General features: G+C 62.5%; 49 protein-coding genes and 5 pseudogenes (1 of these 54 only partly in view). 30 read left to right on the forward strand and 24 right to left on the reverse strand.

The window, feature by feature from the left end:
- Positions 1 to 354 precede the first annotated feature (354 nt).
- From HUI96_RS26950 to HUI96_RS26965, 4 genes are all read right to left on the reverse strand, one after another.
- Complete coding sequence (locus HUI96_RS26950) at positions 355 to 1,635, reverse strand: TRAP transporter large permease (RefSeq protein ID WP_188257797.1); 1,281 nt, start codon at positions 1,633 to 1,635, stop codon at positions 355 to 357.
- A 7-nt stretch (positions 1,636 to 1,642) separates the two neighbouring features.
- Positions 1,643 to 2,146: a TRAP transporter small permease gene (locus tag HUI96_RS26955; RefSeq protein WP_188257798.1), complete on the reverse strand. Its 504-nt coding sequence runs from the start codon at positions 2,144 to 2,146 to the stop codon at positions 1,643 to 1,645.
- Positions 2,147 to 2,214: 68 nt separating this feature from the next.
- On the reverse strand, positions 2,215 to 3,171 hold the full coding sequence (locus tag HUI96_RS26960) for a TRAP transporter substrate-binding protein (RefSeq protein WP_188257799.1): 957 nt from the start codon (positions 3,169 to 3,171) through the stop codon (positions 2,215 to 2,217).
- 84 nt (positions 3,172 to 3,255) lie between these two features.
- Positions 3,256 to 4,602, reverse strand: a complete 1,347-nt coding sequence (locus tag HUI96_RS26965) for an aspartate aminotransferase family protein (protein ID WP_188257800.1) — start codon at positions 4,600 to 4,602, stop codon at positions 3,256 to 3,258.
- 141 nt (positions 4,603 to 4,743) lie between these two features.
- Between HUI96_RS26965 and HUI96_RS26970 the strand changes: the two genes are divergently transcribed.
- The 5 genes from HUI96_RS26970 to HUI96_RS26990 all read left to right on the forward strand — a co-directional run bounded on the left by HUI96_RS26970 (position 4,744) and on the right by HUI96_RS26990 (position 12,114).
- The gene (locus tag HUI96_RS26970; RefSeq protein ID WP_188257801.1) at positions 4,744 to 5,472 is read left to right on the forward strand and encodes a GntR family transcriptional regulator; all 729 of its coding nucleotides are present in this window, start codon (positions 4,744 to 4,746) and stop codon (positions 5,470 to 5,472) included.
- Positions 5,473 to 5,800: 328 nt separating this feature from the next.
- Positions 5,801 to 8,134 carry a cation:proton antiporter gene (locus tag HUI96_RS26975; protein WP_188257802.1) on the forward strand — a complete coding sequence of 778 codons (2,334 nt, stop codon included), beginning with the start codon at positions 5,801 to 5,803 and terminating at the stop codon, positions 8,132 to 8,134.
- A 274-nt stretch (positions 8,135 to 8,408) separates the two neighbouring features.
- The gene (locus HUI96_RS26980; protein ID WP_188257803.1) at positions 8,409 to 8,828 is read left to right on the forward strand and encodes a CopG family transcriptional regulator; all 420 of its coding nucleotides are present in this window, start codon (positions 8,409 to 8,411) and stop codon (positions 8,826 to 8,828) included.
- A 79-nt stretch (positions 8,829 to 8,907) separates the two neighbouring features.
- On the forward strand, positions 8,908 to 10,050 hold the full coding sequence (locus tag HUI96_RS26985; protein ID WP_188257804.1) for an extracellular catalytic domain type 1 short-chain-length polyhydroxyalkanoate depolymerase: 1,143 nt from the start codon (positions 8,908 to 8,910) through the stop codon (positions 10,048 to 10,050).
- Positions 10,051 to 10,521: 471 nt separating this feature from the next.
- Positions 10,522 to 12,114 carry an ABC-F family ATP-binding cassette domain-containing protein gene (locus tag HUI96_RS26990; RefSeq protein ID WP_188257805.1) on the forward strand — a complete coding sequence of 531 codons (1,593 nt, stop codon included), beginning with the start codon at positions 10,522 to 10,524 and terminating at the stop codon, positions 12,112 to 12,114.
- A gap of 42 nt (positions 12,115 to 12,156) precedes the next feature.
- On the opposite strand, the gene HUI96_RS26995 is transcribed toward HUI96_RS26990, so the two are convergent.
- From HUI96_RS26995 to HUI96_RS27005, 3 genes are read right to left on the reverse strand one after another with little or no spacing between them, the layout of a single operon-like run.
- Positions 12,157 to 13,026, reverse strand: coding sequence for a M24 family metallopeptidase (locus tag HUI96_RS26995; protein WP_188257806.1), 870 nt, complete (start codon positions 13,024 to 13,026; stop codon positions 12,157 to 12,159).
- Position 13,027: 1 nt separating this feature from the next.
- Positions 13,028 to 14,821, reverse strand: coding sequence for an adenine deaminase (ade, locus tag HUI96_RS27000; protein WP_188257807.1), 1,794 nt, complete (start codon positions 14,819 to 14,821; stop codon positions 13,028 to 13,030).
- On the reverse strand, positions 14,818 to 15,786 hold the full coding sequence (locus tag HUI96_RS27005) for a LysR family transcriptional regulator (RefSeq protein ID WP_188257808.1): 969 nt from the start codon (positions 15,784 to 15,786) through the stop codon (positions 14,818 to 14,820). Before HUI96_RS27005 ends, ade begins: the two co-directional genes overlap by 4 nt.
- A 156-nt stretch (positions 15,787 to 15,942) precedes the next feature.
- Between HUI96_RS27005 and HUI96_RS27010 the strand changes: the two genes are divergently transcribed.
- Genes HUI96_RS27010 through HUI96_RS27030 form a run of 5 tightly spaced genes read left to right on the forward strand, consistent with a single transcriptional unit; the run spans position 15,943 to position 22,324 of the window.
- Positions 15,943 to 17,712 (forward strand): adenine deaminase C-terminal domain-containing protein, encoded by a 1,770-nt coding sequence (locus HUI96_RS27010; RefSeq protein WP_188257809.1) that lies wholly within the window; start codon positions 15,943 to 15,945, stop codon positions 17,710 to 17,712.
- Positions 17,713 to 17,752: 40 nt separating this feature from the next.
- Positions 17,753 to 18,763, forward strand: coding sequence for a BMP family ABC transporter substrate-binding protein (locus HUI96_RS27015; RefSeq protein ID WP_188257810.1), 1,011 nt, complete (start codon positions 17,753 to 17,755; stop codon positions 18,761 to 18,763).
- A 33-nt stretch (positions 18,764 to 18,796) separates the two neighbouring features.
- Positions 18,797 to 20,314: an ABC transporter ATP-binding protein gene (locus tag HUI96_RS27020; protein WP_188257811.1), complete on the forward strand. Its 1,518-nt coding sequence runs from the start codon at positions 18,797 to 18,799 to the stop codon at positions 20,312 to 20,314.
- On the forward strand, positions 20,311 to 21,393 hold the full coding sequence (locus HUI96_RS27025; RefSeq protein ID WP_188257812.1) for an ABC transporter permease: 1,083 nt from the start codon (positions 20,311 to 20,313) through the stop codon (positions 21,391 to 21,393). The genes HUI96_RS27020 and HUI96_RS27025 overlap by 4 nt, the downstream gene beginning before the upstream one ends.
- Positions 21,386 to 22,324 (forward strand): ABC transporter permease, encoded by a 939-nt coding sequence (locus tag HUI96_RS27030; protein WP_337918657.1) that lies wholly within the window; start codon positions 21,386 to 21,388, stop codon positions 22,322 to 22,324. The genes HUI96_RS27025 and HUI96_RS27030 overlap by 8 nt, the downstream gene beginning before the upstream one ends.
- Before the next feature lie 513 nt (positions 22,325 to 22,837).
- Here the strand turns inward: HUI96_RS27030 and HUI96_RS27035 are convergent.
- From HUI96_RS27035 to HUI96_RS27045, 3 genes are all read right to left on the reverse strand, one after another.
- On the reverse strand, positions 22,838 to 23,017 hold the full coding sequence (locus tag HUI96_RS27035; protein ID WP_188257814.1) for a hypothetical protein: 180 nt from the start codon (positions 23,015 to 23,017) through the stop codon (positions 22,838 to 22,840).
- A gap of 749 nt (positions 23,018 to 23,766) precedes the next feature.
- Positions 23,767 to 24,060: a hypothetical protein gene (locus tag HUI96_RS27040; RefSeq protein ID WP_188257815.1), complete on the reverse strand. Its 294-nt coding sequence runs from the start codon at positions 24,058 to 24,060 to the stop codon at positions 23,767 to 23,769.
- Positions 24,057 to 24,785, reverse strand: a complete 729-nt coding sequence (locus tag HUI96_RS27045; protein WP_188257849.1) for a DUF899 family protein — start codon at positions 24,783 to 24,785, stop codon at positions 24,057 to 24,059. Before HUI96_RS27045 ends, HUI96_RS27040 begins: the two co-directional genes overlap by 4 nt.
- Positions 24,786 to 24,936: 151 nt before the next feature.
- Here HUI96_RS27045 and HUI96_RS27050 point away from each other — a divergent pair.
- Positions 24,937 to 26,156 (forward strand): annotated as a pseudogene (locus HUI96_RS27050) (helix-turn-helix domain-containing protein).
- Between the two features lie 9 nt (positions 26,157 to 26,165).
- Positions 26,166 to 26,806 (forward strand): annotated as a pseudogene (locus tag HUI96_RS27055) (glutamine cyclotransferase).
- Positions 26,807 to 27,280: 474 nt separating this feature from the next.
- Here HUI96_RS27055 and greA read toward each other — a convergent pair.
- Positions 27,281 to 27,763 (reverse strand): transcription elongation factor GreA, encoded by a 483-nt coding sequence (gene greA / locus HUI96_RS27060; RefSeq protein ID WP_188257816.1) that lies wholly within the window; start codon positions 27,761 to 27,763, stop codon positions 27,281 to 27,283.
- 344 nt (positions 27,764 to 28,107) lie between these two features.
- Here greA and HUI96_RS27065 point away from each other — a divergent pair, with 344 nt between their 5' ends.
- Positions 28,108 to 28,857 (forward strand): SDR family oxidoreductase, encoded by a 750-nt coding sequence (locus HUI96_RS27065; protein WP_188257817.1) that lies wholly within the window; start codon positions 28,108 to 28,110, stop codon positions 28,855 to 28,857.
- Between the two features lie 321 nt (positions 28,858 to 29,178).
- On the opposite strand, the gene HUI96_RS27070 is transcribed toward HUI96_RS27065, so the two are convergent.
- Positions 29,179 to 30,372 carry a succinylglutamate desuccinylase/aspartoacylase family protein gene (locus tag HUI96_RS27070; protein WP_188257850.1) on the reverse strand — a complete coding sequence of 398 codons (1,194 nt, stop codon included), beginning with the start codon at positions 30,370 to 30,372 and terminating at the stop codon, positions 29,179 to 29,181.
- A 304-nt stretch (positions 30,373 to 30,676) separates the two neighbouring features.
- Between HUI96_RS27070 and HUI96_RS27075 the strand changes: the two genes are divergently transcribed.
- Positions 30,677 to 31,915, forward strand: a complete 1,239-nt coding sequence (locus HUI96_RS27075; protein WP_188257818.1) for an adenylate/guanylate cyclase domain-containing protein — start codon at positions 30,677 to 30,679, stop codon at positions 31,913 to 31,915.
- 46 nt (positions 31,916 to 31,961) lie between these two features.
- Here the strand turns inward: HUI96_RS27075 and HUI96_RS27080 are convergent, their stop codons facing one another.
- Positions 31,962 to 32,438 (reverse strand): hypothetical protein, encoded by a 477-nt coding sequence (locus HUI96_RS27080; protein WP_188257819.1) that lies wholly within the window; start codon positions 32,436 to 32,438, stop codon positions 31,962 to 31,964.
- A 521-nt stretch (positions 32,439 to 32,959) separates the two neighbouring features.
- Here HUI96_RS27080 and HUI96_RS27085 point away from each other — a divergent pair.
- The 4 genes from HUI96_RS27085 to HUI96_RS27095 all read left to right on the forward strand — a co-directional run bounded on the left by HUI96_RS27085 (position 32,960) and on the right by HUI96_RS27095 (position 36,945).
- A complete protein-coding gene (locus tag HUI96_RS27085) occupies positions 32,960 to 34,129 on the forward strand; it encodes an MFS transporter (protein WP_188257820.1) in 1,170 nt (389 codons plus the stop codon).
- Positions 34,130 to 34,481: 352 nt separating this feature from the next.
- Positions 34,482 to 34,988 (forward strand): flavin reductase family protein, encoded by a 507-nt coding sequence (locus tag HUI96_RS27090; protein WP_237684411.1) that lies wholly within the window; start codon positions 34,482 to 34,484, stop codon positions 34,986 to 34,988.
- 359 nt (positions 34,989 to 35,347) lie between these two features.
- Entirely contained in the window at positions 35,348 to 36,163 is an 816-nt protein-coding gene (locus HUI96_RS29710; protein ID WP_237684412.1) for a PQQ-binding-like beta-propeller repeat protein, read from the forward strand.
- A gap of 119 nt (positions 36,164 to 36,282) precedes the next feature.
- Positions 36,283 to 36,945, forward strand: coding sequence for a PQQ-binding-like beta-propeller repeat protein (locus HUI96_RS27095; RefSeq protein WP_237684422.1), 663 nt, complete (start codon positions 36,283 to 36,285; stop codon positions 36,943 to 36,945).
- Between the two features lie 560 nt (positions 36,946 to 37,505).
- Here the strand turns inward: HUI96_RS27095 and HUI96_RS27100 are convergent.
- Positions 37,506 to 38,297 (reverse strand): hypothetical protein, encoded by a 792-nt coding sequence (locus HUI96_RS27100; RefSeq protein WP_188257822.1) that lies wholly within the window; start codon positions 38,295 to 38,297, stop codon positions 37,506 to 37,508.
- A 551-nt stretch (positions 38,298 to 38,848) separates the two neighbouring features.
- A complete protein-coding gene (locus tag HUI96_RS27105; RefSeq protein ID WP_237684413.1) occupies positions 38,849 to 39,880 on the reverse strand; it encodes an MBL fold metallo-hydrolase in 1,032 nt (343 codons plus the stop codon).
- Between the two features lie 318 nt (positions 39,881 to 40,198).
- Between HUI96_RS27105 and HUI96_RS27110 the strand changes: the two genes are divergently transcribed.
- Positions 40,199 to 41,149: a GlxA family transcriptional regulator gene (locus HUI96_RS27110; RefSeq protein ID WP_337918659.1), complete on the forward strand. Its 951-nt coding sequence runs from the start codon at positions 40,199 to 40,201 to the stop codon at positions 41,147 to 41,149.
- Here the strand turns inward: HUI96_RS27110 and HUI96_RS30375 are convergent.
- Positions 41,144 to 41,539, reverse strand: a complete 396-nt coding sequence (locus tag HUI96_RS30375; RefSeq protein WP_188257823.1) for a helix-turn-helix domain-containing protein — start codon at positions 41,537 to 41,539, stop codon at positions 41,144 to 41,146. The genes HUI96_RS27110 and HUI96_RS30375 overlap by 6 nt on opposite strands.
- A gap of 167 nt (positions 41,540 to 41,706) precedes the next feature.
- On the opposite strand from HUI96_RS30375, the gene HUI96_RS27120 reads away from it, so the two are divergent.
- The 3 genes and pseudogenes from HUI96_RS27120 to HUI96_RS29715 all read left to right on the forward strand — a co-directional run.
- A complete protein-coding gene (locus tag HUI96_RS27120; RefSeq protein ID WP_188257824.1) occupies positions 41,707 to 42,792 on the forward strand; it encodes an LLM class flavin-dependent oxidoreductase in 1,086 nt (361 codons plus the stop codon).
- Between the two features lie 10 nt (positions 42,793 to 42,802).
- Positions 42,803 to 43,041, forward strand: a pseudogene (locus tag HUI96_RS27125) (ArsR/SmtB family transcription factor); the annotation flags it as partial.
- Positions 43,039 to 43,155, forward strand: a pseudogene (locus tag HUI96_RS29715) (YeeE/YedE family protein); the annotation flags it as partial. The pseudogenes HUI96_RS27125 and HUI96_RS29715, both read left to right, overlap by 3 nt.
- A gap of 47 nt (positions 43,156 to 43,202) precedes the next feature.
- Here HUI96_RS29715 and HUI96_RS27130 read toward each other — a convergent pair.
- Positions 43,203 to 43,802 (reverse strand): c-type cytochrome, encoded by a 600-nt coding sequence (locus HUI96_RS27130; protein WP_210320348.1) that lies wholly within the window; start codon positions 43,800 to 43,802, stop codon positions 43,203 to 43,205.
- A 10-nt stretch (positions 43,803 to 43,812) separates the two neighbouring features.
- Complete coding sequence (soxC, locus tag HUI96_RS27135; protein WP_237684414.1) at positions 43,813 to 45,144, reverse strand: sulfite dehydrogenase; 1,332 nt, start codon at positions 45,142 to 45,144, stop codon at positions 43,813 to 43,815.
- Between the two features lie 292 nt (positions 45,145 to 45,436).
- Between soxC and HUI96_RS27140 the strand changes: the two genes are divergently transcribed.
- A complete protein-coding gene (locus HUI96_RS27140) occupies positions 45,437 to 45,862 on the forward strand; it encodes a pseudoazurin (RefSeq protein WP_425299312.1) in 426 nt (141 codons plus the stop codon).
- Positions 45,863 to 46,442: 580 nt separating this feature from the next.
- Here HUI96_RS27140 and HUI96_RS27145 read toward each other — a convergent pair.
- Positions 46,443 to 47,339, reverse strand: a complete 897-nt coding sequence (locus HUI96_RS27145) for a LysR family transcriptional regulator (RefSeq protein WP_188257826.1) — start codon at positions 47,337 to 47,339, stop codon at positions 46,443 to 46,445.
- 130 nt (positions 47,340 to 47,469) lie between these two features.
- Here HUI96_RS27145 and HUI96_RS27150 point away from each other — a divergent pair, with 130 nt between their 5' ends.
- The 4 genes and pseudogenes from HUI96_RS27150 to HUI96_RS27165 all read left to right on the forward strand — a co-directional run bounded on the left by HUI96_RS27150 (position 47,470) and on the right by HUI96_RS27165 (position 50,307).
- Entirely contained in the window at positions 47,470 to 48,654 is a 1,185-nt protein-coding gene (locus HUI96_RS27150) for an MFS transporter (RefSeq protein ID WP_188257827.1), read from the forward strand.
- A gap of 24 nt (positions 48,655 to 48,678) precedes the next feature.
- On the forward strand, positions 48,679 to 49,134 hold the full coding sequence (locus tag HUI96_RS27155) for a cyclophilin-like fold protein (protein ID WP_188257828.1): 456 nt from the start codon (positions 48,679 to 48,681) through the stop codon (positions 49,132 to 49,134).
- A gap of 16 nt (positions 49,135 to 49,150) precedes the next feature.
- Complete coding sequence (locus tag HUI96_RS27160) at positions 49,151 to 49,540, forward strand: (R)-mandelonitrile lyase (protein WP_188257829.1); 390 nt, start codon at positions 49,151 to 49,153, stop codon at positions 49,538 to 49,540.
- 30 nt (positions 49,541 to 49,570) lie between these two features.
- Positions 49,571 to 50,307, forward strand: a pseudogene (locus tag HUI96_RS27165) (SDR family oxidoreductase).
- On the opposite strand, the gene HUI96_RS30380 reads toward HUI96_RS27165, so the two are convergent.
- Genes HUI96_RS30380 through HUI96_RS27180 form a run of 4 tightly spaced genes read right to left on the reverse strand, consistent with a single transcriptional unit; the run spans position 50,267 to position 52,381 of the window.
- Positions 50,267 to 50,956, reverse strand: a complete 690-nt coding sequence (locus HUI96_RS30380; RefSeq protein ID WP_425299310.1) for an AAA family ATPase — start codon at positions 50,954 to 50,956, stop codon at positions 50,267 to 50,269. The pseudogene HUI96_RS27165 and the gene HUI96_RS30380 overlap by 41 nt on opposite strands.
- The gene (locus tag HUI96_RS27175) at positions 50,845 to 51,762 is read right to left on the reverse strand and encodes a hypothetical protein (RefSeq protein ID WP_188257831.1); all 918 of its coding nucleotides are present in this window, start codon (positions 51,760 to 51,762) and stop codon (positions 50,845 to 50,847) included. Before HUI96_RS27175 ends, HUI96_RS30380 begins: the two co-directional genes overlap by 112 nt.
- A gap of 7 nt (positions 51,763 to 51,769) precedes the next feature.
- Positions 51,770 to 52,024: a DUF6634 family protein gene (locus HUI96_RS30385; protein WP_425299311.1), complete on the reverse strand. Its 255-nt coding sequence runs from the start codon at positions 52,022 to 52,024 to the stop codon at positions 51,770 to 51,772.
- Between the two features lie 57 nt (positions 52,025 to 52,081).
- The gene (locus HUI96_RS27180) at positions 52,082 to 52,381 is read right to left on the reverse strand and encodes a DUF6634 family protein (protein ID WP_188257832.1); all 300 of its coding nucleotides are present in this window, start codon (positions 52,379 to 52,381) and stop codon (positions 52,082 to 52,084) included.
- A gap of 800 nt (positions 52,382 to 53,181) precedes the next feature.
- Here HUI96_RS27180 and HUI96_RS27185 point away from each other — a divergent pair.
- Positions 53,182 to 54,975 carry an acetolactate synthase 3 large subunit gene (locus HUI96_RS27185; RefSeq protein ID WP_188257833.1) on the forward strand — a complete coding sequence of 598 codons (1,794 nt, stop codon included), beginning with the start codon at positions 53,182 to 53,184 and terminating at the stop codon, positions 54,973 to 54,975.
- A gap of 73 nt (positions 54,976 to 55,048) precedes the next feature.
- Positions 55,049 to 55,621, forward strand: a complete 573-nt coding sequence (ilvN, locus tag HUI96_RS27190) for an acetolactate synthase small subunit (protein ID WP_188257834.1) — start codon at positions 55,049 to 55,051, stop codon at positions 55,619 to 55,621.
- Between the two features lie 152 nt (positions 55,622 to 55,773).
- Here the strand turns inward: ilvN and HUI96_RS27195 are convergent, their stop codons facing one another.
- Positions 55,774 to 56,529: a hypothetical protein gene (locus HUI96_RS27195; RefSeq protein WP_188257835.1), complete on the reverse strand. Its 756-nt coding sequence runs from the start codon at positions 56,527 to 56,529 to the stop codon at positions 55,774 to 55,776.
- A gap of 214 nt (positions 56,530 to 56,743) precedes the next feature.
- On the opposite strand from HUI96_RS27195, the gene HUI96_RS27200 reads away from it, so the two are divergent.
- Positions 56,744 to 57,036: the 5' end (the start) of a LysE family translocator gene (locus HUI96_RS27200; RefSeq protein ID WP_188257836.1), read on the forward strand. The gene runs 304 nt beyond the window's last position; only the first 293 of its 597 coding nucleotides appear in the window; its start codon is at positions 56,744 to 56,746; its stop codon lies beyond the right edge, outside the window.

Here is a 57,036-nt window from a genome sequence, read left to right on the forward strand (position 1 = left end):
CTGAGGCTTGTGGGGTTTTCGGTCTCGTCAGGAGGCATTCTATCCCCACTCCAGAAAGTCGAATCTGACCAGCGTGACAAGCGCAGCATTCTGACGGCCTCGGTGTCCATCGGGTAGTTCTGCTCTCCCTTGGTCAAGACGCCCACCGTTTCAGGATGCCGAGACCTCATCCGAAATCGCTACCCCGCCTGACTTTCAAGGATTCCTTTGGCCGGAATCCCTGCCGGAGGTGAGGGATTGAATATTCCAGCCGCTCTTGCCGCTTCGGGAACGACTGCTCTGCGCCTCATGCCGGACGTTCGGCCGGGCTTTCCCGAAGCCTAAAGGGGACATTTTCCCTGCTGCGCGTCCACCTCAGAGCCCCATAAGTCTTGGTAGCCAGAGGACCAGTTCCGGAACGAATGTGATGAGCAGCAGCACCGAGATCATGATGGCGAGGATCGGCAGGCTTTCCTTCACGACCTCGGCCATGGGCACCTTGGCGATCGACTGCGTGATGAGGATGTTGAGCCCCATTGGCGGGTGGATCAGGCCGATCATCAGATTGACTACCACGACCAGGCCGAAATGCACCGGGTCGATACCGAGCGCCATGGCGGACGGCAGGAAGATCGGCACGATGATGATGGTGGCGGGCGTGGAATCGAGAAACATGCCGGCGATGAGGAGAACGACGTTCACGATCAGCAGAAAGGCCACGGGGGAGAGTTCGGCCGCTGTCAGCCAGGCCATCAGGTCCTTTGGTACGCCATGCACCACCGTGAGGTAGGCGACGAATGAGGACGTTGCGACCACGATGATGATGTTGGAAGTCTGGAGGCCGGCGTCTAAAAGCAGTGTAGGCACTCCGCGCCAGCGGAACTCGCGGTGGATGACCCAACCCACGAACACGGCATAGACCACCAGCACGGCGCCGATCTCCGTAACGGTAAAAATTCCGCCGCGAGCTCCGATCACGATCAGGAGTGGCATCGAAAGCGCCCAGACGCTCGCCCTGAATTGCCGGCCGATCACGCTCCAGCTTTGCCGGCCTCGACGTGGCAAGTCATGACGGCGGGCGTAAGAGGACACATACAAGCCGAGCGCCAGCGCGATGATGAGAGCAGGGATGTACCCGCCGATGAAAAGCTTGGTGATCGAAACCTGCGCAATCACTCCATAGATCACGAGCGGAATCGACGGCGGCAGGATCGGACCGATCAGTGCCGCTCCCGCAGTCAGGGCCGCAGCGAAGCCTCCGCTGTAGCCCTCCTTGCGCATCTCGGGGATCAGAAGCGCCCCGGTGGCCGACGCGTCGGCCACGGAGGAGCCCGAAATCCCCGCGAGGAACACGTTGGTGCCAACATTGACCACGCCGGAACTGCCGCGTTGCCGCCCGAGCAGAGAGGCAAGTAGATCCACGATCCGCGTCGTGATCCCGCCCGAGTTCATGATCGAAGCGGCTAGGATGAAGAAGGGAACGGCCAGGAGCGGGAAAGAATCGATTCCGTTTACCATCTTCTGGGCCAGAACAAAGCCGGGCATATCCCAGATCAGTACGATGGCGACAGAGGCCACCCCGAGCGCCACACCGATGGGCACGGCCAGGAACATCAGGGCAAACAGGATGGCGGAAAGTACCGCAAGCATCAGCATGGAATCGTCACCTGATACCGGAAGTTGACGGACGGCGTGAGAAAAGTCGCGTCTTCACCGCGCGTTCGATGATGAAGAAAAGTCCCGTCGCCGCGAAGGTCGGAAGCGCGGCATAGACCAGGTCATATGCAATCCCAGTCGCTGGTGCCCGCTTGATCGCGACGACCTCCAGTAACTTCTCGGAAAAGATCAGGAGCGCAATCAGGAAGGCTGCAATGCAGAGATCGACGAAGATCGACAGCAACCGCCTTGCCGAAGGCGAGAATTTGACGCTGAAGAAATCGATGGTGATGAGCTCGTTTCGACTGATCAGCAGCGCCGAACCCGTAAACACCAACCAGATGAAGAGAAATCGTGCGATTTCGGCCAGTTCCGGTGTGGCAGTGCCGGTGAAGTAGCGCGTGATGACCTGATAGAATACGATCCCAACGATCAGGAAGAGTGCGAGCATCACGATCGTGGCAAGGACCACGCGCAGGGCAGAGCCGACTGAAAAAAGGGCTTTGGCCATAAATCACTCTGGATACGGGAAGTCCTCCGCCGCGGGGCCGTGTGCGTGTGCGGCGGAGGAAGAAGGGGCTACTTGACGGAACGGACGCTGTCGATCACCGGCTTGAGCTCCGGATCGTAGCTGGCATCGGCGGCCTTGGCGATAAAGGGAGCCAGGTCGGGACGGTGGACTGTGACGCCTTCAGCCACAAGCTCGTCCAGCAGGGCTGACTGGGAATCGTCGGTATAGGTACGATACCAGTCGGCGCTGTCGGCCGCCGCCTTTTCCATGGCGGAGCGGGTTGCTTCGTCAAGTCCTGCGAACCAGTCGGCGTTGCACATGAAACCCATCGTCTCGGCCATGTGGTTGGTCAGCACCAGATGCTTGACCACTTCGTGGAAGCGCTTGTCCTTGATCGCGGTCAGGGGCTGTTCGACGCCGTCGACGACGTTGCTCTGTAGCGCCGAATAGACTTCTTCGAACGCAACCGTCGCCGGGTTTGCTCCCAGGGCGCGGATCGATTCGATATAGGCAGGGATACCCGGGGCGCGAAGCTTCACGCCTGCCAAATCCTCGACCTTTTCGACTGGACGGTTGACCAGGACCTGACGGAAGCCGTGGAAAGCTGGACCGATTACCCGGAAGCCTGCCTCGCTGGCGATGGAATCGAGGATCTCCTGACCCACCTCGCTGCGCCAGATGCGGAAGAAGTGGTCGACGTCATGATAGACGTAGGCGACGCCCTCGATGTTGGCGGCCGGATGAAATGAGCCCAGCACACCTACGCTTTCATACATGCACTCCAGCACGCCGCCCTTCACCTGCTCGACCATCTCGTCGACGGTGCCCAAATGCGAATTGGGAAAGAGTTCGATCGAGATGCCGCTGCCGAGTGCGGTTTCCAGCTTCTCCTTAAATACTTTCATAGCCTGGGTGTCCGGGCTGGAGTCCGAGCCCGCGCCGCCGATGCGCAGAGAGACTTCGGCCTGGGCTGCCGAGGCAACCGTGACAGCCGCCAGCGCGGCTGCAATCCAAGTTTTCTTCATTGTGTAGCTCCGTGAATTGAAAGGCCGTCCTGCGCACCCGGCCCAGTTCGGCAGAGGCTGTCATGATCGTGAGTGAAGCAGCACCTAGCCGCGGTGCAATCCAGCCTCCTCCTCGGACAGAAGGGTGAGAACATCATCGAGAGCATCGACGATCACGTCGATCTCCGCCTCGCTGACGATGTAAGGGGGCGTGATCTGGATGTGATCGCCGCCTCGCCCGAAATTGGCCCCCGGGACGCCGCCGCCCACGATCACGCCCCGATCGCGCATCATGGCCACCAGGCGGCCGGTGAAATTGCGCTCCGGCGCGAAGGGTTCGCGGCTGCCACGATCTGCCACGAACTCGACTCCGGCATAAAGACCGCGACCACGTACGTCGCCGATCAATGCATGGCGCTGCTGAAGATCGTTCAGCCGGCCATGCAGATAAGCACCCATCACGCCCGGTCGGGAGAAAAGATCCTCGCGCTGCATAATGTCGAAGACCTGCTGGCCGACGAAGCACGAAAGGGCATGTCCGCTGTAAGTGAAGCCGTGAACAAAGCGCTTGCGGCCCTCGCGGAAAACGGAGGTGACCTTCTCGTTGACCAGAACCGCGCCAAGTGGCGCGTAGCCGGAGCCGATCGCCTTGCCGCAGGTGATCATGTCCGGCAGCACGCCCCAATCGTCGATGGCGAAGGGTCGTCCAGTGCGGCCATAGCCCATCAGCACCTCGTCGGCGATGAAAAGGATGCCGTAGCGGTCGCATATCTCGCGGACGCGGCGGTAGTACTCGGGCTTGGGCACAAGGCCGGAGGCAGTGGTACCGACGATGGTTTCTGCAAAGAAGCACGAAATCGTCTCGGGACCTGCAAGCAGGATCGTGCGTTCGAGTTCGTCCACGCAATCCATTGTGCACCCCCCGCTGTCGCGGCAATAGGAGCAACGGTATTCATACGGCGGTGCCACGTGGAGGACAGGCAGCAGGTACGGGTCGTACGGCGCGCGCCAACTGGTTCGTCCGGAAAGAGAAAGCGTGGCGATCGTGACCCCATGATAGCTTTGCCAGCGTGCGAGCATCCTGTGCCGCTGAGGCTGGCCTCGTTCGACGTGATACTGGCGGGCGAGCTTCAGCGCGGTCTCGTTCGCCTCCGAGCCCCCTGACACGAAATAGACGGCCGACATACCCTCGGGAGCCACCGAAAGAATTGAACGGCCTAGGCTCTCCTGCCAGGGATGGTTGAAGGAGGCGGTGTAGACATAGCTGACCTTCGAGCCCTGCGACGCGAGTGCGTCATAGATTTCGGTTCGGCCATGTCCAATGCCGATGACACCGGCACTGCCCATACCGTCCAGATAGGCGCGTCCGTCCGCGCCATGAATGTAGACTCCCGACGCGTGATCGACCATCGGCAACTCGGCCGCATAATCACGCGCAAACACCGAACTCATTCAGTACTACCCCTCCGAGGCCTCCCGTCGCGGAGGCTGACTGTACGCAACTAACGATTATTGATAATTGATGCAATCGTGTCTCGTCAGTATCAACATCGACGCTCTGCCGCGCCGGCGGGTTTAAAGTGGGAACCTTGAATGACTGTGCTGCGTCACGCGTCCCGTGAAAGCATGCATCCCAACCTGGAGGTTGAGATCGCACGCGATCTGCAGGCCGACATTCTCGACGGCATCTGGAAACCTGGCGACCGTCTGGTCGAATTGGACCTCGCCGAACGTTACAAGGTCAGCCAGGGCACGGTACGCGCCGCGCTAAAGTATCTTCAGGCTAATGGGCTCGTCCAGCATCGCCCCCGCCGCGGCAACTTCGTCATCGACGTCACAAAGGAAGACATCAACGAAATCTCGGTCTTGCGGGATACGCTGGAGTCACTTGGTGCAAGGCTTGCCGCTCAGGCGATCGATGATGCCGGCCGGACAGCGCTGATTGCAGTTTTCGAGGACATGCGCAGGGCTGCAAAATCAGGCCGTCGCAAACGGTTGGTGGAGCTTGACCTTGCGTTCCACCGGACCGTGATCGAAATTTCCGGAAACCGGCGGCTGCGGGAAATTTACAGGCAGTTGGAAAGCCAGGCGTTGCTCTTCCTGCGCATGGCGGATGCCTTCTACCCTGAAGCGGAAGAGATAATCGACCTGCATGTGCCTCTGCTGGAGGCAATCTGCCGGGGCGACGCCGAGACGGCGTTTGCGCTGGCACAGCGACATTCCGACCTGGATGCCGTTCGGATCGCACACAGCAAGTCCGCGGGGGCCGATCAGGAAGCCGACGGGCCACGCTTACCTGCGCGACAGCCAAGGCGCGTTTGAAGCGACCGATCCTTCGCAGGTGCCATGCGGACTCATCCGCCAAGACAGTGCCTCAACTCGGAAGCTGCCCGACAGCAAACGGCCTGTTTCAACCCGTCCGGCAGCTTTGCGCCCCAAGTCGGTCGTTGGACGCGCCATTGCCATTGCCCAAGAGCAGACATCGCCTATGGCCAAGCTGTAGGTCGAGGTCGTGCCAGAAGCGGCCGTCGCGACGCGTATCGTTGAATGACCGAGTTGGCAGCAGGGCAGGCGCTTCCCGAGGCGCCTGCTTGCAACGCAAGTCGTGTCCGGCCGTTATGGCGCAGGCCAATTGGCGACAAAAAGGTCCATGAGCTGTTCTTTTCGGCAAGGGCGGCATCGGCGCGGCACGGCAATTGCGGTTGCGGCGTCGGCAATCCTCTGCACGGCATTGGCCTGGCCCGCCGAAGCCAAGGCCGGCGGCTCGAGCGAAGGCATCTTCATTGCCCAACTGGTCTGCCTGCTGCTGGCCGGACGCGGGCTCGGCGAGCTTTTCGAACGCCTGGGCCAACCTGCGGTCATGGGGCAGTTGATCGCCGGTATCCTGCTCGGTCCCTCGCTGTTCGGCTGGCTTTCGCCCGCAGCACAGCACGCACTTTTTCCGGCCGACCCGGCCCAGAAGAGCATGATCGATGCGGTGTCCCAGCTCGGAATCCTGCTTCTTTTGTTGCTGACCGGCATGGAAACCGACCTCAAGCTAGTGCGCAAGATAGGCGCCGCCTGCTTTGCCATCTCCGCATCCGGCGTGCTGCTGCCCTTCGTGCTGGGCTATGCCACGGCGCAGTTCCTGCCGGAACCGCTCCTGCCCGCGCAGGGGCAGCGCTTGGTGGCGGGCCTGTTCCTCGGCACGGCGCTGTCGATCTCGTCGGTCAAGATCGTGGCCATGGTGGTGCGCGAAATGGGCTTCATGCGCCGCAACCTCGGGCAGGTGATCGTCTCCTCGGCGATCATCGAGGACACAATCGGCTGGGTCATCATCGCCATCACTCTGGGCATCGCCAGCCAGGGCCGGCTGGAGACGGCGCATCTAGCCGGAATCGTGCTGGGCGTTGCCGCCTTCATGCTGTTCAGCCTGACGCTCGGCCGGCGCATCGTGTTCACGCTGATCCGCTGGACGAACGACACCTTCCGCAGCGAATTCGCCGTCATCACGGTCATCCTCGTCGTGATGGGCGTGATGGCGCTGATCACCGACCTCATCGGCGTGCACACTGTGCTGGGCGCCTTCGTGGCCGGCATATTGGTTGGGGAATCTCCCATCCTGTCGGACCATATAGAAGGGCAGTTGCGCGGCATCATCACGGCGTTGTTCATGCCGGTGTTCTTCGGCATGGCGGGCCTGTCGGCCGACCTTACCGTGCTGGCCGATCCGACCCTGGCGCTGCTCACACTCGGGCTCGTCCTCATCGCCAGCTTGGGCAAGTTCGGTGGCGCCTTTCTCGGCGGCAGGTTGGCCGGCCTGTCGCAACGCGAGGCGGTCGCCATCGGCTGCGGCATGAATGCGCGCGGCTCTACCGAAGTGATCGTCGCCACCATCGGCCTTTCGATGGGCGTGCTTTCGCACACGCTCTACACGATGATCCTGACCATGGCCGTCATCACCACGCTGGCGATGCCGCCGACCCTGCGCTGGGCGCTCGGCCGTCTGCCGATGAGGAGCGCGGAGAAGGAGCGCCTGGAGCGCGAGGAGATCGACCAGCGCGGCTTCGTAGCGAGGCTGCAGCGGCTGCTGGTGGTGGTCGACGACAGCGCCACCGGGAAATTCGCCTCCTACCTGGCCGGCCTGATCGGCGGCGGCATGCCGACCACGGTGATGCATGCCGGCGACGGGCGCAAGGAGGAGGAGAACGGCGGCACCGGGCAGCATCTGGACGAGGTCAAGCGCGGTGCCAAGGCCAGCGCCGAGGCGGTGGAGGAGAAGGAGGATGCGCGGGTCGAGCAGGTGCACCCCACCGCGCGCCAGGAGGTCGCGGTCTCCGGAAAAACGGTCGCGGCGGAAGCCCGCAAGGGGTATGACCTTCTCATCCTGGGACTGGCGCGTTCGCTCACGCCCCAGACAGGGTTCACCAAAAGGCTCAGCGACATCGCGAGCGGCTTCGACGGCCCGCTCTGCCTCGTGCTCAAGGCAGCGCGCAGCGGCATCCCCAGGCTGGGGCCCAGCTCAGTCATCCTGACGCCGGTCAATGGCACAGAGATCGCCCGCCGGGGGGCGGAACTTGCACTGGTCATTGCCAGGACCGAAGGCGCGCGGGTGAAGGTGCTCTACGTGTCGCGCAGCGCCGGAAGGGGCCGCGCCGAGACGATTTCGCATCGCCGCGAGGAAGCGCTGTTGAAGGACATCGTGCAGCTTGCGGAGCGCTACGGCGCGGCGATCGAAACCTCCGTGCAGGCCAGGCGTGCGCCGGCCGAGGCGATCATCCGGCAGGCCGCGCGCAATGTGTCGATGATAGTCATGGGCGTGGCGCGGCGACCGGGCGACGAATTGATGTTCGGCGAAACTGCGACGAGTGTGCTGGCGAAGGCCAGCGGCCCGGTCATCCTCCTGTCGGATGAACTGATCCGCCGCAGCGAAGCCGAGCAGGAAGCGAGGCGCGCCCGCGAGGCCGGCGAGGAAAGGCCGGCCCCAGAACCTACAGAACATTGACCGGCTGCCCTGGTCTGGCTGAGCCTCGGACTTCAGAGTCCGGATCGAGAGCGTGGATCGAAGCCTCGACGTGAATGCCGTTCCCGGAGTCCTGCACCCGCACGCACAAATCGTGAGCAGCTACGCAGCGCAACCTGGGCGACGCGCGGGACTTCCGTTCACGCCTGCGTAGATCATTTCCTTCGGGAGCCTTGAGCATCTCAATAGTGTGTCGGCCCCTTGAACTCCTCATCTTACCATCTATCTACCATCCATATGGATGGAGAAAACCGCGATGGCCCGAGACATCGTCCAGCTTCGACCAAAGCCCGCGGACAGCGAAAAGATCACGATCAACCTTGGTTATGTCGACCTCGGACGCATCGATCTGATGGTTGAGGACGGCTTCTATTCAAACCGCACCGACTTCATCCGCACGGCAATCCGCAACCAGTTGGAACGGCATAGCGACACGATGAAGAACTCCGTGTCGCGCAAGGGGCTGGATCTTGGCCTGCGCCATTACTCCCGCAGCGAACTGGAGGCCGTCGCGGCGGCCGGAGAGCCTTTGCACATCCAGGTCCTTGGCTTGGTCACCATCGCGCAGGACGTCTCGCCCGACCTGGCCCGCGCCGCAATCGGCTCGGTTCAGGTGCTCGGTGCCCTGCATGCCAGTCCTTCCGTGAAGTCGGCGCTGAGAGACCGCATGGTCTGACCCGTCTCATCCCCAAGAGCATCGTGCGACAGCCGCTCGGCGGCTCCGTGTGCTCTTTCCTGAACCAAAGGATCACAAAATGACGTTCCCAATCCTCGACATGGGCGAGGTGACGCGCCTGACCAAAGCGGGCCGGCTGGCGGAAGCGATGGCCCTCCTGCGCGGTGGCGTAGCTGTGAAGAATGGCGCCATGTCCGGTGCGGTTTTGAGCGGCCTCGGTGGCAAAGGAGCGGGCCAGGTCACGCCGGAAGCGCTGCAGGCTTTCCTTGACCATGCTGGAAAACTGGCCCCGCATTCACGTCTCGGCGGAGTGCCGGGGTCGCGTCGCTCACCAACTCCGCTGCCGGACGGCGCGCGATTTGAGGAACGGATCTTCAGCAACGGCGGGGCGAGCCTGGGATACAAGCTCTACATTCCGAGCCGCTATGAGGCCCTCTCACCCGTCCCGCTGGTGGTGATGCTGCACGGCTGCACCCAGTCGCCCGACGACTTTGCGGCGGGAACACGGATGAACGCGCTCGCCGAGGAGCAGACATTTCTTGTTGCGTATCCTGGGCAGTCTCAGGCGGCCAACGCGTCAAAGTGCTGGAACTGGTTTCGCGCGGAAGACCAGCAACGCGGCCGGGGCGAGCCCGCGCTGATCGCAGGCACTACCCGACAGGTCATGAACGATTTCTCAGCCGATCCGAAACGGGTCTATGTCGCAGGGCTCTCAGCCGGTGGTGCGGCCGCCGCGATCATGGGGGCGACCTATCCCGATCTCTATGCAGCAGTCGGCGTGCATTCCGGCCTGGCATGCGGAGCCGCTGCGGATTTGCCGTCGGCGTTCGCCGCAATGCAACAGGGTGGTCCGGTTTCTGCGGCCGGCGTTCGGGGCTCGCGAAAGCCTCAACGCGCAGTGCCAACCATCGTTTTCCATGGCGACAGCGACACGACTGTGCATCGAGTCAATGGCGATCAGGTGATCGTCCAGGCTAAGGGAGCTACACCGCTCGGGCAGACGGTAAGCCGCGGCGTCTCTGCAGGCGGAATGGCCTATACGCGTACGGTCCAATCGGATGGCAGCGGTTATCCGGTCCTGGAGCAATGGATCCTCCACGGAGCCGGAAATGCCTGGTCGGGCGGCAGTTCCGATGGATCGTACACAGACCCCCGCGGCCCAGACGCCAGCCGCGAGATGCTTCGGTTCTTCAGCGAAGTCCGAACGCCGTCTGCGCCGTAGCAGGCTCCAATCGGCCTTTCGAACACGGTTAGAGTGCTCCGTGTGCCACAAACCGGCTTGCGGGCACGCGAAAAAGGCGGGGCATGACCCCGCCATCCGCTGCCCTGCAGCCCGGCTCTCACAACCTGTCTGAAGACTTGCAAAAAGCATCGCTGCTGGGGTCTCGTGGCAGTTGGTTCAGACCAGGATCAATCAGTGCGCCCAGGAGATCTGGTGGTTTTTGCTACGCAATGCTGGACTTCTGCGCCGGAAGACCGCTTCGACCCAGAGTGGCCATGACAATGTGAGCGAGAAATGGCCGGAACGGCAATGGCAGCCGACCAAATTTTGGAACTGAGTGCGATTGTGTTGCTTGCAATTGGTCCGGGGCAGGCCTATCCGCCCCGGACCAACAATCAAGGATGACTGCAAACATGGATTTCTTCCTGAACGCAACGCCGACCCGCCTTGCCGACAGGGATGTCCATGCTCATGCCTCCTTCCGTCACTCTCTCCAGTCTCACTCTCGCCGCGCCTGACGGCCGCCTCCTCCTCTCCGATCTCCAACTGAGCTTTGGGGCCGAACGTTCCGGCCTGGTGGGTCGCAACGGAATTGGCAAGACGACGCTCCTGCGTGCGATCGCCGGCGATCTCCCTCTACACTCGGGGACGATCTCGATTGCCGGAACCGTCGCGTTCCATCGACAGGCGGTGCAGCCGCGACCGGGCGAGGCGATCGTCGACCTATTCGGAGCGCGTGAAGCATTTGCCACTCTGGCGCGCGCCGAAAGGGGGGAGGCCAGCCTTGAAGAGCTCGAAACCGCGAATTGGACGCTGGAGGGCCGGATCGGTGCCGCACTTGCCCGGGTCGGTCTCGACGCGCCGCTTTGGACGCCGCTAGCCGAATTGTCGGGCGGTGAGGCGACGCGGGCGCGGCTCGCGGCGCTGGTGTTCGCCGAGCCCGACCTCCTCCTCCTGGACGAACCTACCAACAACCTCGACCGCGCGGGCCGCGACGCGGTGACGGCGCTTCTTGCCGCCTGGAAAGGCGGCGCGATTGTCGTCAGTCACGACCGCGAATTGCTCGAGAGCATGGATGCGATCGTCGAACTGACAGCACTCGGAGCAACGCGCTACGGCGGAAACTGGAGCGACTACCGCACGCTCAAGGCCGTCGAGGTGGAGGCTGCCCGGCGCGATCTCGCCGATGCGGAAAAACAGCTCGGGGAGATCGACCGGAAGGCGCAGCAGATGGCAGAGCGGAAGTCGCGGAAGGACGGTGGTGGACGCAGGAAGGCCGCCAGGGGCGACATGCCGGGCATCAGTGCCGGCGGGCGCAAGGATCGAAGCGAGGACACGAGCGGCGAGAACGCGCGCCTGGCGCAAACGCGGCGCGCGCAGGCCCTCGCAGCCGTCTCCAATGCGCGCGATCGCGTCGAGGTCCTGCAGCCGTTTTCCGTCGTACTGGCGCCGACCCGTCTTCCAGCCCGCAAGGAGATCCTGAAGATCGAGGCCGTCAGCGTCGGCTATGATCCTTGCCGGCCGATCCTCGAGGATTTTTCCTTCTCGATGACAGGTCCGGAGCGAGTCGCCGTCGCCGGCCCGAACGGCGCAGGCAAGAGCACCTTGCTGAAGATCGTCGCCGGCGCGCTGCGGCCGTGGACCGGCACCGTGAGCGTTGCCACCGGGTTCGCCATGTTCGACCAGACGGTAAGCCTGCTCAATCCTGGCCAAACCATCGTCGAGAATATTCGACGCATCAACCCAGAGGCTAGCGAGAATGCCTGCCGAGCCGTCCTCGCGCGCTTCCTGTTTCGTGCGGATGCAGCCCACCAAAACGTATCGGCGCTCAGTGGCGGCCAACTCTTGCGCGCCGGGCTTGCCTGCGTACTGGGTGGACCGACGCCACCCCCGCTTCTGATCCTCGACGAGCCGACCAATCACCTCGACGTCGAATCGCTCGAAGTCGTCGAGGCGGGCATGCGCGCCTATGACGGCGCGCTTCTCGTCGTTAGCCACGACGAGACCTTTCTGGAGGCGATCGGCATTTCCCGTAGGTTGGTTCTCGAGAACCCAGCGAAGTGAGGTGCGACGCCTCCACACCGAATTCTGCCGCCGATGGCCACATCAAGCAGAGGCGCGATGCGGTCGCCCTTCCTTGATGAGATCAACTAAGCCCGCGGTGGCCGGGACGCGACGCTGCCACCAGCAATGACGGCAAGTGGCGTCTCTGAGTTCTTGACCACAGGAGCAGACAGGCAATCGAATCCTTGCGCGAAGTGCTGACCAATAGGCGACTTCGCGCGCCAGAGCATTGGTTGACCGCAACGCGCCGATGTCGGTCGTGAAGTTGCATCTACCGCTTCCTGAAAGCTGACATTGCGATCGACAACGCGAGAGGTCGCGGTCGCGCCATTCTTCAACGTAGCGCCGAACGTCCAAAGAGGGTCGATACCGATCGATCGTTGACAAGAGTTCGAAGCCGTTGTCGGCGAGGAGCCCCGTGTCCTCGACCATCATGCCGCCCCAGCCCGGCTCGTAATACGGTGTCTCCAGACAGAATGTGCTGCCCGCCTGAAGAATGTCCGAGCTTTCCGGCATGATCACGGGCGCCTCATACACTGCCATGCCGATGGCGTGCCCGATGTGCTGGCGGCGATATGGCCGGAATCCCTTTGCCTCAACTGCCGTGACCCCGCTGTCGAACACGTCGCGGGCGCGCACGCCCGGCTTCATCGCGTCGATCGTGACGTCGAGCCCCTCGAGCAGCGCGGCGTAGCGCTCCGCCTGAAGTTTGGTGGGCTCGCCGATGACGGCCGTGCGGGCCGCCGCCACTCCTCCAACGCGTCTTCGGACGTGTGGAACGTGATCAGCGGCAGCCCCGTCCTTGTCCTTGAGGCTGAGCCGCCGCGTGACCTCGGTGACGTTATCGAACGTCGGACCGGGCTTCCACTGGCGGGTCAACTGCCTCCGATCGGTGTCGGTGAAGATCGGCACTTCAATTTGCGACCAGCACGTCCGTTGGAGCGAAGCGGGTTACGTCGATCAGGCCGATATCCGAAATCCGCAGCTCGGGGATGACCACCAGCGCCAGCAGGGAATGCTGCATGTAGGCGTTGTTGAGTTCGCACCCGCACTGCCGCATCGCCTCGATCAGGGCGTTCGCCTCCTCCGACACGATCTCCGCCCGCTGATCCGACATCAGGCCCGCGATCGGCAATCTCACGAGGGCGAGTTCGCGGCCTTCGCTGAAGACCACGACTCCGCCGCCGACCTCGCCGAGGCGGTTCGCGGCCAGCGCCATGTCGGACTTGTCCGTGCCCACGATGATCATGTGATGGCTGTCATGCGCAACGGTGCTGGCAACCGCGCAGGGCCTGCTGTAGCCGAAGCCCGAGACGAAGCCGTTGGTCACGCCGCCGGTGCCTCGGTGCCGTTCGACCAGCGCGATCTGGCAGACGTCGCCTTCCAGGTCCATGTCGACGATACCGTCCGAAACCGGCAGCGTCCGCTCGAGCGCGCGCGTAGGCGCCTGGTTCTCAATGACGCCGATGACGCGTGCCGTCACTTCGTTCGCGCCCGCCGGAGCCTGGATGTCGAAGTCGGCTGCCGCGAGCCGCTTGCCCAGGCGCACGGTGTTCTTCGCTGTCTCCGGATAGTCGTAGGGCGGAATGTCGGCGGCGAGCCGTCCCGCCTTGGCCAGAACGCGGCCGCGCCCGATCACCAACTCGACCGGCAGCGAAGGCAGGTCCGAAGTGAGGATGAGGTCGGCCCGGCGGCCAGGTGCGATCGAGCCGATCTCGCGCTCCAGCCCGAAATGCTGGGCGGTGTTGAGCGTCGCCATCTGGATCGCCGTGATCGGCTTGAGGCCTTGGGCGATGGCGTGCCGGACCACCCGGTTCATGTGTCCGTCATGGACGAGCGTTCCGGAATGGCTGTCGTCGGTGCAGAGCACGAAATTGCGAGAATCGAGCCCATGTTCGGTGATCGCCTTGATCTGCGCCGCGACGTCGTACCAGGCGGAGCCCAGGCGCAGCATGGCGAGCATGCCCTGGCGTACGCGGGCGATGCAATCCTCCAGGCTGGTGCCTTCGTGATCGTCGGCCGGGCCGGCGGCGGCATAGGCGTGGAAAGGCAGGCCGAGGTCCTTCGAGGCATAATGCCCGCCGACCGTCTTGCCGGACTTCTGGGTCAGGCCGATCTCCTCGAGCATGCGGCTGTCGCCGCCAACCACGCCCGGGAAATTCATCATCTCGCCGAGGCCGATGATGTTTGGCCACGCGAGGGCTTCGCCCACCTCGGCGGGTCCCAGGGTGGCTCCGGCATTTTCGAGGCCGGGCGCGCTCGGCACGCAGCTCGGCATCTGCACATAGACGTTGATCGGCAGCGCGGCCGCTTCGTCATGCATCAGGCGAACGCCCTCGAGCCCAAGCACATTGGCGATCTCGTGCGGGTCGATGAACATCGAGGTCGTGCCATGCGGAATGACCGCGCGGGCGAACTCGGTGACGGTCACCATGCCGCTTTCGACATGCATGTGTGCGTCGCAGAGACCCGGCACCGCGTAGCGTCGCTCGCCGTCGATCACTTCGGTATCGGGGCCGATCGCATGCGATGCGTCTGGACCGACAAAGGCGAACCGGCCCGCCGAGATCGCGATGTCGGTGGTCGGAATGATCTCGCCGGAGTGGACATTCACCCAGCGCACGTTCCTGATGACCATGTCCGCGGGGGTGCGCCCCATTGCGACGTCGACCAGGCGCGGCGCACTCTCGAACCAGGTGCTGATCATGATTCCTCCCTTCGAATCTGAGATCCCTGCGGCCGCACGACTTCGACGCAGTAGCGCGGCGTGCTGTAGCTCGCTCGCTGCCGATAATACTCCAGGCAGAAGTCGACGAACGCCGCAAATTTGCGCGAGACGTAGCGCCGGCGCATGTACAGAAGATTGATGGAAACGGGCGCCGACTGCCATTCGGGCAGCACCCGCAGCAGGTCGCCGTTCATGCACTCGATCTCCGTGAAGAAGGCCGGCAGATAGACGATGCCTTCCCCCGCGACGGCGAAATATTTCAGCATCCAATAGTCGTTGGCCGTGCACAGCGCGGAAGGCGAGTGCTCGAAGATCTCGCCGCGATTTTCCAGGCGCCAGGCCTGCAGGCGGTTCGGTTCGCGGAAGGCAACGGCCCTGTGATAGTTGAGTTCTGCCGGGGTCTGGGGCTCGCCGTGCTTCTCGAGATAGCGCGGACTGGCATAAAGCGCGAAGGACGCCTCGCCGAGCTTGCGGGCAATGTAGTCGTCGCTCGCCGGCTCGCCCCAGTAGAAAATGCCGTCGAAGGCCTGGTGCCTCTCCGGTGCGAGGAAGTAGCCCAGCGACAGGAAAATCACTTCCACGCAGACCTGCGGATATTTTTGTCGAAAGGCGAAGAGAAGCTCCGAGGTGAACGAGGTGCCGAACTCACCGGTCGAAGCGATGGTGAGCGTGCCGGCGATCTCCTTGCGAGATTCGGCGACCGCGGCCTGCGCGCCTTCGCAACTCTCCTTGATGCGCTGGGCGTGCTCGAGGAACTTGGCTCCCGCGTCGCTGAGCAGGAGGTCGCGGCCGTCGCGGACAAACAGGGCGACGCCGAGCGAATCCTCGAGCTTGCGGATCTTGTGGCTCAGGCTCGATTTCGGAACGCCGAACAGCTTCGATGCCCGCGACAGCGACTGCGCGTCGGCGACCTTCACGAAATAATCGACGGCCTCAAGGTCCATCATTTCATCCAAGATCTTGGACGCTTTGTCCAAGATGAAGCGCAAACAGAGATTTGCTTGTACGAAGGGTTATACGGCAGGATCGAACCAGACAAGAGGGCAGGGCGCAGTTCAGGAATTGGAACGATCGCGAAGCCCCAGCGCGAGGAGAAGTTGGTGACCGATATCCGCGAATTCATCCGTGCCGGCAGGGCCGAGTTCAAGGCCACGCTGATCGTCAGCGGCGGGACGCTGGTGAACGTGGCATCCGGCGAGATCTATCCTGCCGACGTCGCGGTCTACAAAGACCGCATCGTCGCCGTGGGCGACGTGGCCGACTATCGCGGCCCCGAGACCGAGATCGTCGATGCCACCGGATATCATCTTTGTCCGGGCCTGATCGACGGCCATCTGCATGTCGAATGCTCGAAAATGTCCGTCACCAGCTTCGCCAAAGCGGTGGTGCCGCTCGGGACTACCGCGATCGTTTCGGGGCTCGACCAGATCCTGGTTGTGTCGGGGCTGGAAGGTGCGCGCGAATTCCTCGATGAAGCCAAAGGAACGCCGCTCAAGATCTTCTGGGGCGCGCCTTGCAAGACGCCCTACACGCTGCCGCGATCTAATGTCGGCTACTATTTCGCACCGGACGACCATCGCGCGACCCACTCCTGGCCGGAATGCGTCGGCATCTGGGAAACCGTGCGCGAGTTCGTCGACACCATGGACGACCATGTGCTGCAGGCAATCGAGATCGCGGAGGAGAGCCGGCTGCCGATACTCGGCTGCTCTCCCATGTGTCGCGGCCATCGGCTGAACAGCTATCTGCAGGCCGGCGTTCGCGCCGACCACGAGAGCTATACGGCAGAGGAGATGTTGGAGAAGCTGCGCAAAGGCATGCACGTGGTGATCCGCGAGTCGTCGATCTCCCATTTCCTCGAGGAGAACCTCCGGATCGTCACCGAAATGGGCATCAAGGCGACCAGCCGAATCAGCTTCTGCACCGACGACGTGGTGGCGACGGACATCCTGAAGCGGGGGCATCTGGACAATATGGTGCGCATGGCCATTGCCAAGGGTATCGAGCCGATGGCCGCCATCCAGATGGCGACGATCAACGGCGCTGAGGCGCTGCGGATCGGCCAAAAGGTCGGTTCGATCTCGCCAGGTCTCGCTGCCGACATCCTCCTGGTGAAGGACCTGAGCGACTTCAGGGTGTCGGCTGTGGTCGCCAAGGGGCGACTCGCCGCCCGCGACGGGAAGCTGACTTCGGATTTGGCAGCGCCACGCCGAAGCGCGAAGATCACCAAGACTTTCGCCGTGGATCGCGTGACGCCCGACGAACTTGTCGTGCGGGCCGACCAAGCCGATGGCGAGGCCCGCGTCTTCACCATGTCGGTGACGCCGGAGCAGATCTTCGTGCGCAAGCGCCGCGATGTGATGTTGCAGGTCCGCGACGGCATCGTCCAGGCCGACCCGAAGCAGAACGTGCAGTACCTCACGGTCGTGGAGCGCTACGGTCGCACGAGCAACCGGCCGGTCGCATTCGCGTCGGGGTTCGGGCTGCGCTCGGGTGCGCTGGCTACGTCGACCGCGCCGGACGACAACAACATCGTTTGCGTGGGCACCAATCCCGAAGACATGGCGGTCGCGATCAACCACATCATCGAGAACAATGGCGGGCAGGCGGTTGCCGATGGCGGCAGGATAGTGTCGTTTCTGCCGTTGCCGATCGGCGGGATCGTTTCGGACATCGAGCCGGAGGAGATGGCGCAAAAGGAGCAGGAACTGGATGATGCGGCGAGGGCGCTTGGCTGCGCGCTTCCCTGGCCCTTCATGTATATGTTCGTGCTGCAAATAACGGCGATTCCAGATTTTGCCATTACCGATCTCGGAGCGATCGACTGCGTCAATCTCACTGTCGTCGATCCGCTGAAGCTGGCGTCCTGACCTGGCACCAACGATAAAACCAAACGGGAGGAGAATTCAGATGAAGCAAGTTCTGGTTGCGGCCTTCGCTGCCATCAGCCTCGTCGTGGGCGCCGGCATCGCCCATGCCGAGGAGCCGACCAAACTCAAGATTGCCGGCATCCTGTCGGCCGGCAAGGAAGCGCCCTGGGAGACCTCGTTCGTCAATTCGATGGACCGGGTGATCGCGGCCAAGCCGCACGGACTGGAAATCGAGGTGAACTACACCGAGAACGTCTATGACAATGCCGAGCAGGTCTTCCGCACCTATGCCGAGACCGGCGAGTACGACATCCTGTTCGGCGACACCGCCTATGTCGATGCGATCGACAAGTTGAAGGACGAATTTCCCGACATCATGTTCGTCATGAGCGGTTCGGGGAATCAGGGGCTCGGCGGCAACGCCTACTGGGTGTTCATCCATGCCCATGAGCCCGCCTATGTCATGGGCCAACTCGCCGGCAAGCTCACCAAGTCGAATGTGGTCGGCGCCATATCGACCTTCCCGGCCGAGGACACCAACGACCAGATCAATGCCTTCTTCGCCGGCGCCAAGGACGTGAATCCGCAGGTGAAGCAGAAGATCACCTTCATCCAGTCCTGGTTCGATCCGACGAAATCCAACGAAGCCACGTCGGCGCAGATCGCCGCCGGCGCCGACATGATCTACCAGATGTCGAGTGCCTTCGAGGTCTGCGAGCAGAGCGGCATCGGCTGCTTCGGCAATTATGTCGACATGTCCAAGGTCGCGCCGAAGTCGATCGTCGCCTCCACCGTGGTAAAATGGGATCCGCACATCAACTGGATCGTCGACGAGTGGTGGAAGGTGAAGACGACGGGCGGCAAGTTCGACGCTCCGACCGAGCCCAGGTGGTTCACCTGGCAGGAGGACTCCGGCGAACTGGTCATCAATCCGTCGTGGGAGGCGAAGCTGCCCGACGGCGTGAAGAAGCTCGTCGCCGAGGGAACTGAGGCGATCAAGACCGGGCAGAAGAAGATCGAGCTCAACATCGACGAGCCGAAGTCGGACTGACCGAAGCCGAAGGCCGGGGGAGAAGGAGCGGCGATGGCGAGCCAACCGCGATTGTCGGTCAGGGGGCTGACCAAGCGTTTCGGCGCGCTCGTCGCGAATGACGATGTCTCGCTGAACGTCGAGCCGGGCGAACTGCATTGCCTGCTCGGCGAGAACGGCGCCGGCAAGTCGACCCTGTCGTCCTGCCTCTACGGCCTCTACCAGCCCGACCACGGCGAGATCCAGGTGGACGGTCAGCCCGTCCACCTGCGTTCGCCGGCCGATGCGCTGCGCGCCGGCATCGGCATGGTCCACCAGCATTTCGTCCTCGTCCCGGGTTTCACCGTCCTGGAGAACATCGCCGTCGGCACAGGCTCCGGATGGCGCTTCGACCGTGCCGCCGCCAAGGCTCGCGTTCTGGCCATTTGCCAGGCCTACGGCATCGAGCTCGAACCGGACCGTGCCGTGGGCGATCTCTCCGTCGGTGGCCAGCAATGGGTGGAGATCGTCAAGGTGCTCTACACTGGCGCCCGCCTGCTCATCCTCGACGAGCCGACCGCGGTGCTTACTCCGGACGAGTCGCGAAAACTGTTCGCCGTCATCGAGCGGCTGAAGGCAGACGGCATCTCCATCCTTCTGATCAGTCACAAGATGGCGGAGGTGATGCAGTCTGACAGGGTGAGCGTCCTGCGCAGGGGCCGGCTGGTCGGAACCGTGCGCACGGCCGACGTCACAAGGGACGACCTCACCACCATGATGATCGGACAGCGCATCGCGCCCGCCAGCCGTTCGTCCGACGGAGGCGGTGTCGGTGGCGCGGTGCTCTCCGTGCGAGGGCTGTCGAAGGAACGGCAGGGGAGGCGGGTCCTCGACGATATCAGCTTCGAGGTTGCGCAGGGCGAGATCTTTGGCATCGCCGGCGTCTCGGGCAATGGACAGGACGATCTGTTCGAATGCCTGTGCGGCCTCGCCGCGCCGGATGAAGGCTCCTTCTCGGTCGCCGGCGCGGAGGTGCGCGCCAGTTCCCCTGCGGACGTCGCGGCCCTCGGCGTCGGCTATGTTCCGAGCGACCGCTTCCGGGACGGGCTGGTCGGCGATCTCTCGATCGAGGAGAACTTGGTGCTGGGGCAGCATTGGAGCGCCCGCTGGCGGCGCGGTCCGTTCCTGGACAGGAACGGACTTGAGAAGAACGGCAGAGACGCGATCGCGGGCTATTCGATCGCCGCGACCGGACCGGACGCGATCTGCCGCAGGCTGTCGGGCGGCAACGCGCAGAAGGTCATTCTGGCGCGCGAGTTCGGCAAGGCGGACCGCCTGCTCCTGTGCAACCAGCCGACGCGAGGACTGGATGTCGGCGCGATCGGGTTCGTCCATCGCGAACTCCTGCGCAAGCGCGACGAAGGCTGCGCGATCGTGCTGGCGAGCGAGGAATTGGACGACCTCTTCGCACTCTGCAGCCGCATCGGCGTCTTCTTCAGGGGGCGGCTGCTCAAGGTGCTCGACAGGGACCGCACCAGCCACGACGAGATCGGCCGCCTGATGGCGGGACAGGAAAGCGTAGTCGCCGCATGACGGATTTCAGCATCGCCGAATGGCGGATCGAGCGCCGCCGGGAGGCGCGCCCGGCTGCGCGCTTCATCGGCCTCGGCGCCGCACTCGCCGGCGCGATCATCGTCTGCGGCATGCTGTTTCTTGCCGCGGGCGCGGAACCGCTGAAGGCATTTGCCTCTCTGGCCAAGGGCAGCTTCGGCTCGTTGCGCGCGACCGGGGAGACGCTCGTCAAGGCCACGCCCCTGATCTTCACCGGACTTGCCGCCTGCGTCGCGTTCCGCGCCCGCATCTGGAACATCGGCGCCGAGGGGCAGGTCTTTGCCGGCGCCATGTTCGCCTACTGGGCCCAGCACAATCTCGGTGAGTTTCCCGCCCTGGTGCAGATTCCCGTCGTCGTCATGGGCGGCATCGCCGGTGGTGGGCTCTATGCCGCGCTCGCCGGGCTCTTGAAGACCCGCTTCTCCGTCGACGAGGTGATCTCGACGGTGATGCTGAACTACATCATTGTATATGTCCTATCGCTCTTGCTCCTGCGTGGTCCGTGGAGCGAGGCGGGCGGCTTCTTCGAGCAGACCGCGCGGGTGGATCGTGACGCCACCCTGCCGATGCTGATCGCGGGGACCCGGCTTCACATGGGATTTCTGTTGGCGCTGGCGGCGGCGGTGCTCGTCCATCTCATCCTGACGCGCACCCCGCTGGGCTATGAGATACGCGCCGCCGGATCGAACCTGCGCGCGCTGGACGTGCAAGGCACCAACACGCGCCGGCTCATCATTGTGGTGATGCTGCTGTCCGGCGCGCTTGCTGGCCTGGCCGGCGTGACCGAGGTCTACGGCGTCCATTACCGCCTCAAGGCGGGTGCGGTCGCAGGATACGGCTACAGCGGCATCATTGTAGCGATCCTGGGACAACTGCATCCAGTCGGCGTCGTAGCTGCCGCTATCCTGTTCGGCGCACTGCTCAACGGCGCGACGCTGATGCAGATCGAGACCGGTGTCCCCTCGGCGCTGATCTATGCGATCCAGGCGATCCTGCTGCTGTTCTTCCTGGCGGGATGGGCCATGTGCAATTTCCGGCTGCGGAGAACCGGCCGTGTTTGAAAGCTTCTTACAGGCCACGATTCTCGTCAGCGTGGCGGCGGCGACGATCCGCATCGCCACGCCGCTGCTGCTCGCGGCGCTCGGCGAACTCGTCGCCGAACGCAGCGGCGTCTATAACATGGGCCTGGAGGGCATGATGCTGATGGGAGCCTTCATCGGCTACCTGTCGGCCCATCAGAGCGGATCGCTATGGGTCGGCGTCGCCGCCGCAGGGCTCACCGGCGCTGCCATGGCAGCCGTATTCGCCTTCATGGTCATCACCCTGAAGGTCGAGCAGATCGTCACCGGCCTTGCGGTGAATCTGCTTGGCGCGGGCCTCTCAACGTATTGGCTCCGCGCCGCCTTTTCGGATAGCGGCCAGACGCCGGTGATCCCCTTCTTCGAGAACGTTCCGATCCCGGTTCTCAGCCAGTTGCCGGTGGTCGGACCGATCCTGTTCGACCAAAAACTCCTCACCTATTTCGCCTTCCTGATGGTTCCGGCTGTGTGGTTCCTGCTGTTCCGCACCCGCTATGGCCTGATCATCCGGTGCGCGGGCGACAACCCCAAGGCACTCGACGTCAAGGGCGTCAGCGTCGCTGCGGTCCAGTATGCAGCCGTCGTGTTCGGCGGCCTGATGGCGGGTCTCGGCGGCGCCTTCCTGTCGGTCGGCTCGGCCGCGCGCTTCGTGCCGGACATGACGAACGGGCGCGGCTGGCTCGCCATCATCATCGTCATCGCCGGATTGTGGCGACCCTATGCCGTGCTGGCCGCCACGCTGGTATTCTCGTTCCTGGATGCGCTGCAGCTACAGATTCAGGGCATCGGCATCGCCATTCCCTACCAGTTGTTGCTGATGATGCCCTATGTGGTCGCCATCATCGCGCTGATGGTGCGCCGGTCCCGAGCAAATGCGCCGGCCATGCTGGGCATGCCTTATTCGCGCGAGTAGTTCGTCGAGTCGATCCGACTTGAACGGGAATGCGGTGTGGAGCCGCTGAGCCCAACCATGGGCGGCCGGAACGCGTTCAAGACAACGTCGATCGCTCGCTGCAGGAGCGCGCCCTTCTCGCACACGCAGCCGGTACTGGGCTTGGCTATGATCATACCCGAATTCCGGCAGTCTCCCGTTATCCGTAATGGGTCGTGAACTGAACGGCTGCTTTTACCAACTGGATGACCGAAAGCTGCCGGTCTGCTTCCGGCCCACGACTGCCTCCGAGCAATGCGCCGCAACACCAGCGACAGATGGTGCCTTTGCCCCTGCCCGAAAGCGGACACCACGCGGTACCCAAGCTGACGGTCGTGCTCGCGCTACCTCGCGACATGGCCATTTAGCAAGGCGAACGTCGCGATCCTCCCTTTTGCGGATGCTCCGGAATTGCATATGACACGGCACGGATAACCCGAAGCGCACTGGAGAGGTGGCGAAAGTCCACCGTTCGTTATGGGGATCATGCGCTGTTCAATCGAGCAGGCCCGCCTTGCGCAAGCCGTCACGCCAGTGCTCGCGATCCTCCTTTTGCTGGAACGGCCAATGATCGGCTGGGCTTGCTCGGAACGTCCTCAGACTCCGGCGCGCCTCTTCGACGCGCGCAAAGTCTGAGCAGTGGGCAGCGCTCGCCGCGATCAGATTCAATCCCATGAAGAAGCTCGGTCGATTTCGAATGACGGCCTCCGCCCATTGCAGCGAGTCCGCATAACGCCCGGCTAGATAATGGGTCAAAGCCGTCGATGCTTGCAGACTGCTAGGAATGACAGCTCAGGGGTCAGTTCACGACGATTCTCGCGCCGACCCGAATGTCCGCTCTTGAAGATCTGGGGCCTGGATCTGCCCATGCAGCCCGAACACGTGCTCATGTCCGCTGAATCCTTACAGTAGGAGCCGGCAGGCAATCGAATCCATGCTAGAAGGCGAACAGAGACCCGCTTCGGTCATCCGGGTGGCTGCAAATTGACGCTTAGCGGTCCTGTTCCCAGTGAGCGACCTTCTCAGGCTCAAGCCCGGCAGGCCCTCATTCCTTTCAGGAACCGGAGGTCGACAGAAAAACGGCCGTCTGTGATCTCGATAAAATCCCGCCGACCAGCGCCGTTCCCCGGTTGCCGCCATAGTCTATGATCAGCAGCATTGCCCCCGTCGCGCAATACGCGCCTGGCTTATAGCAAGCACACCCGTCGCCTTTCCTCGTCCACCATATGAAGCACCGTCGAGATGGTGACGTCCTGTTGGCCATAGAGGTAAACTTTGCCTGCGCCCGGAACCGGACATCGCGAGTGACAATGCGGGAGGTCGTCGTCGCGCCAAGAATTGTCGTCAGAGGGCCGTTCGTTGGGCGGCGCTCGTACCTAGCCGGTCCGGTCGTCTGGCTTAGAACGCGCGCCGACGCGACCTGCCTACCACACGGACCTTCGCCCATCGCCATCGACAACGCCTTGTCGGCTGGAGAGCAGCTTCAGCCAAGGCGCCGCATGGAAGGCGCTCATCAGCAGGTACATCGCAGCCATTCCGTTCAGCGGTGAAGCATCTGGCGTGGAAGAGCAGATGTCCGCTCCCCCGACGATGGTCGTAAGCAGCGCCATGATAGCGCAAGTCGGCAACGCCGCGAGGACCAGCCAATCGGCCGTCTTGGATATAGAGGCGATCCGACGGGCCGCCGGCCCGTCGGATCCGCCGCAGGGATGGCTCATGAGTTCGCACTCACACTCCGGAACGCCTTTTCCCCGGCGTCGGACACCTCGACCCACTTCTTGTCGGGCGCTGCCCCTTCCAAGTAGCTGTCGTGCCAGTTCCACCACTTGTAGGTCGGGGTTTGAGGATAGCCCTCGGGCGAGTCCTCCCAGACCTCCTGCCGGCCCAGCGGCGTGATGTCGAGATAGTTCCAGGTGCTCCCCATCTGCTCGTCGCCGCGGTTGTTGATGAAGTAGGTACGGAACACGCGATCGCCGTCGCGGTAGAACACGTTCGTGCCGTGCCACTCGTCCACGCCGAAGTCGGCGTCGAACTCGTCCGTGATGGTGAACCACGGCATCTTCCAACCCATCCGTGCCTTCAACCGCGCAATGTCGACCTGAGGCGCACGCGAGGCAAAGACGAGGGTGGTGTCACGCGCGTTCAGGTGGGCAACGTGGGCGACTTGGTCGGCCACCATGGAGCAGCCTCGGCAGGCATGGTCGGGCCAGCCGAACACACCCGGTTCGAAGAACGCGCGGTAGACGATCAATTGATGGCGGGCCTCGAACAGGTCGAGCAGGTTCACCTTGCCCATAGGTCCATCGAACTTGTACTCCTTGTCCACGGCCAGCCAGGGCATGCGCCGACGCTCCGCGGCTAGTGCATCACGGCCGCGAGTCATGGCTTTCTCCTTGACGAGCAGTTGCTGGCGGGCAGCTTCCCACTCCTGCGGAGATACGATTGGGGGGTCTTCATCGAGATGGTCCCTTGTTCAATTGAGGTCCAAGGTCCAAGCGACAACCAGTTCGCTTGAGCAACCTGTTGTTTGCCGGCCGTGAACAGACTAGGCCGATTGCGGAGATGACGAGAGTGACAAGTGTGACGGGATTCCGATGGACTCACTGATCACTGCCGCGGGCCGCGCACTCGCAGCCGGTGATCCGCTCGGCGCATTGAAGCGCGTGGCCCTACGCGACGATGCGCCAGCCCTTGCGCTGCGAGGCATTGCTATGGCGCAGCTTGGCGATCTCGTTCGGGCTAAGGCTCTCCTCAAAAGTGCGGCCCGCGCTTTCGGACCGAAAGAGGCGCTGGCTCGCGCAAGGTGTACCGTCGCCGAGGCTGAGATCGCGCTCGTCTCTCGCGATCTCACCTGGCCTGCGAAGACGCTGGATGCGGCGCGGGCAACACTCGAAGCGTATGATGATCGTGTAAATGCCGCGCATGCCCGGATCCTTGAGGCCGGGCGGATGCTGCTGATCGGGCGTTTGGGTGAGGCGGAACGGACGCTAGCCGAGATCGATCCCACGCAACTCCCGGCAGCGCCGAGGGCTGCCTACGAACTGTTGGCTTCGGGGATCGCAATCCGACGCCTGCAGACGAAGGAGGCGCGTGCCGCACTCGCTCGGGCTGAGCATGCTGCGCGCGAAGCATGCATCCCCGCGCTCAAGGCAGAAGTCAAGCGCGCGTCGCTGGTACTGAATACGCCCGCGGCCCGTTTGATCTCGCGCGGCAAGGAACGTCCCCTCCTGCTTAGTGAAGTCGAAGACCTTTTAGCGTCAAGGGTGCTCGTCGTGGATGCTTGCCGCAACGTTGTCCGCTGCGCGGGCACGGCGGTCTCGCTTGCGACGCGCCCAGTATTGTTCACGCTTGTACGTGCGCTGGGTGAAGCCTGGCCCGCAGATGCGTCTAGGGACAAGCTTATCGCACTCGTCTTCCGCGGCAAGCACGCCGACGAATCGCACCGAGCACGGCTGCGGGTCGAAGTTGGAAGGCTTCGCGTGGAACTTGGAACATTGGCGAACGTGAGCGCCACGAAACGAGGATTTCGCCTGAGGCCCCATGCTGCGCATGAGGTGGTTTTGCTGGCACCCCCCATTGAGGAGCGGCATGCTCCGATCCTCGCTCTTCTAGCAGACGGCGAGTCATGGTCGAGCTCGGCGCTCGCCATAGCGCTTGGAGCCAGCCCGCGCACCATGCAGCCGCCCTCGAGCAACTCGCGGTGTTAGGCAAGGTACGGTGGTTCGGCCGCGGGCGGGCACGCCGCTGGATGACGCCGCAGGTGACCGGATACCCGACGACATTGTTACTCCCCGGTCACCTGCCGGGCGACTAAGGTGAGAGCATGAAACGATCTCATGCTGAAATCCTCCGCGAGTATGGGCCCTTTCCGGGTGTTGACCGCGTGAACGGGGTCACGTTCGACGGCCAGCACGTGTGGTTTGCATCTGGAAACAAACTCAATGCGATCGATCCAACGAGCGGGAAGACGATGCGGTCGATCGACATAGCGGCGCACGCGGGGACCGCTTTCGACGGCCGGTACCTGTTTCAGATCGCTGAGAACCGCATCCAGAAGATCGACCCGGAGACGGGCCGCGTACTCGCCACGATCCCGGCACCGGGCAATGGCGGTGACTCGGGGCTGGCCTGGGCGGAAGGGTCACTCTGGGTGGGGCAATACCGGACCGGAAGATCCATCAGGTCGATCCCCAAACAGGGGCAGTGCTCCGCACTATTGAGTCCAACCGTTTCGTCACGGGTGTGACCTGGGTCGACGGCGAGCTCTGGCACGCCACGTGGGAAGGAGATGAAAGCGAGTTGAGGCAAGTCGACCCTAAAACGGGAGGTATCCTGCAGAGGCTCGAAATGCCGCCTTGAGAAGGCGTGTCGGGGATTGAGGCCGATGGTGACGATCAATTCTTCTGCGGAAGTGGAAGCAGCGGAAAGGTGCGGGTCGTCCGGCGTCCCAAGAGGATGCGATGATCCAAAGACATTAGGGCGATGCGCAGCGGCCGGCCCTCGAGATCCGCCACGGCATGTAACTTCGGCGAGATCCCGCCGCGCGACACTTATCCCCTCGTCGCCGCGCCGCCGCGAGCGGTGTGCCTTGCATAAGGTGGCCTCTCGACCAATACCCCTACCGAGGCAGCTCGAGGAAGAACCCGAGCCGGAAATATATTAACCTCTCCGCAGCCTGCTTGCTGAGGGGAGCGCGGCATCCCGCCGTAGACGGGTGGTCATCACAACGGCCGACCTGAAGCTGCGCTGAGCCGGTACAGGCCTGACCCGCGCGTGCAAATAGACCTCCTGTCGCAGCGCTGTCGAGGTGCGGGTTTGACCATGCCACGAATCGGGCCTTGCGGGGTGAACGTCCGCTATCGTGTTCCCCTGCACGGGAGCGGACCGACCGCTTCCGGCCCGCTGCCGTCACTTTACGGGTGGGACCTCGGTTGCCGATCAAGAAATTGACAAGATCTCGAGTTCGCGTGGTCCGAGTCGGACAACATCGCCAACGGTTTTGCCGATCAGTGCGATGGCCACTGGTGAACCATGCGATATGGATCCTTGAGACGGATTCGCTTCGTCTTCACCGACAATTTGGAAGGTCTGGATCCGTCCATCATCACGTCGGAAGGTGACGGTATGGCCGAATCCGACCACGTCGTTAGAAGTGGGCACCGGGTATAACTGGGCCGTTCGGATCCGCTCGGCATAATAGCTAACATCTCTAAACGGGACCGCCGACTGCCGTCGCCTCTCATTGATGTCTTCCTGCAAGCTGGCAGCGTCGAGAGCCTGCTGAGCGCGCGCCAACTCGACCTGCAACATCTTAAGGCCCGCCTCCGTAACGAGGTTGACTCGATCGGAGATCGGGCGCGCCGGCAGGATGGTTTCCGATGCTGCCTCAGCGCTTTCCTCTTTGACAAATGCTACGCTCACTTGATCATGCCTCCGGTCCTATTCTCCAGTATTGGGATAGCCTGCCACCGACAATAGGGCTGCGATCACAACGCGGCGTCGTCCACGCGCGTGAACCAGCGGCGCCGCGCGCAGGAGGCGCGATAACACACAACGAGCACAGGCCAACGGGGCAGCGTGCCTCTCCTACGTTGCGCGCGATCGCGGCGGTGTTCGCGACGAGAGCCTGGCCTACATGCTGCAAGAAAACGCGCTCGAAACGTTCGGGCCGCTGGTGATGCCAAGGGCGGCACGGCGGGTGCAGTCCTTCGGTGCAAGACGTTCCGAACATATCGAGACAAAGCCCTGCGCAACTGGAGCCAGTCATGAACATCACCGGCAACACTATTCTCATCACCGGCGGCGGAACGGGCATTGGGCGCGGCCTTGCCGAGGCCCTGCACACCGCGGGCAATACAGTCATCATCGTCGGGCGGCGGCCCGCACCACTGCAGGCCGTGACTGCGGCCCATCCCGGCATGCACTTCGCCCTGCTCGATATCGACGACGCCTTCGCTCTCCGAGATTTTGCCGACCGCATCCTGGTGGAGCATCCGGGGCTCAATGTCCTCATCAATGATGCGGGCATCATGCGCGTCGAGCGGGTGCTCGCCGGCCCGGAGGCCCTGGCCGTCGCCGAGGCCACGATCACGACCAACCTGCTGGGCCCGATCCGCCTGACTTCGGCCCTGCTGCCCCAGCTTCTGGCCCAACCGCAGGCCGCGGTGGTGAATGTTTCCTCCGGCCTCGCCTTCGTGCCGCGCGCGGATACGCCGACCTATTCGGCGACGAAGGCTGCGATCCATTCCTACAGCATCTCGCTGCGCCACCAACTCCGCGACACCGCTGTGCAGGTCATTGAGGTGGCGCCGCCGCTGGTGGCCACCGACCTGACGCCCGGCCAGCGCGACAACCCCCGCGCGATGCCGCTCGAGGATTTCATCCGCGAAAGCATGGGCCTGCTGGCGGCGGACCCGGAGGCGGCCGAAATCCTGGTCGAGCGGGTGAAGTCGCTGCGCACGGCGGAAGCCACCGGCCGCTTCGCCACGATGTTCGATCTGATCAATCCGCGCTGACGATCGAGCGGCTCGATCCAATCGAGACCGCTGGACTTTGACCGTCGCTCATTGCCCGCTTTCCTACCATGAGCCTGGAAAGGGGAGCGGCAGCTTCCGTGAAACGTCGGACGTTGAGGGCGCCTTTGTAGACATCGCCGATGGCCAAGCTGTAGGTCGAGGTTGCGTCAACGACGACGTCTCATGATCGGTTTGGCGAGACGGCTCATGGCGCGCGACTCTACCGGATGTTCAAGGATTCGTTTGGGCGGACTTCTCCGGAAGTGACGGATTGACCCGAGGCGTCATTACCGATTCCTGAAAGATCGCCTCAGCGTAGGATCACTCGGGATAGGTCTCAGCGCCCTCCGGCGTCGGCTTGTTGAAAAGGATAAATGTCAGGGGGTTGCCAGGCTCGGCCATTGCATCGCTGCGCTGGCCCGTTATCTCTCCGGCCACGCCGCTCGAATACTCCGCGACCACCTCGCCGAAGCTGTTGCGCTGGATAGCAACCTTCTGTCCGGCCTCGACCTTGTCGTTGAGTTTGACCAGATGCTCGACGAGCCCACCCGCGGTGGCCAGTATCGGGAACGCGCTGTTACCGACAAAGACAGTCACGTCCTTGCCCGTACGTCCCATTGGCCCGGCAACGATGCCTTGATGCTTGAGGACGTTCATTGTGCCTTCCACGAAGAGCGCGATCATCTCGGGGTCCAGGAGGCGCGCAGCGCCGATTTCTGGCGTGAAGGACGGGATGCCCACGTCCATAAACGCATTATGCAGGACACCGGGATAGACGTGATTGTCGAAGATCTGGCCGACGGGATACAACTCCACCATAGCCTTGACCTCGGGCACATCCATACCGCCGATATTGAATGCGGTGACCTCGAATCCGGTTGTCCCTGTATGGAAGTCGATCGCGAAGTCGGCGTTCGGCCGCAGCAGCCGGTTGAACAGAAGCCCAGCGTGTCGGCTGGGTGCGGTGGCGCCGTTCTCGTTCCCGGGCCATTCACGATTCATATCGATCAGATCAATGCCCCTGCCCGAATTAGGCCATCTGCGCTGCATGCTTTCCATGGCCGGGCGGGCGACGTCCGTGACCGCCATTACTGTGCCCAACATCTCCGCCGGATCGAGTTGGTTCATTACGGTCTGGACCGTATGCACAGAACTCATCTCGTCGCCATGCACACCACTGACCAGGATGGCGCGCTTGCCCGGCTTCGTCCCCTTGGCGACGATCACAGACACATACCAGTGCTGTCCGGTGGGCATCTGCGCGCCCTGAAAATACAAAAGGTGCTTCTTGCCGGGCTCGAGGTCGTTGACGTCGAGCGCGCTGATGACCTTCTTCCCTTGGATCACATCGCCCGTATAGACCGTTCCAGATGCCGGATCGGCCGAGGGTGCCCCTGTGTCCTGGGCATTCGCAGCGCCAGCATCGACCGCGAGGACGGCCGACGCGGTGACCGTGGCAATAGATGCGACCATGAAATCGCGGCGATCGAGGCTTTCTTTGGACTTGTTTGACATGCTGGAGGTCCTTGCCGTTGAAAAGCGACGTTTCGGACAACAGCATACACGGCGATTGTGGCGCAGGACTTCACGGCAAACCACCAATCGCACGGTAAGTGGCTGATAGAAAGGGGGTTCAATCTCTTCGACTGCTCGGAAAATTTCGCGAGGCGGGGATGACAACGAGTGATTTGAAGCTCGCCCTGATCACATGCGATCTCCAGATCCGTTGGCCATGGAGACGGTCCGAAGGACATCGAGATGCGGACGTTGTTAGTGTTGGTTCTGCGCGCCACAGTACCTGAGCGCGGGAGGTCGCAGCATGGGCAGGACCGCTCCGATCATTTCCTGGCTTCATCAGCAGGGGCTGAGAGGAACGGCTTCTGGCAAAGTTCTGGAGGGCTTGAGTGAGCAACTCCTGACTGCCGGGATCGACCTCGACCGATCGGTGCTCGCCTATCTCGTGTTCCACCCGCAGTTCGACGGGATGCACTTCACGTGGACCCGCAGTACACGAAGAGCCCAACGGCAGGCCGTCATTCGGACCGACATTCTGCGCGTTCCCTCACCGTTTCTGAAGATGCAGGCAACCGGAACTCGTGAAATGCGGTATCGCTTGGACGATCCTGATGTTGTGCTGCCATTTCCGTTCCTGGATCGTCTCAGGAGCCTTGGTTATAAGGATTACTTCGCCTTCTTTGAGCCGTTCGGCACCTATGCGGATCGGACGGTCTGGCCCGATCTGCCGGACGGGTTGATCATGCATGAGGGGGTCACCGGCTCCTACGGCACAACCCGAGAGGGCGGGTTCAACCAGAGTGACATAGCCCGGTTCCGCGACCTCTCCGTACCGATCTCGGTTGCGGTTAAGGTTGGGGCGATCCTTGAGATGGCAGAGACCCTCCTGAGTGCCTATCTTGGGCCAGCCTCGGGCCGAAATGTGCTGCTTGGGCATGTGCGGCGCGGGCAAGGTCAAATCATCAGGGCCGTTGTTTGGCATAGCGATCTGCGCGGCTCGACCGCCCTGGCGGAGATCACCACCTTCGAAACATACCTTTCTACGCTCAACAGCTACTACGACTGCGTTGTCGATGCAGTCATCGCGCACAGTGGTGAGGTTCTGAAGTTCATTGGTGATGGTGTGCTTGCCATGTTCCCGTTCGGGACTGGCGCGCTTGCGGAGGGGGAAGCCTGCGAACAGGCTTTTGCAGCAGGGCGTGATGCTCTCACGAGACTGACAAGCATCAACGCTGAGCAAGCTGCGGCAGGAAGAGCGCAGATCCACTGCGGGATTGCGCTTCATGCGGGTAACCTCATGTACGGCAACGTGGGCTCGGCTCAGCGGCTTGATTTCACGGTGATGGGGTCGACGGTCAACGAGGTTGTTCGCCTGGAGGCGCTCTGCAAAACGCTCGATGTTCCCCTCGTCCTGTCAGAGGCTGTTGCAGCGCACTTGAAGGAGCCGCTTGAGAGTTGGGGTTGGCATGCCCTTGCGGGTGTCAGCCGTAAGCTTGAGGTGTTTTCACCTCTAGGAATTGGCTTCGGTGCAGGAAAGGCCTAGTCCCGGCAGCAAGCTCTGATCCATCGAGAGGGCGACGGTGCCTTCTCTAGTCGCACCAACTCGCCGGATGCCAGCCTACGCGGCGATCTCCCAAAGGTGCTTCCGGCCATCGACAGTCCCCCACTTGGCGGACGCGCTTTCCCTTCATTAGCGAGTTCAGGCCGGCAGAGACATGCGTAGCGAACCGTGGATGAGCCGGGTTATCCGGGGCGACTCCGTGCTTCACGGCAATCCGGCTCGTGCAGTCGGTCGAGGATAGCGGTTCGCCAGCCTCACGCAGCACCTCGAGGATAGCCGCAGTCTTGCTGAGTTGCTCCAATTCGATCGGAAGCGGAATCGCTTGACTGGATCGCTTCCGTGCCGCCGTCGTGGGCGATGGTGTCGTGTGCGCCGGGTCGTAGATCGCGATCACCTGGTCGATGGCGGAGACCTGCTCCTTGATCGTCTCGATCCTGATGGCCAGTTCCTCGACATCGCCAAGCAACTCGGCGCGTTTCCGCTTCAGTTCCTCTTCAACTCTCATGTCGCCCCGCTCCAGAAATGGAGCCGGAGGTTACCCGACGGGGAGGATCTAGTCTGGTGGTTTTTGCTACCTAATGCCGGATGAAGATCCATGGACCGATGCCATTGCCTAGCTTTGAACATCCGCAACATGAAGCTCAGCGTCCGGGCACCCGACCAGTGAATGTCCATGCGCTCTCAGCGAGGCGAGCGCAAAGATCGATCGAGGCGGGGGCGGTCGCGGATGCCTCGTCGTCCGCATGGTCCACACCTGCTGCCGGCGTACGGCAGAGCCCGAAAGCAAAACGTCGGCTTTCCGCCCCATCCATCCCGGAAGCCGCCAGTCCGCAAACGGCCCTATCGAGACGATGAATTGAATGCATCGGTGCTAAGTTGTCGGCGGTTGGTGATAGTCGGCCGCCGTGGCGTTCTTCCCCGTGGGCGGCCGCGACGGACCAGTAGGCGGCAAGCCGCACCCTGTCACTGCTGCCGCGCGCCGCAATGTGTTAGGAACCTCAGAACGTCACGACGAGAACTCCGCCTTTGCCCGCCGTTCCTGCCCGCATCCTGCCTACGATCGTCATCTCGCAATTCGCCGCAACGTCGCTGTGGTTTGCCGCCAATGCGGTGATGCCCGACCTGCAGCGCAGCGCCGGCTTGCCGGCGTCCGCCGTCGGCAACATCACGATCGCTGTGCAACTCGGCTTCATCGCCGGCACGCTGGTCTTCGCTTGGCTGGCGATCGCTGACCGCTATTCGCCGCGCATAATCTTCTTCCTCTCCACGCTCGCCGGCGCGGCGGCCAATACAGCGATGCTGGTGAGCGGTGGCGAGTTCTTGCCCTTGCTCGCGGCGCGGTTCGCAACTGGCTTCTTTCTCGCTGGCATCTATCCCGTAGGCATGAAGATCGCGTCGGGTTGGTACAACCGAGACCTTGGGCTCGCGCTTGGCTGGCTGGTCGGGGCGTTGGTGCTCGGAACGGCGTTCCCCCATCTCATCCGCGGTCTGGGCGGCGATCTGCCGTGGCAGGGGGTGATCCTGTCGGTTTCGGCGATATCGATCGCCGGTGGTCTCGCGATGCTTCTTCTCGTTCCGGACGGGCCGCATCTCAGAGCGGGCGCGAAGTTCGACCCGACCGCATTCGCGGCGATCTTCCACTCGGCCGAATTCCGGGCGTCGGCCTTCGGCTATTTCGGCCATATGTGGGAGCTCTACGCCTTTTACGCCTTCCTGCCGGTACTGCTGGCGGCGCGCCTCGGCAGCGATGCCGCGATGGTTTCGGTGTGGAGCTTCGCGGCAATCGCCGCCGGCTTCCTCGGCTGCATGGTCGGCGGCTACCTTTCACGGGGGCTTGGCAGCGCGCGCGTTGCCTTTATGCAGTTGTCGGCGTCCGGCCTGTGCTGCCTCGTCTCGCCGCTGGCTTTTCTGGCGCCCATGCCGCTGTTCCTCGCCTTCCTGTTGTTCTGGGGCGTCGTCATTGCCGGCGACTCGCCACAATTCTCCACGCTCAATGCCCGTTTCGCCCCGCCGAGGCTCGTCGCCTCGGCGCTGACAATTGCCAATTGCATCGGCTTTTCGATTACAATCGTGTCGATCGCGCTGCTTGCCTGGCTGATCGAAACCGCCGGACCGCGGTATGTTTTTCTGATGCTGGTGCCCGGGCCATTGCTCGGACTTCTGGCGATGAGCCGGCTGACCGCGAAGCTGGCATAAGGGAGGACCGCCGCCGGCCCCGGCCAACTCCGGGTTGACGACGATTGTGTCGAGGCCCCACACCCACGGGATCGCCCAGTGGGTGTTATCCCAATACCACATGTCGCCCTGATAGAACGGCGGGTAGAGATCCTCCTTCGCGTAGTTCGGCACCTTCGAGATATCGAGGGGGGTAAGAACCTTCAACTCGTCGTAGATCGCGTTGTAGCCGTTCGAGTATTCGGCGAGATCGAGCCGCACAGCGTCATTGCCGACGATCTTGGCCGTTACGTCGTCCTGGTTCCTCATGATGGCCGCGCGACTAGGAATCGCAAAGTGCCCCAACTTGTCGGGTGGCGGAGGGAACGCAGCGATGATCAATTCCGATGATTTCAGAGAAGCCATGCAGCGCTTCGCCGGTCCGGTGACAGCCATCACTACAATCGAGAATGGCGTTCCCAGCGGACTGATGGCTACCGCGGTCTGCAGCTTGTCTGCCGATCCGCCGTCTTTGATAGCCTGCATCAACAAGGCGGCCACAGCACATGACACGATATTGCGGCAAGGTTTCTTCGGCGTGTCGGTATTGCCCGACACGCTACGGGCCTTCGCCGACCATTTCGACAGGGCCAAGGGGGCCGACCGCTTTCAAGGCGCTCTCTGGATCATGCAAACAACTCGTGCGTCGCTGCTGGCCGGCGCATCCGTGGCATTCGACTGCCGAATCGCGCATGTTCCCGATGGATACAGCCACTCGATCCTCATCGGCATCATCAACGAAATTCTTCTTCCGAATGAGAATGCCGACAAATGTCTCCTGTGGCACCGCAAAGGATTCGTCAGCGTCGCTGCCCAGGCTCGGGAAAGCCAGTCTGGTTGAATGAACATGCGAGTTGACAACGTCAATCATGAGACGTCGTCGACTAAGGTAGTCCCATGGTCACGTTACGTCGGTGTCAGGGGGCCCGAAGGTCCTTTCGCAAATCCGAGCCGCGAAGCTGCCAGGCCCTCTCGGCCCCAGGCTGCCGGGCCGCAATGCGGCCATGTCGGCCGTAGAGATCAGCTTAACCGCTTCCTGAGAGGGGACGTGGCCAGCGACCATGCTGGAGGTCGTGTTGCGCCATGGGCCGGCTAAGGCATGAATGATCGTCGACGGCATCCGTGACGCCACGGAACACTACCGGGTGCATCTAGTTCGTTGTTCGATGCGGCCTCGTTCACGTCCGAAAGGAACGCATGATGAACAACCTCAATCGATCGGCCGCGATCGTCACCTGGGCACTCTTGACCTGCGTGGGGGTGCCGACGGTCGGTCAGGCCGATAATCAACAGCCGAATACCGATTGGCGAGGCTATAATGGCGGCTACGACGCCACACGGTTCTCGCCGCTGACGCAGATCGACACTAAAAACGTCGCTATCCTCCAGGAATTGGCGCGGTTCCAAATTCCGGAAACGATGAGCTTTCAGTCGGAGCCCGTCGTGATCGGTGATACGATCTACGTGACAACCCGGGAAAACACCTACGCCATCGACGCGCGAACAGGGGCGCAACGTTGGGTGAGACATCACCAGTTGGCCGACCCTGGAAGTCCCGGCCGGCTCGGCCGCGGCGTCGCCTATTCCGACGGCCACCTGTTCAGGGGCTTGGTTGACGGACACGTGCTTTCACTCGACGCGAAGACCGGCGACGTCATCTGGGACGTGGTCGGCGCCGACATCAAGGCAGGCGAGTTCTATACCGCTGCGCCCGTCGTGTGGGACGGACGCGTCTACCTCGGCAACGCGGGAAGCGACTATGGCGGCATCGGCCACGTCCGGGCATTCGATGCAAAGACGGGCCAGCTCTTGTGGAACTTCGATACCGTTCCGTCCACCGGGGACGCTGCCAAGACGTGGCCGGAGGATCCAAGCAGGTCAAGGCCGGCGGCGGCACGTACTCGTCCTACGCGCTCGATCCCGAGGCCGGACTTCTCTATTCGCCGGTCGGCAACCCCGGTCCGGACTTCGTTCGCGATTACCGCAAGGGCGACAATCTCTACACCAGCAGCGTGATCGTCCTGGACGCCAAGACCGGAGAACTGAAGGGATATCATCAACTGGTGAAGAACGATTTTCACGATTGGGACCTGGCGGCGAGCCCCATTCTGTTCACGTCGAAAACGGGGCGGAAGATGGTCGCCGTGGCGGGCAAGAATGGCTACCTCTACGGCCTGAGCCGCGATCTGAACGATGTGTTCTTCCGGACGCCGGTCACGCGGGTCGAGAACGTCGATGCGCCGCTGACTGCGGAAGGAACGCGCTTCCTGCCCGGCACCCAGGGCGGTACCAACTGGTACGGCCCGTCCTATTCGCCGCCCCTGAATGCGCTGTTCGTTCCAGCAATTGACTGGGCGACGACGATCAAGCTCGCCGCACCAGGCAGCCTAAAGCACGACCCGCCCAAGCCATTCATCGGATCGGCCAACGGATTCGGCGAGCAGGACCCCCAGGATCAGCGGTTCGGCCACGTCACCGCCGTCGACGCCGACAGCGGTCAGGTAATCTGGAAATACGACGCGGATACCTTGATGGTGGCACCAGTCACCCCGACCGCGGGCGGCGTGCTTTTCACCGGCGACACGAAAGGGAACTTCCTCGCCTTTGATGCGGCGACCGGACGCGTGCTGCTGAAGAGGGATTTGGGAGACCCCATCGGCGGCGGAATCTCGACCTACATGCTCGACGGCACCCAGTACGTGGCCGTCTCGGGCGGCATGAAGAACCCGATTATCCAGAGCGACAGCGGCCCGGCCTGGGTTGCGATCTTCGCCTTGCCCGGCCAGCCGAAGTTGTAGACTTGCCCCGGCGCGGTGCCATGAATTGCGTGATTATCCCTGGGCAACGACCGGGTCGGCCGGCATGATGTGCTCGGCCCGGGCTTGGTAGTGAAACTTCGAGCGCCAGGTCACGAAATTGAGCGGGCGCTGTGTTATGGCATCGGAGTTGAGAGCTTTTCCTCCCAGGTGCGGGCCCGTTGGTCCGCCCGGGCCAAGCCGCTCTGCATGAAATTCAGACGCTATGAGATGTTTTAGCGCCTCTGTCACTCGGGGTTGAAGGATTTGTTCGACCTGCTGAACGTAAAGGATTGATGTCCAGACTTCAGAGTACCAGTGGCAGCTTCGCCCGCATTGTTCCCGAAAGCGGACCGGCAGAACACGGCCCTCAGCCTCCGACAACTCTGCGCCCGCAAGCGGTCCACTCGCCGCGCGAAGGACTGCGGTCGTTGCTGTGGTGCCCTCGACCGACCGAAATGCTCGCCTGAGGAGGCTGGGATAGGCTGTGGCAGGGCTGACGGTGTTACGCTGTCGTATATCGCGACCGTACCTGAAAGCTTCGCAGCAGCCATGCCCAGCAGCTACCTGTTCATGTCGGCTAATGCGTCACGCATGGCGGTGCTGGTGATGCCGAACACGCCCCCGTAAGGAATTTCGAGGTCAACAATTGCGAACATCACGCTGGCGATCGCAACGACCCCAATCCCGAGAACGACAGCTCCAAGCAGGCGCCGCGGAATCTGGAGCCCAAAGCTGAGGAAGACGAGCACCAGCCAAAAGCTCAGTATTCCGCTGAACCAATCAGGGGAAGTTCCAATTGCATCTTCGATGACAGCCCAGCGGCTTTCCTGCACCAGAGCGAAATCCGCTCGGCATCTTGCGGCTATGTTCGCATGCGATGCATCGCTCGGCGCTTCGGTATCGATCGCCAAGCCGATTTCATTCATGAGAGCGCTCAACGTGGCATCTTCCCCGGTTATCGCCATTCCCCGCGTATCGGGGGTGCCGGGCACAAGCGGCGCGGGCTCGCGCCGCCAAGTGCTGGCTATCACGGCGGCCGTATATTGCCGTAAGCGAATGCGAGTTGGTTCCATTGTGGGGCCAAGGTCTCGTAGACACTGGTCGAGACGTGCCAGTTTGGAGGCGTAAACTGAGCGGTCTTTATCGGCGGCGTCGAATGTGGATTTTGCCGTCGACAGTTGTAGACCGAGAACCAAAGCGGCAAAGGTGACGAGAAGTCCCGTCACGAGCGCCAGCGCATCCATGTTCTCTTTCGACAATTGGTCTTCGTGGAGACGAACACGTAGGATCATTCCGGCGATAGCGCTTAGGCTGAAGAGAACCAAAAAAGCCAGTCCGTACAAGAATTCCATGGTGCAAAATGTCCGTTGGACCGATTGAGCCTGGACATCAAAGACTATGTTCGACTTAGCGTTGCGAAGGTCGTCGGCAAGCGTGGCCGGGATGACAGTTCCTGGCCACCGCAGGCCCAGGCAGCGCTATTTCATTTTGCGGGCAGGCCTGGTTCCTAAGACGACGCCCGGGGGTTTGAAGATCCAGGGAATGTCCCCTGAAGGGGACTTCCTTAGGGCGTACCATGGATGACCGCTTTGCGCCGAACTCGGCCATTGAGGTCCGCTTGGCTACTGCCTGAAATCGGACGCTACCGGAGACCAAGCATGGGGGGCGCGGTCGCACCGATACCGTTCTCAAATTGTCAAAGTCGACGGCTCGATTTGAGCGCTTTCGACCTTGGGACATGCGTTCAAAGCGAGAATGCAGCAGGTATCGACGCTCGCGCATGAACGAGCGCGGAACGCCATTCTCCCTGTCCTGTCCGGGCGGAATGCAGGGAAGTCGGGTGGATTGAACCGCTCCAAAACCACAAGGGGTGCCCACCCCGATTGGGGGTGGGCACGATGGGTCAGAACTTCAGGATTTCGCCATCCGCGGGAATCAGGACACGATCCTGGATACCATTCTGCTCGACATATTCCCGCAGTTCCTCGCGGCTCAACGTCATGTGGTTGATCGCATCCATATGGCTGGCGACGATGGTGGCGCTCGGTGCAGCCTTATGCGCGCGGAGCACGTCGTCCTTGCTCATGATGATGGACCCGGTGTAGCCAACCATGCGAGCCTCGCCGGCGTTCAGGATGATGACATCGGGGTTGAACTTGGCCAGGCTCTGATCGACCTCGCTGCGCCAAATGGTATCGCCGACGAGGTAGACGGTTGGCGAGTCCGGCGCCTGGAAGACGATACCCATGGCCGCCCCCAGGAACTCCGCCAACTGGCTGTTGGCGTACATCTCATCCGTACCGTGCTGTCCGCCTGTCTTCGTCAAGCGCACGCCTTCGAAAACGGTGTTCTCACCGACGATGCGAACATCGGTGAAGCCCTGCGCACGAATGATCTTGGCGTCGGCTTCATTCTGCACGAACAAAGGGACACCCTTAGGGACGAACTGATGCTCGCCACCGTCCCAGTGGTCGAGGTGGGTATGGGTCACGATCACCGCATCCACGCCCTTCATGACGTCCTCGGCCGGCATCGGAAGCTCGACCAGCGGGTTGCGCCGATCGCTGCGGAAAGTCCCCTCGAAGCCCGGATATGCGCCCTTCCTCGCCAGCAGGGGATCGACGAGGAAGGTCTTGCCTGCGTAGCTGATTTTCGCTGTGGCGTTGCGGATCTGCTGCATCTGCACCGATGCCGCGCTGGACGTTGATGTGGCTTCGGCGGCTGCTTGTCCCGATATGCCTGCCGCTCCGAGGGCCAGGGAAATCGCGATGGCACGTATGACTGTCATTGGCTGCAAGTTGCTGCTCCAGAAACGAGGTTGATGACGAGCGGCATTGTGGCCACATCGCCATTCTCGAACAGCGGCCTGCGTGACAACTATCGAAACTTTTGGGCCACAGCGCCGAGGGCCGCAAAGCCTCGCTCGACGCAGCATGCCGAGTTCCGCCTCGCGCCCGGGCCGCCGGTGGGCCGGGGTGGCAATGGTGCAGGGGCAGGCGATGATCAGGCCGCGAGGGCGCTCACGGGCGCGAGCGCGCGTTCATGTCGGCTAAAGGGCGCAGTAGGGACGGGCTCCCTCGCGGCGCCCAGAATGAAGTGAGAGTCCGGACGAACACCGGGAGGGTGGAGCGAGCGGTCAGGGAGAGCCGCCCCTTCCTCCGGCGTGGGCGTGTTGACCCGAATGATGATAGCCGATACATCCGGGCCAAACGTCCCGTCCCCTGTGAGCGTCATGTCCCCCGTGCATGTTGCCGTGCTTGCCTTTGACGGCGTGAGTTTGTTCCATTTGACGGTTCCCGAAACGGTTCTTGGAACGAGCTTCGCGTCTCCTGGCTGCCCCCTCTATAAAATCGATTACTGCGCCGTGACCCCGGGCATGGTCTGCACCGATACGGGGCTTCAAATCCGGGTGCCGGACGGCCTCAATGCCCTGGCGCAGGCCGATTTGATCATCGTGCCCGCGTGGGAAGATACTGAGGCTCGGGCGCCGGACGCCTTGACCGAAGCCCTACGCGAGGCCCATTCCCGCGGAAAACTCATTGTCGGGCTGTGCCTCGGGGCGTTCGTGTTGGGGGATGCCGGCCTGCTGGATGGCCGACAGGCGACAACCCATTGGGTGGCGCGCGAGGCATTCGCGCGGCGTTTTCCCACGACGAACTTCCGCCCGGACGTGCTCTATGTCGCAGACGGCAACATCGTCACTTCGGCCGGGACCGTCGCTGCCATCGATTGCTGCCTGAACCTGGTTCGCGAACGTCACGGCGCCGATGCGGCAAATCGCACGGCCAGGATGCTGGTCACGCCACCCCACAGGCAGGGCGGACAGGCGCAATACATCGAACAGCCCGTGCCACACTTCCCGTGCGAGAGCAGACTGCCCGGCGTTCTGGAATGGGCACTGGAGCACCTGTCAGAATCTCTGACCGTGGATGTCCTGGCGGACGTTGCCCACATGAGCCGCCGCTCCTTCACGAGGCGCTTTCGAGAGGCAACGGGGACGACCTTGACGAAGTGGCTGAATGCCCAGCGCGTCGTTAGGGCGCAGCAATTGCTCGAGACCACCGAGTTGCCGATCGAACACATTGCCCATGAAGTCGGCTTCGGGACACCGCTGTCGATGCGGCAGCAGTTCGCCGCACAACTGGGTACGTCCCCGTCCGACTATAGGCGCACGTTCTGCAATACCAGACGCGCGGGGCTATGACCGGGTGCTTGCCCGTGTATCGAACGCGTTGAAACGCTGGCGATACTCGCTGGGCGTCAACCTGACGACCTTGGCGAACACCTTTCGAAAGGCCCCCGGATCGGTGTACCCGGCTTGGCAGGCGGCCTGCGCCCCGAAAAGCCCGCCGCACTGCAACAATTCACAGGTCCTGCTGACACGAAGTCTCTGAGCGTATTCCGACGTCGTCATTCCCGTCGCCCTACGGAACCGGCGCAGACGCTCCAAGCGAGATAGCTCTGGCTCCGTCGCCTGAAGCCAGCGCTGCGCCTTGAGCACTGCCGCATCGCCATGCGCTAGCCGTGGGAAAAGACGCTGTTCACGTCTCGGGGGGTCGACCAGCAGGAACTTTGCCGTCTGCGCCGCGAGCACGGCGAACCTATGACCTCATTGTTCCCAGCGTAGAATGCATGTTGGCCCAAAACGAGTGATAGCTGTCTTACGGGTCAATTGCCGTAACTCGGGAAAAGGCCCAACTGCATCGCGGGAGAGGCGCGAGCTGCGCCACCAGAAATCGAGATGCTTTTGGAGACCACCAAATGAGTTCACGGATCTTCGGCATGCGCGCCGGTAACGCCCCGGTGCCCATTTCCATCCTCGATTTCGCCATGGCAGGTCGAGGCTCAATGGCGCGAGAGGCGTTGAACGCCAGCATCGAATTGGCCAAGTTGGTGGATCGGCGCGGTTTCAGCCGGTACTGGGTTGCCGAGCACCATTCCATGCCCGGCGTCACCACGTCATCGCCGCCGCTGCTGCTGGCGCGTCTGGTGGGCGAGACCAAGCGGATACGTCTGGGCGCAGGCGACATGATGCTGCCGAACTTTCCCCCGCTGGTCGTGGCCGAACAGTTCGGTCTTTTGGCCTCAATGGCGCCGGGTCGTATCGACCTCGGCATCGGGCGCGCGCCGGGTACCGACATGACCACCGCTGTTGCCTTGCGCCGCGGCCAGATCGGGACTGAGGATTTCCCGGCCCAACTCATGGAACTGCTGGCCTTCCTCGACGCCGATTTTCCTGCGGGCAATCCCTATGGAGGCCGCGTGAATGCCGTACCGGGACCGTGGCAGGATCGTGAGAACGGGATACCGCGCTCTTTCGAGCGACCACCCGTCTGGTTGCTCGGATCCTCCGGCTATTCAGCGCAGCTAGCTGCCCATCTCGGCTTCCCGTTCGCCTTCGCCGCGCACCTGGCCGATGAAAACCTGGAGATTGCGCTTGACCTTTATCGCAGCAGCTTCAGGCCCTCGGCCATTCTCGACCGGCCTTATGTCATTGTCAGTTCCGGCGTCATGGCGGCCGACGACGAACACGAGGCGCGCCGGCAGTCCTGGGCGTACTCCCACGCCATGATGCGAATGTCGCAGGGCAAGTCCTTCGTCGTGCCGACGCCCGAGGAGGCCGAGATCTATCCCTACACAAGTCGAGAACGGCAGATAATCGGGATGTGGGACGCCAAGACCATGGTTGGAACCGGCGAGCAGGTGGTCGAAAAGCTCAATGCCCGACAGAAGCTGACGGACGCTGACGAGATGATGATCTTGAACCTCGGGCATACCCCGTCCGCGATCCATCGCTCCACCGAGTTGATTGCCGACATCTACTGCATGCCGGACCGTGAGGGATAAGGTTCGCGGCGTGTCCCCTCAGCACCTATCGGACTTGCCGGATCGCCTCTTCCCGTCGCGGTTGATGATCGCCTGTGCGCTCGTCGATGGCGAGCGCTCCGTACGTGACCTGGAGGATACGCTGGGCATCCGCCAGCCGGGCCTGTCCCAACAGATCGCCGAGTTGCGCGAGGCGGGTTTCATAACGGCCGCAAGGAGTCGAAGGACATGTTCTATCGGCTCGCCGACGAGCGGATCGCCGAGTTCATGACCGAGTTCACTCCCCTTGCCTCCCTGATCGGAGGCGTGATGATCAGCCTGTCGGCCGTGCTGTTGATGCTGTGGGAGGGGCGCATCGCCGGAATCTCCGGCATCGCCTCACGGCACGATGACTGGCCGCATGTCGGCCAATCATCGTCACCATTGGGGCGCTATTTTTTCTGGGCGTCAGCCACTGTCCCGATCGGCTGGCAATCAGTCATGCAACGCTCGGCCTTGGTGTCGGGGCGATCGTCGACGATGAAGGCGTCGCGATTGTGCATTTTCAGTTCCGTCAGCGTCTTGGCGTTAACTTTGGCATCCGCCTCCACCAAGCCGTTGAGGTGATAGATATAGCCGACAACGGAATATACCTCTTCAGTGGTCAAGGATTGCGGGGCATCGAGCGGCATTGCCCTGCGAACATAGTCAAACAGGATCGGCGCGTAGGGATACATGCTGCCTGGCGTGAGGACCCGCGGGTTCTTGTCCATCGAGCCGATGCCGCCGACCATGGTCCCGTACATCGGCCCTCCCTCAGCCTTTTCGCCGTGGCAAGCCTCGCATCGTTCAGCGAAGACCTCCGCGCCATGAGCCACCGTCCCCTCGCCGGCGGGCAGCCCTTTTCCTGTCGGCGTCTGGATGTCGATGTCCCAAAGCGCAAGATCAGGTTCGGCGATTGGCTTGCCGAAACCGGAAGTTGGGGGATCGCCGAACGTCTCGGCGTGCAGTGTGGATACAGCCAGCAGAAGCGATGCGCCTGCAGCAACCATGATTCCGAAATTAGGCAATCGCATTGGTGACCTCCCCAGTCTGGCTGACGGCCCACGGGAATATCCCATTGTGATGTTGCACAAAGCCGGTGATCTCGCGAACCCGCGCCAAGTCCTCCACGGTCGGCTGGACATAGCCCGTGCTATCGACGGCGCGGCTCGCAATCTTGGCGGGGCCGCCCTCCCAGTTCCATCTGTAGCGGAAGCGGGTGAGGCACTTGTCCAGGACCGGGTCCTCGAGCTGTGCTTCCTGCCAGGTTCTGCCGCCATCGAGAGTGATGTCGACATTCGTGACCTTGCCATTGCCGGACCAGGCAAATCCCTGAATCTCGTAAAGGCCAGGACCCTTCAAGCTCATTCCGCCAGACGGGCTTGTGATGACCGACTTGCACTCCATGACCATGCTGAACTGCCGCCACTTGCCGCCCGGCATAGGGTCGGAATAGCGCGCCGTCTCGCCACGGATCTGATCCGGCTGATCGACGAGCTTGATGCGGCGCAGCCACTTTACGTTCGTGTTGCCCTCCCAGCCGGGGAAGATCGCACGGATCGGGTAACCCTGTTCGGCCCGCAGCATTTCGCCGTTCTGGCCATAGGCGAGCAAGGCATCGTCCATGACCTTTTCGATGGGGATCGACCGCAGATGGCCGGAGCCGTCGGCGCCCTCGAACATCACCCACTTGGCCTCCGGCTTCACCCCGGCCTCCGCCAGCAGCCAGGAAAGCGGAACGCCGGTCCACTGCGCGCAAGAAAGCAGGCCGTGGGATTGCTGGACGGTCGTCGAGGCCGCCTTGGTCCAATCGGTCAGGCCATTGCCGGAACACTCAAGGAAATGGAACCGCGATACCGATGGATACCGCATCAGGTCGCTCATGGTGAAAACCAGCGGCTGTTCCACCAGACCGTGGATGACCAGGCGATGCTGCTCGGGGTCGATCCTGGCCACGCCGTTATGATGACGCTCGAAAAAGAGTCCGTTTGGCGTGATGATGCCGGTCTGGTGCTGGAGCGGCGTCATGCTCCAGTCCGAAAAGTTTTGCTTGTTCACCAGAACGTCGGTGCGGTGGCGCTTGACGTGCTCCTCGAACTCGATCGGCATGCCATATCCCTTTTCCGGGATGGGGTCGCCCATGGCCATGCTGCTTTCGGGCACGGGCAGCGCCTCGGCCGAGCTTCGGGAGGCGCCGGCAACTCCCGTCGCCGCTGCGCCCGCTGCAATGACGCTGCCGCGCAGGAAGCTGCGGCGTGTCGGCTTTATTTGTTCTCCGGGGGGCGTGTTTTCCGCAAAATCGGCCGCCCTATCCCCTGGCTTCGCATTCGCGCGGCCTGGCTCAATCTTCAAGTCCTCAACCTCCATAGTCGCGCTCTTCGCAATCTCGCGCGCCGGGAACCTAGCGAGCTACGTACCTGTGTCAATGAAGGGGCGGACCATTGTTGGCTTCCGTCGCGGAACCACCCCAATGAGGTCAATGCGCTGCTCGACGAGGTGCGAGAGGCCGCGGGCGGGTGCTGATCGCCCGCTGGGTTGACATACCTGCATTAATGGCAATGGTCGCTCGCGACACGCACAGCGACGTGTCGCAAAATCAGTACATTTAGGAGAATTTGTCTTGAAGGCAGCTTACATCGCCACGCTGGCCGTTGGACTGGCTCTGCCGTTTTCCGCCTTCGCGGCGGATCACGAAGTCCAGATGCTCAACAAGGGCTCCGACGGGACGCCGATGGTCTTTGAGCCACTCGTCGTGAAGGCTGCACCTGGCGATACCGTCACCTTCGTGCCGACCGATAAGAGCCACAATTCCGCAAGCATGAAGGACGGCTTGCCGGATGGCGCGGAGATGTGGAAAGGCAAGGCCAACGAGAAGATCACGGTGACGGTGACAGAGGAAGGCGTCTATATGTACCAGTGCACGCCGCATCTGGGGATGGGCATGATCGGCGCAATCGTAGTGGGCAAACCCGCGAACCTCGAGACCGTCAAGGCGCTGAAATATCCCGGCAAAGCCAAGGTCACGGCGGAGAAGATCTTTGCCGAGATCGAAACGTCCAACGGAAGTTGACAAGGCGTTCTGCTCGATCGGCCACCTGACCTGGCCTCGTACTGGCCCTGTTCAAGGGCCAGTAATTCTGCAGCACTGCGTTTCCGACATGCCCACGCCGACACCACCGCGCCCGCAGCCGGGGCCTCGGCCAGGATGCGCGTCTTCGCCTCCGGCTCAAGCGGCCCCAAGGGAAACACGACTGCGCAAATAGGCTTGGGGACTACAGCCCATCTCAGTGCGGAAAGCATAGCCGTTATCATCGCACCCTATGAATGAGGGCTTTAGGATTCGACGCAACGATCCGGGACGGCTTGCTTGAGGTAGGACAACGGAACGGCCGCCTTCTAAGCTCGGATCCCAAAAGCCGACCGTCAACTCTCGGCCCGAGCCTGCCGTTCCGCAATGCGCCCAATATCAGCCAGCCTATCCCCCGAAGACATTGCTGCTATCAAGCCAATGACAATTTCCGATCGCTGAACAGCTAACCCTGGTCATAGGGTTGCGAAACGTTGACCAGTACGCATTCGGCACCATGAGAGCCGACGTTTGGGAATGGCACCCTTCCAAAGAAGGGCGTTTAGCGGGGAACCGGAGTTTCCTACCGGGCTCGATGCCGAAGCGCGTCGACGATGACATTGAACGCGGGAAGGTTCTGGCGGCGGCTCGGATAGTAGAGGAAATAACCGTCGAAGAAGGGCGACCAGTAGTCGAGAACTAGCACCAGTGAGCCCGACCTGATGTGCCCGTCCACGATGTTCTCGGGCACGTAGGCGATACCGTAGCCGTTCACGGCCGCGTCGATCATGGCGTAGGAATTATTGAAGGTGAGCTGACCGTCTACCCGCACGCGCAGCGCCTGTCCGTCCTTTTCGAATTCCCACGCATACAGCCCGCCGGCGGTCTCGTGACGCATGTTGATGCAGACGTGCCTGACCAGATCCTGCGGATGGTCCGGCACGCCATGCTCAGCGAGATAGCCGGGTGACGCCACAGCCACCAGGCGCCAGTCAGGGCCGATCCGCACCGCGATCATGTCCTTCTCGACGCTCTCGCCCAGCCGAACGCCGGCGTCGAATCCTTCCTCGACGATGTTGCGGAAGGTGCTGTCCAGAATCAGTTCGACGCTGATGTCGGGATAGGCTTTGAGCACGGGCTTCAACTTCGGCCATACGACACTTTCAAGCGCGTGGTCGGACAGGGTCAGCCTGACGGAGCCTGAGGGTTTGTCGCGGAACGCCATCAGCGCGGCGATCTCGTCCTCGATCTCGGTCATGCGCGGGGTGATCGTCTGCAACAGCCGTTCACCCGCAGGTGTTGTTGCGACATTGCGCGTGGTGCGCGTCAGAAGCCGGATACCCATGCGCCCTTCAAGCTGCTTGATGGCATAGCTGAGGGTCGACTGCGCCACGCCGATCCTTGCGGCCGCTTTCGTGAAGCTGCGTTCCTCTGCAACGATCCTGAACCAGGTCAATTGATTGAAATCCGTCTTCTCCATGGCGTCCCTGCAAAGCCCAGAGCGAGAAGATTAATCGATTGGATCGATTGGTCCAATCAAATTGCACCGGGTAATTGTTTCGCGGCGGAGAGCCTAAATCCCATCCGAACCCAATATCGGAGTAAGCGGAATGGTTTCCGTCGCGGAAAATGCGGGCAGCAAGCCTGATGCTGCCTGGGGCGCCGTCCTTTCGATGGCGCTGTGCGTGGCGATGCTGATCGCCTCGGAATTCATGCCGGTCAGTCTTTTGACGCCGATGGCCGAAGGGCTGGGCGCGACGGAAGGCCAGACCGGACAGGCGATCTCGATCAGCGGTCTTTTCGCGGTCCTGGCGAGTCTCCTCATTACCACCGTCGCCGGAACCTTGAATCGGAAATGGGTGATGGTGGCGATGACAGGCTTCATGCTGCTGTCGCTTGCTCTGGTCGCGGCCGCGCCGAATTTCGCGGTGCTGATGATCGGCCGCGCGCTGCTCGGCATCTGCATTGGTGGCTTTTGGGCGTTGGCGACAGCCGTCATCATGCGGCTAGTCCCGGAAAGCGACGTGCCCCGTGCGCTCGCCCTCATGTATGGCGGCCAGGCTATTGCCGCGGCCTTCGCTGCGCCCATCGGCAGCTATCTCGGCGGGATGTTCGGCTGGCGTGAGGTCTTCTGGGCACTGACACCGATCGTGGCCATCAACCTGGTCTGGCATGTTATCGCGCTGCCCTCGCTGCCGGCGCGCCAGAAGCAAGACTTCCGAGCCATGTTCGACCTGCTGAAGCGTTCGTATTTCCTGCGTGGGCTTATGGCATGCATGCTGTCATGGGGCTCGGCATTCACCATGTTCACTTACCTGCGCCCTTTTCTCGAGCAGGTGACGGGGGTGGATGTAACGGCGCTATCGATCCTTCTGCTGCTGCTCGGCTGCGCCGGGTTCATTGGCACATGGGCCGCGGGCCGTTTCCTGAAGGGTAACGTCGCCCCCTTCCTGAAACTGCCCGCTCTGGTGATGGGCGGAGCCACCGTCGGGCTTCTGCTGTTCGGTTTCTCCCCCATTGCTGCGGGTCTGTTCATGATGATCTGGGGGGCGATGAACACCATGTTCTCGGTCATCTGGATGACCTGGATGTCGCAGAATGCGGACGACACGCCCGAGGCCGCAGGCAGCCTGATGGTCGCGGCGATCCAAACCTCGATCCTGCTGGGCGCGGTGGTGGGCGGACTGCTGCTGGACGGCATTTCGATCCAGGCAACCTTTATCGGCAGCGTGGTTCTCGCCGTTCTCGCATTCGTCCTGATCGGGAACGGACAGCGCATGCTGAAATCGGCCTAGCCGCTCCCCGCACGAAGGCCCCAAATGGACAAGCATTCCACCCGAATTTCACGCCGCACATTGCTGGCAGCGGCAGCCGCCAGCCTCACCGTTCCCACCTTTGTTAGCGCCCAAGCTCAAGAAGGAACCGCCATGCGCCTCAGATTCACCTTCGCGGATCAGGATTTCACGGCAACGCTGGAGGACAACCCTTCGGCACGCGATCTCTTCTCGATGCTGCCGCTGGACCTGACCATCAGCGACTATTCGACCAACGAGAAGATCGCCTACCTGCCTCGCAAGCTGACCGAGGAAGGCAGCGGCCGCTTCGGCGAGGAGACGGTTGGCGACCTCTGCTACTTCGCGCCCTGGGGCAATCTGGCGATGTTCCATGATCCCTATAGCTGGTCGCGCGGTCTCCGGCTCGGCCGTCTGGACCAAGGGGCCAGGCCGCTGCTGGTGCGCGGCGAACCCCCGCTGCGCGTCGAAGCTCTGTCCTGATCCGAAGGAGGTCCTCATGGAGATCTATCGTGCCGGGCAAATGCCCTCCCGCTCCGGCCCCGCCGACTGGTTCACCGGCCGTGTGCGCATCGATGCGCTGTTCAACAGCGCCGCTCCCGATCGCGTGCAGGGTGCCGACAGCACCTTCGAGCCGGGTGCACGCACCGCCTGGCATACGCATCCGCTCGGCCAGACACTGATCGTCACTTCCGGCCGGGTGCAGCGTGAGGGCGGACCTGTCGAGGAAGTCCGGCCCGGCGATGTCGTCTGGTTCGAGCCCGGCGAAAAGCACTGGCACGGCGCATCGCCCCGGACAGCCATGACCCATATCGCGCTTCAGGAGGTCAAGGACGGCAAGGTCGTCGACTGGCTGGAGCATGTCACCGACGCCGAATACGGCGCCTGATCGGCGGCACCAACAGAAGGAAAACCCAGCATGATCAAAGACAAAGTCGTCGTCATCACCGGCGCTTCCAGCGGCATGGGCGCTGCGGCCGCGCGCCATCTCGCGGCCAAAGGAGCTAACGTGGTCCTGGGGGCCCGCCGCTCCGACCGGATCGATGCGCTCGCAGCGGAAATCACCGAAGCGGGCGGCAAGGCGGTCGCGGTCACGACGGACGTGACCAGGCGCGAGGACCTCAGGACTCTCGTGGACACGGCGGTCGAAACCTATGGCCGGATCGATGTTCTCATCAACAATGCGGGCGTGATGCCGCTCTCGCCCCTTGACCGGCTCAAGATCGACGAATGGGACCAGATGATCGATGTCAATCTCAAGGGCGTGCTCTACGGCATTGCCGCCGCGCTTCCTTACATGAAGGCGCAGAAATCGGGGCACATCATCAATCTTTCGTCGGTCGCGGGCCACAAGCTGTTCGGCGGCTCCGCCGTCTATTCCGCGACCAAGTCCGGTGTGCGCGCCTTGTCCGGAGGGCTGCGTGAAGAAGTCGCCGCCGACAACATTCGCGTCACGATCATCTCGCCGGGTGCCGTCAAGACGGAACTGCACGACCACATCAGCGAGAAGGACATTCAGCAGGCGAACAGGGAGTTTGCGGCGAAGATTGCAGTGCCCGCCGAAACCTTTGACCGATTGGTTGCTTCGCCATCAGTGAACCCGCGGACGTCGGCATCAACGAGATCCTCTTCCGACCGACGGCCCAGGAACTCTGACATATAACAAAGGAGACAGCCATGAGACAGCACGACAAATCTGGGAACACGGCAGAGCAGGCATCCGGCCTCGACTTCGGTCGCCGCAACCTCTTGAAATTGACCGGCGCGGGTGTTGCCGCCTTCGGCATGGCTTCAGGACTCGGCACCGGTCCCGCAGCACCGAGGGGATCGGCTCCACCTCATTTGCCGTCATCAGCCACGACAGGTGGGAACGGTCGCAACTGGCCTGGACGTACAGATCGTGCCACCGGCCCGCCGTCTCCGGCTCGAACAAGCCGAGCAGCACATCGTGCGCGTTCCCATTGTGCTTCCCCGTCCCGACCTTCTCGACCTCGTCGAGGATGATGACAGGCCCGGCGCATTCGTGCCGGCGCACGGTTGACAGGGGGAGGCTCGGCTCCCCCGACGACCACCGTCGCGGGGTGCCGCCCAGCGCGCCGTCGCTCATGCCTCCGCACGGAATGAGTTCGTAGGGACTGCCGAACTCCTCGGCGAGCCGGCGAACAAAGCGCGACTTTCCGCAGCCAGGCGGGCCTACCAAAATGGTCGGCCGGATCCTGACGTGCTGCCGCCCGACGAGTCCTTTGAGGATCTGGTCGACAACCGAGCTGGCGTAGGGGAATTCCGGCACCAGTCTCGATCGCACGCCGCGAGATCCGGAGTCGCGGGCAGAGGCAGAGGCCGCCCGTCGATTGCCTCGAACTCCTTCGGCACCTGCTTGCCTTGGGAGACCGAGGCGTTGCCAATCTCGCCCAGAACGACGACCGTGCCGGCCGGTGGCGCGTCGCCCGAGACGGAGCGCTCCTCATTCTCGACTGCAGGATTCGCGTCGGAACGAGCAGCGACCTCCTTCTTCGCTTCGGGCTTCAGCCGCTCGATCGCGCTCTTGAACGGATAGGAGTAGCGGCTGAGTTCGTATCTAAGCTCCAGCCCTCTTGGCGACCTGCCGTAAAAGCCGCCTCGCTGGTCCTCTGCGAGGTCGCGCGAGTGCGCAGCGCAGCTTAGCGCGCGCCACAGCATCCTTGGGTTGTCGGAGCTCTTCAGATCCTCGAATGCCAGCAGCGCCATCTCCCCTGAAATCGCGGCAGTTGCGTCCGGATCGCCGAAGCCAGCCCGGTAGACGAGGCAGCGACGGCGGGCCGCCTCGATCGAAAGCCCCGCCGTGTCCTCGACGGCGTTCAGCGCGGCCTCCAGCGCCACCACACCATGCTTGCTCGGCTCGACCGTGAGTTCCTCGAGGCAGGCGACAAGCGGCGCCAGGTCGGAACGTTTTCGCTTCCTGAGGCACCGGGCCAGCCGGTCGCCGAATTCTCGCAGGTCCTCGCAGAGATCGTTGCGGTAGAAACACATTCCCGGCAGCAGTTCCTCTTCCGTCGGCAGCCGCCGTCCCGCGGTCGCGGCCTTCTCCCGCCGCTTGAACAGGCGGTACTCGTGGGAGGTCTCGTCAGTCATTCGGGCCTCACAAGTGATCGCCCGACTGTCCGGCGGGACGCCCCAGCCGGTACCAGCGCGACAGCGTCCGCGCCCAGCATCTCTCCTCCGACATGAGCCAGACGTCCGAGGTTCCAATTGGCCTGTTCTCTCCCGGCAGCTTCGGATGCCCGGTCGAAACCCCCGAAAGACACGGCACCAGCCTGTGAGCAAGACGCCATCGGCCGAGAATTGGCGCCTCGCCGCTCGCCAGCGCGTGTCTGGGGACCTCGATGGAATTCAAGGAACCCAGACGGCGACTGCGCGAGATTTCCGAGGTGTCGCTCCGCGCGGTCTCGCCTCATACTTTCCGAACCCCGTACGGAAGTCCCAGGCGATACCAACGGTTCACCGTGCGAGCGAGACCAAGGTCGGTGTCCATGTATATGAGTTGACTGGTCACAATCTCGCGGCCATCAGGCAAAGACGGCTGTCCCAGCACATAGCCAGAAAGGCATGCGGTCCGACGCGAATACATGCAATGGCCCTCGATTGACGGCGCCGAACTCAGCGACCCCATCGTAACGCTGCCAGCCTCCATCTGATGCAGGTCGTCAGCAAGCCGCTGTGCCTCCCCTGCGTTCATGTAGATGAACTTCATGGAATCGTACTCTCCAAAGGCGCGAATCGCTCAGGCCTCAATTCGCCAAGCTGCCGCCGGCCAAGGACCTTAAGCCGTGTCCGGCGAGGGGTGCCGGTTCCGATCCCGGCGTGAATCGTCGAACATTCGTTGTGCCGTGACCGCATCCGTGAAGGAAAAACTCAAGGGATTCCTCCTGGAGAGAGGGGGCGAGTTTGGCATCATGCAGGCCGCGAGTTCGTAGGCGACGACGGTTAGAACGGGTGGGGGCTCGGATCGCCCTCTGGGCGCCTGATGTTACTTCACGATCATAAGAAAAGACTATTTGCTCACAAAGTGGTCTTTTTGATCACGCTCAGCGATTTTGTCAATAATGGATGGCCGACCTGCAGAGTTCGCCGGGCGAGCACTGTGCGATTTGCTTACATGATCGAGGAGGGCGTGGTGCAGTTCGGGATTTCTCCGGGGGGTCTGCGCTCCAAACCAGCGCATTCGGCATGCAACGGCAACGAACATGCAGGGCGCCGTGCGGCTCCCTGTTGTTCTAAGTGCAGCAAACAACAGGGGAATCGTGGTGCCGCTTGCGTGACTCGAACACGCGACCCCATCATTAAGAATCACGTTGACGCTGCGGTGCCCCCGCACTAATGTCCGCGCCCATGAAGACGACCCTCATTCTCGTAGTAGGAAGGCGCATGGGCAAGGCGGGGTGACCGCCGGGCGAAATCCACCCATGCGCAGAACGCAGGCTCCCACCGGGGGCCTTTTTTATTGCCTCGAAAACAAATAGGCCGGCAGGCGAAACGGACGGAAATCTCGAAATGACGAACACGGCAGGAAACGAGAGCGGCAGGCGCGAGATGACGGGCGCCGAGATGGTCGTCCAGGCGCTGAAGGACAACGGGGTCGAGCACATCTTCGGCTATCCCGGCGGCGCCGTGCTGCCGATCTACGACGAGCTTTTCCAGCAGGAGGAAGTCCAGCACATCCTCGTCCGCCACGAGCAGGGCGCCGGCCACGCGGCGGAAGGCTATGCCCGCTCCACCGGTAAGGCGGGCGTGATGCTTGTCACCTCCGGCCCCGGCGCGACGAACGCAGTGACCCCGCTCCAGGACGCGCTGATGGATTCGATCCCCCTGGTCTGCATCACCGGTCAGGTGCCGACCACCCTGATCGGTTCGGACGCCTTCCAGGAATGCGACACGGTCGGCATCACGCGCCCCTGCACCAAGCACAACTGGCTGGTGAAGGACGTCAATGAACTCGCCGCCATTCTGCACGAGGCCTTTCATGTCGCGACCACCGGCCGGCCGGGGCCGGTCGTGGTCGACGTGCCGAAGGACATCCAGTTCGCGCGCGGCACCTACGTGCCGCCGCAGACTGCGCCGCGCATGAGCTACCATCCGAAGGTACAGGGCGATCTCGATAAGATCAGGGAGGCGGTCGCGCTCATGGCCTCCGCCAGGCAGCCCGTCATCTATACCGGGGGTGGGGTGATCAACTCCGGGCCGGAGGCGGGCCAACTCCTGCGCGAGCTCGTCGAACTCACCGGCTTTCCGATCACCTCGACCCTGATGGGCCTCGGCGCCTATCCGGCTTCCGGCAAGAACTGGCTGGGCATGCTCGGCATGCACGGCACCTATGAAGCCAACATGGCTATGCACGATTGCGACGTCATGCTGTGCATCGGCGCCCGCTTCGACGACCGCATCACCGGCCGGCTCAATGCCTTCTCGCCGAACTCAAAGAAGATCCACATCGACATCGACCCGTCCTCGATCAACAAGAACGTGCGTGCCGACGTCGGCATACTGGGCGACGTCGGCCGCGTGCTGGAGGATCTCGTGCGGCTGTGGCGCGCTTCGGCGGGCAAGCACGAGAAGAAGGCGCTCTATCCGTGGTGGGAGCAGATCGAGCGCTGGCGCGCCCGCGACTCGCTCGCCTACAAGAACAGCAACGATTTCATCATGCCGCAGTACGCGATCCAGCGGCTCTACGAACTGACGAAGGACCGCGACACCTACATCACCACCGAGGTCGGCCAGCACCAGATGTGGGCCGCACAGCACTACCACTTCGACAAGCCGAACCGCTGGATGACTTCGGGCGGCCTTGGCACGATGGGCTACGGCTTGCCGGCGGCACTCGGCGTGCAGATCGCGCATCCGGACTCGCTGGTCATCGATATTGCCGGCGACGCCTCGGTTCTGATGACCATGCAGGAGATGAGTACGGCGGTTCAGTACGAGGCGCCGATCAAAATCTTCATCCTCAACAACCAGTACATGGGCATGGTGCGTCAGTGGCAGCAACTGCTGCACGGCAACCGCCTGTCGCATTCCTACACCGAGGCGCTGCCGGACTTTGTCAAGCTGGCCGAGGCCTATGGCGGTCATGGCATCCGCTGCGAGAAGCCGGGCGACCTGGACGACGCGATCCGCGAGATGATCTCGGTGAAGAAGCCGGTGCTGTTCGACTGCCGCGTCGCCAACCTCGCCAACTGCTTCCCGATGATCCCGTCGGGCAAGGCGCACAATGAGATGCTGCTGCCGGACGAGGCGACGGACGAGGCGGTGGCGAACGCCATCGATGCCAAGGGGCGAATGCTGGTGTGAGTTGCATGGGCAGTAGTTTCGAGAACTTGGCGTGCTTCAGCCGGCCAGACAACATCCCGCAGGAAATTCAATCATGAACGCCCAGCTTCAACCCACTGGATCCGCCTACTTTATTGCCGGCGAGACCGAGCGCCCGGAAACCCACACACTATCCGTCCTGGTGGACAACGAGCCGGGCGTGCTAGCGCGCGTGATCGGCCTGTTTTCCGGCCGCGGCTACAACATTGAAAGCCTGACGGTCTCAGAAACCGAGCACGAGAAGCACCTGTCGCGGATCACCATCGTCACCACCGGCACGCCGCATGTGCTGGAGCAGATCAAGCACCAACTCGAGCGCATCGTGCCCGTCCATCGCGTCGTTGACCTGTCTGTGCGTGCCCTTGAACTCGGCCAGGACAAGCCGCTGGCCCGCGAACTGGCCCTGGTGAAGGTGGCTGGCACGGGCGACGCTCGGGTCGAGGCGCTACGGCTTGCCGACGCGTTTCGCGCCAAGGTGATCGACGCGAATACCGAGCATTTCATCTTCGAGATCACCGGCGCGGTCGCCAAGATCGAGCAGTTCATCGCCATCATGAAGCCGCTGGGCCTGATGGAAGTCTGCCGCACCGGCGTTGCCGCCATGAATCGCGGCCCGCAGGGGATGTAGACGGCCGAGTGAACTTGTCACCGAGGCAATCGCGCGAATGACTTACCCTGAGAAAAGGGTCAGTATCGCTGCCATAAACCGATCGGCCGGCCGCCTGGGACTCGCGTCCGGCAGCTTGCGCCCCGTGCTGACGTAACCGGGCCCGCGGCCACTCAGAAGCCGACGTTCTCGTTGACGTAGAAGGTGTTGAGAATGGAAATGCGCGGCCGATCGCTGGTGGTCTTCACCGTCGGGCGCCCATGCCAACTCATCCTCGTCAGCGAATGATAGGCCTTCAGCACCACGAAGGCATAGCCGACATTGGGCAGGAACGGCAGCGTCTTGACCGGTTCGAGCCCGTAGGAGCCGAGATGCAGCAGGCCCTTCAGGGAGGCCTTGTAGAGAGTGGTACCGAGATTCCGCTGGCCCTCGTCAGCGGGGCAGTAGAGCTGCATCGTGACGACCTTGTTCCGCGTATCGGGGTGCGGCTTGATCTGGTACCCATCGGTGTCGCGGTAGAGGACGGGCTTGGCCACCATCCTCAACTGGTCCGGGCCGGCGACCTTGTCGCCGCGCGCGCGCATCTCCAGCCCCTCGCGAAGCTGCCGCCGTGTAGCGCTCTCCACCTCGGGCGAAGTCAGCATCGCCGAGACCGCGCTCCACATCTCGCGCACGCTGCCGTCGATCTTGTCGACGTTGTCGCCGTAGAGACGCACGGCCATGCGTGTGCGCTCCGAATTGATCTTGTTGTAGCCCTCGCTGGGGAGCGATCTGATCAGTTCGGCGTAGAAGGCGTTCGGGAAGAAGTCGCGGAAGAAGATGTGCGGATAGGGGTCCGAGAAACGGTCGGCCGCATCGATGCTCGTCACGGCATGGTCGATGAGATCACGGGTGAGGCTCGTGGGCGTGATCTTGGCTGCTGCAGTCATTTGTCCCCTGGTCTCCTACAAGGCCGACGAAGGTTTTCCGTCGCGGCGAGAAGGTGGAAGAACGCCGGCCTTCGAAGCCGCACGAATACTTCAATCTACTATACCGCATGCCGTCGCGGTTCAATCCTGAGTGGGGCACAGGTATCTCACCTATCCCCACCAGCCGCACTGACACCCGGCCCAATGGCTACGACATACCCAGAGAATGCCAGGAATGACCGCTGACGCCTTCTACGCTCTTCTTGTCTACGCCTTCGTGACTTCGATAACGCCAGGCCCCAACAACTTGATGCTGCTTGCTTCGGGCGTGAATTTCGGTTTCACGCGCACCATCCCGCACATGGTCGGGATCGGCATCGGCTTTCTCGTCCTGCTGCTCGCCGTCGGATTCGGGCTGGGGGCGGTGCTGACGGCGTTCCCCGGCCTGCATCTCGGCCTGAAGATCGCCGGCGGGGCCTACCTGCTCTATCTTGCCTGGCGCATCGGCATGTCACGTTCGATCGCTCA

The organism is Pseudaminobacter soli (ex Zhang et al. 2022) (assembly GCF_014595955.1).
Taxonomy (GTDB): Bacteria; Pseudomonadota; Alphaproteobacteria; order Rhizobiales; family Rhizobiaceae; genus Kumtagia; species Kumtagia pseudosoli.

What these genes read in the sequence shown, in the direction of transcription:
- HUI96_RS26950 (WP_188257797.1), bottom strand. Translation starts at nt 1,635, where the DNA reads ATGCTGATGCTTGCGGTACTTTCCGCCATCCTGTTTGCCCTGATGTTC.
- HUI96_RS26955 (WP_188257798.1), bottom strand. Translation starts at nt 2,146, where the DNA reads ATGGCCAAAGCCCTTTTTTCAGTCGGCTCTGCCCTGCGCGTGGTCCTT.
- HUI96_RS26960 (WP_188257799.1), bottom strand. Translation starts at nt 3,171, where the DNA reads ATGAAGAAAACTTGGATTGCAGCCGCGCTGGCGGCTGTCACGGTTGCC.
- HUI96_RS26965 (WP_188257800.1), bottom strand. Translation starts at nt 4,602, where the DNA reads ATGAGTTCGGTGTTTGCGCGTGATTATGCGGCCGAGTTGCCGATGGTC.
- HUI96_RS26970 (WP_188257801.1), top strand. Translation starts at nt 4,744, where the DNA reads ATGACTGTGCTGCGTCACGCGTCCCGTGAAAGCATGCATCCCAACCTG.
- HUI96_RS26975 (WP_188257802.1), top strand. Translation starts at nt 5,801, where the DNA reads ATGAGCTGTTCTTTTCGGCAAGGGCGGCATCGGCGCGGCACGGCAATT.
- HUI96_RS26980 (WP_188257803.1), top strand. Translation starts at nt 8,409, where the DNA reads ATGGCCCGAGACATCGTCCAGCTTCGACCAAAGCCCGCGGACAGCGAA.
- HUI96_RS26985 (WP_188257804.1), top strand. Translation starts at nt 8,908, where the DNA reads ATGACGTTCCCAATCCTCGACATGGGCGAGGTGACGCGCCTGACCAAA.
- HUI96_RS26990 (WP_188257805.1), top strand. Translation starts at nt 10,522, where the DNA reads ATGCCTCCTTCCGTCACTCTCTCCAGTCTCACTCTCGCCGCGCCTGAC.
- ade (WP_188257807.1), bottom strand. Translation starts at nt 14,821, where the DNA reads ATGATCAGCACCTGGTTCGAGAGTGCGCCGCGCCTGGTCGACGTCGCA.
- HUI96_RS27005 (WP_188257808.1), bottom strand. Translation starts at nt 15,786, where the DNA reads ATGGACCTTGAGGCCGTCGATTATTTCGTGAAGGTCGCCGACGCGCAG.
- HUI96_RS27015 (WP_188257810.1), top strand. Translation starts at nt 17,753, where the DNA reads ATGAAGCAAGTTCTGGTTGCGGCCTTCGCTGCCATCAGCCTCGTCGTG.
- HUI96_RS27020 (WP_188257811.1), top strand. Translation starts at nt 18,797, where the DNA reads ATGGCGAGCCAACCGCGATTGTCGGTCAGGGGGCTGACCAAGCGTTTC.
- HUI96_RS27025 (WP_188257812.1), top strand. Translation starts at nt 20,311, where the DNA reads ATGACGGATTTCAGCATCGCCGAATGGCGGATCGAGCGCCGCCGGGAG.
- HUI96_RS27035 (WP_188257814.1), bottom strand. Translation starts at nt 23,017, where the DNA reads ATGGGATTGAATCTGATCGCGGCGAGCGCTGCCCACTGCTCAGACTTT.
- HUI96_RS27040 (WP_188257815.1), bottom strand. Translation starts at nt 24,060, where the DNA reads ATGAGCCATCCCTGCGGCGGATCCGACGGGCCGGCGGCCCGTCGGATC.
- HUI96_RS27065 (WP_188257817.1), top strand. Translation starts at nt 28,108, where the DNA reads ATGAACATCACCGGCAACACTATTCTCATCACCGGCGGCGGAACGGGC.
- HUI96_RS27070 (WP_188257850.1), bottom strand. Translation starts at nt 30,372, where the DNA reads ATGTCAAACAAGTCCAAAGAAAGCCTCGATCGCCGCGATTTCATGGTC.
- HUI96_RS27075 (WP_188257818.1), top strand. Translation starts at nt 30,677, where the DNA reads ATGGGCAGGACCGCTCCGATCATTTCCTGGCTTCATCAGCAGGGGCTG.
- HUI96_RS27080 (WP_188257819.1), bottom strand. Translation starts at nt 32,438, where the DNA reads ATGAGAGTTGAAGAGGAACTGAAGCGGAAACGCGCCGAGTTGCTTGGC.
- HUI96_RS27090 (WP_237684411.1), top strand. Translation starts at nt 34,482, where the DNA reads ATGATCAATTCCGATGATTTCAGAGAAGCCATGCAGCGCTTCGCCGGT.
- HUI96_RS29710 (WP_237684412.1), top strand. Translation starts at nt 35,348, where the DNA reads ATGAACAACCTCAATCGATCGGCCGCGATCGTCACCTGGGCACTCTTG.
- HUI96_RS27095 (WP_237684422.1), top strand. Translation starts at nt 36,283, where the DNA reads ATGGTCGCCGTGGCGGGCAAGAATGGCTACCTCTACGGCCTGAGCCGC.
- HUI96_RS27100 (WP_188257822.1), bottom strand. Translation starts at nt 38,297, where the DNA reads ATGGAATTCTTGTACGGACTGGCTTTTTTGGTTCTCTTCAGCCTAAGC.
- HUI96_RS27105 (WP_237684413.1), bottom strand. Translation starts at nt 39,880, where the DNA reads ATGCTGCGTCGAGCGAGGCTTTGCGGCCCTCGGCGCTGTGGCCCAAAA.
- HUI96_RS27120 (WP_188257824.1), top strand. Translation starts at nt 41,707, where the DNA reads ATGAGTTCACGGATCTTCGGCATGCGCGCCGGTAACGCCCCGGTGCCC.
- HUI96_RS27130 (WP_210320348.1), bottom strand. Translation starts at nt 43,802, where the DNA reads ATGGTTGCTGCAGGCGCATCGCTTCTGCTGGCTGTATCCACACTGCAC.
- HUI96_RS27145 (WP_188257826.1), bottom strand. Translation starts at nt 47,339, where the DNA reads ATGGAGAAGACGGATTTCAATCAATTGACCTGGTTCAGGATCGTTGCA.
- HUI96_RS27150 (WP_188257827.1), top strand. Translation starts at nt 47,470, where the DNA reads ATGGTTTCCGTCGCGGAAAATGCGGGCAGCAAGCCTGATGCTGCCTGG.
- HUI96_RS27155 (WP_188257828.1), top strand. Translation starts at nt 48,679, where the DNA reads ATGGACAAGCATTCCACCCGAATTTCACGCCGCACATTGCTGGCAGCG.
- HUI96_RS27160 (WP_188257829.1), top strand. Translation starts at nt 49,151, where the DNA reads ATGGAGATCTATCGTGCCGGGCAAATGCCCTCCCGCTCCGGCCCCGCC.
- HUI96_RS27175 (WP_188257831.1), bottom strand. Translation starts at nt 51,762, where the DNA reads ATGACTGACGAGACCTCCCACGAGTACCGCCTGTTCAAGCGGCGGGAG.
- HUI96_RS27180 (WP_188257832.1), bottom strand. Translation starts at nt 52,381, where the DNA reads ATGAAGTTCATCTACATGAACGCAGGGGAGGCACAGCGGCTTGCTGAC.
- HUI96_RS27185 (WP_188257833.1), top strand. Translation starts at nt 53,182, where the DNA reads ATGACGAACACGGCAGGAAACGAGAGCGGCAGGCGCGAGATGACGGGC.
- ilvN (WP_188257834.1), top strand. Translation starts at nt 55,049, where the DNA reads ATGAACGCCCAGCTTCAACCCACTGGATCCGCCTACTTTATTGCCGGC.
- HUI96_RS27195 (WP_188257835.1), bottom strand. Translation starts at nt 56,529, where the DNA reads ATGACTGCAGCAGCCAAGATCACGCCCACGAGCCTCACCCGTGATCTC.